Source organism: Robertmurraya sp. FSL R5-0851, from assembly GCF_038002965.1.
In the GTDB taxonomy this organism is placed as follows: Bacteria; Bacillota; Bacilli; order Bacillales; family Cytobacillaceae; genus Robertmurraya_A; species Robertmurraya_A beringensis.
In genome coordinates this window covers 4,549,841-4,607,511 of sequence record NZ_JBBOOE010000001.1, presented here as the reverse complement: position 1 = coordinate 4,607,511, position 57,671 = coordinate 4,549,841, and the positions used below count along the sequence as shown (strand labels likewise).

Sequence of the window (57,671 nt, the reverse complement as noted above, 5' to 3'; positions counted from 1 at the left end):
TGAAGAGGGCATCTCCTCTTGTAAACACATCAATATGACTTTGCCTCATCGGATAACTTTTTCGATAAATAGAAGATAAATGTTGTCTTCTGCCAAGTACAAAGTCGACATACAATAGCAATAGGATGAGTACGAAAGCAAGTAGAATGAAACCGATAACCTTCATCAAATTCTCTCCCTTCTAAAGGATACCCCATTGGTTCGGGAGTGATCGTACGTTGTAGTATCTCCTGTAAGTGTTCTTTCTATGAAGACAGAAAGTTGCGATAAAAAAACATTGACTGAATGCTCATTCATTATATAATAGGAGTAGATACAATTCAGAAAATTACACATTTTCACGCAAAACCTGTGCTGCTTGAAGGGGAGTTCAAGTAAGCCAGAAAGGGGTAGAGAAGATGAACGCCATGCTTTGGATCAACTTGATTGCTTTTCTAATTGTAACCGCTTACGCAGTTAGTCTGTTTGTTTATGTAGTCAAAACGAGAATCGAGTACATAAAGCTTGGGAAGAAGGTGGAGTTTGAATCCCGAGTGAAGGAAAGGCTCGATAAGATTTGGGTTAATGTATTCGGGCAAAAAAAGCTGTTAAAGGATAAGAAAAGCGGAATGATTCATGTGATGTTTTTTTACGGATTTATTCTTGTTCAATTTGGGGCGATCGATTTTATTATTAAAGGTCTTGTACCAGGTGCGCACTTGCCACTAGGACCTCTGTATCCAGGATTTACGTTTTTTCAGGAAATGGTCACCTTAATGATATTAGTGGCGGTTTTTTGGGCGTTTCATCGTCGATATGTAGAAAAATTGGTTCGTTTGAAACGGAATTTTAAATCGGGACTCGTGTTAATTTTTATCGGTGGATTAATGCTTTCTGTACTACTTGGAAATGGAATGAGTCTCATCTGGCATGCTCATGAAGCCTCATGGACAGAGCCAATTGCCTCATTAGTGAGCCTAGCTTTTTCTTGGATAGGAGAAACAGCTTCCATCGCGATTTTCTATGTGGCTTGGTGGATTCATCTTTTGTTCCTGCTAGCATTTCTTGTGTATGTTCCACAGTCCAAGCACGCGCACTTGATTGCAGGTCCAGCGAATGTGTATTTTAATCGCTTAGAAAAGCCAGGGAAATTAACCAAGATTGATTTTGAAGACGAAACACAAGAAACCTTCGGTGTGGGGAAAATTGAAGATTTCACTCAGCATCAGCTCATTGACTTATACGCGTGTGTAGAATGCGGACGCTGTACGAATATGTGTCCAGCAACAGGGACAGGAAAGATGCTGTCACCGATGGACTTGATTGTAAAAATGCGCGATCACTTAACCAATCATGGGGCAGCCATTACGCAAAAGCAACCATGGGTTCCGACCTTTGCTTTTTCCAATACAAAAGGAAATCAAATCGCATTAGCAGCTGCTGGAAAAGGGGTTCAGGAGTCTGCGGCAAGTCTAGCTTACAGTCCAAGCTTGATCGGAGATGTGATAACAGAGGAAGAAATTTGGGCTTGTACTACTTGCCGAAACTGTGAAGATCAATGTCCGGTCATGAATGAACATGTCGATAAAATTATTGACCTTCGTCGTTATCTGGTTTTAACAGAAGGAAAAATGGATGCCGATGCTCAAAGAGCGATGCAAAACATCGAACGTCAAGGAAATCCTTGGGGACTAAATCGCAAAGAGCGTGAAAACTGGCGCACGGAGAGAGAAGATGTTCTCATTCCAACGGTAAAAGAAATGAAAAAGTCTGGAGAAGAGTTTGAGTACTTGTTCTGGGTGGGGTCAATGGGCTCTTATGACAACCGCAGTCAAAAAATTGCTTTGTCCTTTGCGAAGCTTTTAAATGAAGCAGGTGTGAAGTTTGCGATATTAGGAAGCAAGGAAAAGAACTCCGGTGACACCGCAAGACGTCTAGGAAATGAGTTTGTATTCCAAGAGCTTGCGACAAAGAATATTGAGGAATTTGAGAAGAGCGAAGTAAAGAAGATCGTGACGATTGATCCTCATGCGTATAATACATTCAAAAATGAATACCCTGACTTCGGATTAAAAGCGGAAGTGTACCATCATACCGAGCTACTTGCTGAGCTTGTGAAGGATGGAAGACTAAAACCGAAGTTCGAAGTGAACGAAACGATCACCTTCCACGATTCTTGTTATTTAGGACGCTACAATGAGGTGTATGATGCACCACGCGATATATTAAAAGCCATTCCAGGCGTCACACTCGTAGAAATGGCTCGAAATAGAGACACGGGAATGTGCTGTGGAGCTGGTGGTGGCTTGATGTGGATGGAAGAAGAAACGGGCCATCGTATCAATGTAGCAAGAACTGAGCAAGCATTAGCCGTTAAACCGTCTGTTATTTCATCAGGCTGTCCGTATTGCCTCACCATGCTTTCAGATGGAACAAAGGCAAAGGAAGTCGAAGAAACGGTATCAACGTATGACGTGGCAGAGCTACTAGAAAAAGCCGTTATTGGAGAGGCACAAATCGTGTCGTAAAGAGGATAGAAATAATTTGCATGATTTTTATGTAAATTATTTCTATTCTAACTATTTTGATAGTAAAATAAAAGAAGACAATAAAGCGCTTACAAATTAAATTACCTTCAAAGGAGAAATTCAAATTCTCCTTTTTTCCACCTCACATACTGAGCGAGCGTTCAGTCACATCACAGAATGAATCACACAAAGAAAGAATCCAAACAAATGAATACGAAAAAGGGGAGAGTAACATGGGGAAAACAGTTATTTTAAGCGGAGTTCGTACACCTTTTGGAAAAATGGGCGGAAGCTTAAGCGCATTTACAGCATCTGATTTAGGGGGATTGGTGATCAAGGAAGCACTTGGTCGTGCAGGAGTAGAAGCAGAAAAAGTGGATGAAGTGATTTTTGGAACGGTTCTGCAAGGGGGGCAGGGTCAGATTCCATCACGACAAGCAGCTCAAAAGGCAGGACTTCCATGGAATGTGAAAACAGAAACGATCAATAAGGTTTGTGCTTCTGGGATGCGAAGTGTGACGTTAGGAGATCAAATCATCCGTTTAGGTGATGAAGAAGTCATCGTTGCCGGAGGAATGGAGTCGATGAGCAACGCTCCTTATTTTCTTCCAAAAGCTCGTTGGGGATTACGAATGGGCGATTCGTCCGTAAAGGATTTAATGGTGTATGACGGACTAACTTGTACGTTTACGGGTGTTCATATGGGAACATACGGAAATGGTGTGGCAAAGGAAATGGAGCTTTCGCGCGAGGAGCAGGATCAATGGGCGCTTCGAAGCCACCAGCGTACCGTTCAAGCAATCGAATCTGGTGTTTTAGCCGAAGAAATGGTAGCGGTTCGAGTTCCACAGCGAAAAGGCGAACCACTTGTGGTGTCAACTGATGAGTCACCGAGAAAAGATACTAGCATGGAAAAGCTGTCTAAGCTTGCACCAGTGTTTAACTCAGACGGAACAATCACAGCCGGAAATGCACCAGGAGTGAATGATGGAGCTGCAGCACTAGTGTTGATGAGTGAAGAACGAGCGGCTCGGGAAGGAAGAACACCAGAAGCTTATATTATCGGGCAGGCAGCTGTCGCGGTAGAAGCAAAGGATTTCCCGAAAACGCCTGGAATCGTGATTAACGAATTGGTAAAGAAAACGGGTAAATCAGTCGAGGAAATTGATTTGTTTGAAATCAACGAAGCCTTTGCAGCGGTTGCTTTAGCAAGTGCAGAAATTGCTGGACTTGATCATGAAAAGGTCAATGTAAATGGTGGAGCCGTAGCGATTGGTCATCCGATCGGTGCGAGTGGGGCAAGAATCATCATTACGTTAATGTACGAGTTAAAGAGACGTGGCGGTGGAATCGGTGTAGCAGCGATTTGCTCAGGTGGAGGGCAAGGAGATGCGATTATGATTGAGGTGCCAAAACAGTAGAATTTTTATGGGGGGATTTCCGATCGTCTTGTACGGAATGTCCCCTTTTTTAAGAACTCTAATGGTAGAAAAGGGGGATAAGATGGAAATCAAAAAGGTAATGGTTATTGGTGCTGGCCAGATGGGAGCTGGAATTGCTCAAGTGTGTGCCCAAGCGGGTTACGATTGTTTATTGCATGATCTAAACGAAGACTATTGTTTACGTGGACTTGGGGTGATCCGGAAAAACCTAGCGCGTCAAGTAGATAAAGGAAAAATGACACAAGACCAGATGGAAGTGATTTTAGCCTACATCCAGCCTTCCACTGATTTGCATAACGCAAGTGGTGTGGACCTAGTGATTGAAGCAGCAGTGGAAAACATGGAGGTCAAAACAAAGATTTTCCGTGAGCTCGATAAAATCGCTCCTGATCACGCAATCCTTGCGAGCAACACTTCCTCACTACCGATTACAGAAATTGCGGCAGCAACCTCAAGGCCGGAAAAAGTCATCGGAATGCACTTTATGAATCCTGTTCCAGTGATGAAGCTCGTAGAAATCATCCGTGGTCTGGCAACGGATGACGAGGTGTATGAACTGATCGAAGGGATGACAAAAACGATTGGAAAAGTGCCAGTTGAAGTGAATGATTACCCTGGGTTCGTATCCAACCGAATTCTCATGCCGATGATTAACGAAGCCATCTATACGCTTTATGAAGGAGTAGCCACGAAGGAAGCGATCGATGAGGTCATGAAGCTTGGGATGAACCATCCAATGGGACCACTCACCTTGGCCGACTTTATCGGGCTCGATACTTGTCTGTATATTATGGAAACTCTCTACGAAGGCTTTGGCGACAGCAAATATCGCCCATGCCCATTGCTCAGAAAATACGTAAAAGCTGGCTGGCTCGGAAGGAAATCAGGCCGCGGGTTTTATGAGTATAGTTAACTACCCCGATTCCAGGAGGAAATGATATGGATTTACGATGGACGGAAGAACAGCAGATGATGAGAAAGATGGTTCAGGATTTTGCCCGAACCGAGATCAGTCCATTTATTGAAAAAATGGAACAAGGGGAGTTTCCAAGAGGCATCCTTAAGCAAATGGGAGAACTCGGCCTCATGGGGATCCCTGTTCCTGAACAGTACGGTGGAGCGGAGATGGATTTCACCTCATATATCATCGCGATTCACGAGCTTTCAAAAGTCAGTGCCACGATCGGTGTGATTCTCTCGGTGCATACATCGGTTGGCACGAACCCAATTCTTTATTTTGGTAATGAAGCGCAAAAGAAAAGGTACGTCCCAAAGCTCGCAAGTGGGGAATACTTGGGCGCCTTCTGCTTAACCGAGCCAAGTGCGGGCTCTGACGCTGCGGGTTTAAAATCACGTGCCGTCAAAAAAGAGAATCATTATGTGATCAACGGTTCGAAAGTGTTTATTACAAATGGTGGAGAAGCAGATATTTATATTGTGTTTGCCTTAATCGAGGATAAGGGAATTTCGGCCATTATCGTTGAAAAAGATACACCAGGACTTGTGATTGGGAAAGACGAGCATAAGATGGGATTGCACGGGTCAAGAACGGTTCAGCTTACATTTGAGGATATGCAGGTGCCAGAAGAAAACTTACTAGGCGAAGAAGGCCAAGGCTTGAAAATCGCACTTGGCAATTTGGATGTTGGAAGAATCGGCATTGCAGCCCAAGCGCTTGGAATTGCCGAAGCAGCCTATGAGGCAGCTGTCGACTATGCGAAACAGCGTATCCAGTTTGGAAAGCCGATCTCCCATCAGCAAGGAATCGGCTTTAAATTAGCTGATATGGCAACGAATATTGAAGCTTCTAAACTATTAATCTATCGAGCAGCCGAGCTTCGTTCCTTAGGGCAACCATGTGGAAAAGAGGCTTCGATGGCCAAATTATTTGCCTCCAAAACAGCGATGGAGGTAACAACGGAGGCCATTCAAGTGTTTGGTGGATATGGCTATACAGAGGATTACCCAGTTGAGCGTTTTTTCCGAGATGCAAAAGTGACCGAAATCTACGAAGGAACGAGCGAAATTCAACGCATCGTTATTAGCAAGCATTTATAGACTTTGAAAAAGCGAGGGGAACAAGATGAATTTCAAATTGTCAGAAGAACATGAAATGATTCGTAAGATGGTTCGTGACTTTGCGAGAAATGAAGTGGCACCAACTGCCGCAGAAAGAGATGAAGAAGAACGATTTGATCGCGAGATTTTCGATAAAATGGCAGAGCTCGGTTTAACGGGGATTCCTTGGCCTGAAGAGTACGGTGGTATTGGCAGTGATTATTTAGCCTATTGTATCGCGGTGGAAGAGTTATCTCGCGTATGTGCCTCAACTGGTGTGACGCTGTCCGCTCATACCTCTTTAGCAGGCTGGCCTATATATAAGTTTGGTAGTGAAGAGCAAAAGCAAAAGTTTTTGCGTCCCATGGCATTAGGTGAAAAAATCGGCGGTTACGGGTTAACCGAACCTGGCAGCGGGTCTGATGCAGGTGGCATGAAAACAACGGCACGTCGAGATGGTGATGATTTTATTTTAAACGGCTCCAAAATCTTTATCACGAACGGCGGTATTGCTGATATTTATGTGGTTTTTGCGGTAACTGATGCCACACAAAAACATAAAGGAACCTCGGCCTTTATTGTTGAGAGTGATACACCAGGCTTTTCGGTCGGGAAAAAGGAGAAAAAGCTCGGCATTCGTTCGTCACCAACAACAGAGATCATTTTCGAAGACTGCCGTGTACCTGCAGCTAACATGCTCGGGGCAGAGGGAGAAGGGTTTAAAATTGCGATGATGACGCTTGATGGTGGGCGTAACGGAATTGCGGCTCAAGCTGTCGGAATTGCACAAGGTGCACTGGATGCAGCAACCGATTATGCCAAAGAACGTGTTCAGTTCGGAAAGCCAATTGCACAGCAGCAAGGCGTCGGCTTTAAGCTAGCGGATATGGCGACCAGCATTGAAGCTGCTAGATTATTAACCTATCAAGCGGCCTGGCTAGAGTCGGAAGGTCTTCCATACGGAAAAGAATCCGCAATGTCCAAGTTGTTTGCCGGTGACACGGCCATGAAAGTAACAACAGAAGCGGTCCAAATCTTTGGGGGCTATGGATACACAAAGGATTATCCGGTAGAACGATATATGCGTGACGCAAAAATCACACAAATTTATGAAGGAACACAGGAAATCCAAAGACTCGTAATTTCGCGGATGATTACGAAATAAGAAAGAGGAAATGGGGGTTGGTTTTTGATAAGTGGCTTTTTGTTAATTGAGTGCCCGAGGGGGAGGAAAAAAGGCTTCATGGGAATTGAAATCGAGGTTGAGTGCCTATGCGAGCGAAAAAATGAGCTGCACGGGCACTTAAGTTCCTGTTTGATGCCCGTGTGTTAAAAATTACAGGGGCTGCGGTAACCAAAGTGTCTGTTAGGTTCCAGTGATCCTAAAAAAAGAGCCGGGATGGTAACCAAAGTGTCTGTTAGGTTCCCATGAGCCTAAAAAAAGAGCAGCGCTGGTAACCAAAGTGCTGGTTAGGTTCCCATGGGCCTAAAAAAAGAGCAGAGCTGGTAACCAAAGTGCCTGTTAGGTTCCCGTGGGATTTAAAAAAGAGCAATGCTGGTAACCAAAGTGCCTGTTAGGTTCCCGTGGGCCTAAAAAAAGGGCCGCGCTGGTAACCAAAGTGCTGGTTAGGTTCCCGTGGACCTGAAAAAAAGCAGCAATGGGAACCCAAGTAGCAGTTAGCTTCCCGTTCTCCAAAAAATTAACATCTCGTGGTAACCAAACCAAATCCTTAGGTGAACAAAATTCCAACCACAAAAACCGAAGCTAACAAAACCCAGCCATACAAAACCAACTAATCTCTAAAGGGGTAGAAAAATCGATGAAAAAAAGAGAAGTTCATGCCTCTGTGAAGGATGAACAGCTCGTCGTGAAAAGGCGTGACCAGATGATTAAAGGGGCGGTTGCGCTTTTTAAAGAGAAGGGCTTTCATCGCACTACAACTAGAGAAATTGCGAAAGCATCCGGCTTTAGCATTGGCACCTTGTATGAGTATATACGGACGAAGGAGGATGTGTTGTACCTAGTCTGTGATCATATTTATGACGAAGTGCAGGAGCGGTTGCAAAAGGATTTAGATACGAAAAAGGGAACGTTACAAAGCTTGGAGCGAGGAATTGCCAACTATTTTCGCGTCATGGATGAGCTTCAATCAGAAGTGCTCGTTATGTACCAGGAGGCAAAATCGCTGAACAAGGATGCTCTTCCATATGTACTAAGAAAAGAAATGGAAATGGTAGCAATGTTTGAGGATGTGATTGCCCGCTGTGTGGAAAATGGGGAAATCAATCTGACTGAAAAACAGGTGAAAATGATTGCTCATAATATTTTTGTTCAAGGGCAAATGTGGGGATTCAGACGCTGGGCACTCCAAAAGCTCTACACGCTTGAGGAATACATCACCCTTCAAACAGAGCTATTGTTTTCAGGCATAACGAGGATGGGAGGAGAACAATGAATAAGAAACCAACATATACACATAAGCATCATATCCGATTTGTCACCGCGTCTAGCTTGTTTGACGGACATGATGCCTCCATAAATATTATGAGAAGGATATTACAGGCAAGTGGAGCTGAAGTGATCCACTTGGGCCATAACCGCTCGGTTGAAGAAGTGGTGAATGCGGCGATTCAAGAGGATGTTCAAGGAATTGCGATTTCCTCATACCAAGGAGGACATGTGGAGTACTTTAAGTACATGTATGATCTTCTAAAGGAAAAGGGTGCCACTCATATCCGTATTTATGGCGGTGGAGGTGGGGTAATTATTCCTCGTGAAATTAAGGAACTTCATCAGTATGGCATTGCACGCATCTTCTCACCTGAGGATGGGCGATTGCTTGGACTGCAGGGAATGATTGATCGTATGCTAGAGGAGTGCGATTATCCAACTATTACGTCAGAGGTGGATACGTATCTTTCAAAGTTAGATTCGGGTGACACGATTGCGACAGCCAAGCTGATCACGTTTGCCGAGCAGCAGGTGGGCGCTAATAAAGAAAGTGCCGCTGCGGTAGAAACCGTGATGCAGCAGGTCAAGGCACGGCAAAAATCGGTTCCTGTCCTCGGGATTACAGGGACAGGTGGTGCGGGAAAAAGCTCGTTAACCGATGAACTGATTCGTCGCTTTATTAATGAAGTACCGGAGCAAAAGGTCGCGGTACTCTCGGTTGACCCAACCAAGCAAAAAACGGGGGGAGCACTGCTCGGGGACCGAATCCGAATGAATGCCATTTTTTCCCCGAGAGTATATATGCGAAGCTTAGCGACCAGACAATCAAAGACCGAGCTATCGCTTGCTATTCAAGACGCGATTGCGGTGGTCAAGGCGGCTGGCTTTGATCTCATCATCGTAGAAACAAGTGGGATTGGCCAAGGGGATGCAGAGATCGCGGAGATTTGTGATGTCTCTATGTACGTTATGACGAGTGAGTTTGGAGCTCCATCACAGCTTGAAAAAATAGACATGATTGATTACGCGGATTTAATCGTGATCAATAAGTTTGAACGAAAAGGATCTGAAGATGCACTTCGACAAGTGCAAAAGCAGTATCAGCGAAGCCGCATGCTTTTTGAAAAAGAGCTGGATGAGATGCCGGTATACGGAACGATTGCAAGCCAGTTCAATGATTCGGGCACAAATGCTCTGTTTGCGGCATTGATTGAGACATTAAATGAAAAAACGGGCTCATCATTACTGACCACTTTTTCCAAAAATGCTCTTGTAGAAAAGCAGAGCGTCATTATTCCTACGGATCGCCGCTACTATTTACGTGAAATCTCAGATGCGGTTCGAGGTTACCATAAAAAATCGGAGGAACAGGCGAATCTTGCTCGAAAGCTTTTTCAAATAGAAGGGACGCTTGCTGCTATTGAAGAAATAAGTGCAGGTCAAGAAGTAATTAAGGCGTTAGAGGAACTCAAGGCTGGGGTGGAGGCAAAGCTTACTGCCGAAACCAAAAAGGTGTTATCTTCTTGGGAAGAAAAACAAAAGCTCTATAGCTCCGACCACTTTGTGACCAAAATCCGCGACAAGGAAATCGTAACGATTTTAAAAACCAAAAGCTTGTCCGGCTTATTGATTCCGAAGGTGGTACTACCGAAATACAAGGATTATGGAGAAATTATTCGCTGGGTGTACAAAGAGAATGTTCCAGGTGAATTTCCATACACTGCAGGAGTGTTTCCATTTAAGCGTGAGGGGGAAGACCCGAAGCGTCAGTTCGCAGGGGAAGGAACACCAGAACGGACAAATCGCCGCTTTCATTATCTCTCAAAGGATGACGATGCGAAGCGCTTGAGTACGGCGTTTGACTCAGTCACTTTGTATGGAGAAGATCCGGATTATCGCCCAGATATTTACGGAAAAGTTGGGGAAAGCGGTGTAAGCATCTGTACGTTAGACGATATGAAAAAGCTGTATGATGGCTTTGATTTATGCCATCCTTCCACATCTGTGTCGATGACGATTAACGGTCCGGCTCCGATTATTTTGGCGATGTTTATGAATACAGCCATTGAACAGCAAGTGGAAATAAAGGAGCAGGAACTAGGTCGACCACTTACACTTGAAGAATGGACTCATGTCAAAACCGCCACTCTTTCAACGGTGAGAGGCACGGTTCAAGCCGATATTTTAAAAGAAGATCAAGGGCAGAATACATGTATTTTCTCAACAGAGTTTGCGCTTCGAATGATGGGAGATATTCAGCAATATTTTATTGATCATAAAGTGCGTAACTATTATTCCGTTTCGATTTCTGGTTATCATATCGCTGAAGCTGGGGCCAATCCTATTTCTCAGCTGGCCTTTACACTTGCCAATGGATTGACGTATGTGGAGTACTACTTAAGCCGTGGTATGCATATTGATGATTTTGCTCCGAATTTGTCCTTCTTTTTCTCTAACGGACTTGATCCTGAATATACGGTAATTGGACGTGTGGCCCGTCGTATTTGGGCGACCGTGATGAGAGAGAAGTACGGGGCGAATGAGCGAAGTCAAAAGCTGAAGTATCATGTCCAAACTAGCGGGCGCTCCCTTCATGCACAGGAAATTGATTTTAACGATATCCGCACCACGCTTCAAGCCCTAATGGCTCTTCAGGATAACTGTAATTCGCTTCATACGAATGCATACGATGAAGCAATTACGACCCCGACAGAAGAGTCAGTGCGTCGTGCGATGGCGATTCAAATGATTATTACAAAAGAGCATGGCTTATCGAAAAATGAAAATCCTCTTCAAGGCTCATTTATTGTGGAGGAGCTTACGGACTTGGTGGAGGAAATGGTTCTTCAAGAATTCGAGCGATTGAATGACCGTGGGGGAGTACTCGGTGCGATGGAGACACAATACCAGCGCGGGAAAATCCAAGACGAATCGATGTATTATGAAATGAAAAAGCATACAGGGGAGCTACCGATCATCGGCGTCAACACGTACTTGAATCCGAATCCTCCGTCAGAAGAAGAAACAGACAATATGGAGCTGGCACGAGCAACAAAAGAAGAAAAAGAACTACAAATTCAAAATTTACGAGAATTCCAAGAGCGAAACAAAGACAAAATCGCTGCAGCGTTGCAAAAACTAAAACAAACAGCCGTCAACAACGGCAATATTTTCGAGGAACTAATGGAAACAGTAAAAGTAGCAAGCCTCGGTCAAATTACCCGTGCGTTGTATGAGGTGGGCGGGCAGTATAGACGGAATATGTAGGAAAAAGAGCAAAGTGAAAGCTAACGCTTTCTCTTTGCTCTTTACACTTTTTTTACATAACTCATACCTAAAATGTCCTAATTTTTACTATAATAGAAGAAGATTGAAAGTTCTTTTTCAAACAAAGGACCTAACCATTTTCACGGGAAGTGAGATAATTGAAACAACTTCTTCAATTTATTGCTGTTATTCTTACTGTTGTTTCTGCTATTTATCTATACTCATTGCAGCTTGGTGCCATCCCTTTCTTTCTATTGGCCTTTTTTTTCTTCTATTTAGCGGTCAGATTGTTTGTTAAGGAGAAAAAAAGGCAGAAAAGCGAGGGCAAGTACTAAAAAGTTTGGTATCGATTAGATAGAACTAGCATAAAGGTTCATATTTTGTTTATAATGAAGAATATGCAATAATTGTGTACATATTTTATTTGTCGTGTTTTACATAGCGAAAGGAAGTGCAAATATTGAGTTTGAAACAAGTTACTCAAGAAGAATTGCAAGAAATGTCCTTAATTGAGATTGCGTTTGAATTGCTTAAGGAAAAGAAACAGCCGGTCTCTTTTAAAGAATTAATGGATGAAATTACAGAACTACGTGGATTAACAGAAGATGAAGTGAGAGCGAGAATTGCTCAATTTTATACAGATTTAAATATAGATGGACGCTTTATGACAATCGGTGAAAATCGCTGGGGTCTTCGCGTTTGGTATCCAGTTGACCAAACCGAAGAAGAACATGTAACAGCCGTGAAGCCGAAGAAGAAAAAGGCGAAGAAAGTGGTCGATGAGGACGAGGATCTTGACATTGAAGAGTATGACGAGTTAGAGGAAGAAGAGCTCGATTACGATGATGTGGATGATGACTTCGATGACGAAGACGACGATGATGATCTTGTAGATGATGACATTGATGAAGATTTAGAAGACGATGATGAAGACATTCTCGAAGATGATGAGGAATTCGATCTGGATGAAGATGAAGACGATGAAGAAGATGATTTTGATGATGAGGACGACGAGAAGCTTTAAGTCGAATTTTGTAGGATCTCGACTTGACTTTTTACAGAGCTGTAGGTAGAATACTTTTTGGGCTCCTTAAAAAGGAACAATCGAAACGTAATTTCACGCTCCCCTTGCTATTTCTAGCAGGAGGGGCGTTTTTATTTTTTATAGGTGTGAAAATCGGTCTTCAAAAATCGTTTTATCCCCTTGCCAATGTAATGGATTGATATTTAAAAAATATGCACAAACTTATTTAGAGGGGGATTACAGATGACAAAGTATATTTTCGTAACAGGTGGAGTGGTTTCTTCTTTAGGAAAAGGAATCACAGCAGCGTCTTTAGGACGATTATTAAAAAATCGCGGCTTAAGCGTAACGATTCAAAAATTTGATCCATATATTAACGTGGATCCAGGGACAATGAGTCCGTACCAACACGGTGAAGTATTCGTAACAGGTGATGGTGCTGAAACGGATCTTGACTTAGGTCACTACGAGCGTTTCATCGACATTAACCTTACCAAGTACAACAACGTGACAACTGGGAAAATTTACTCAACGGTATTAAAGAAAGAGCGCCGTGGAGATTATTTAGGTGGAACGGTACAGGTTATTCCGCATATCACAAACGAAATTAAAGAGCGCGTATTCCGTGCTGGTCGTGAAACAGGTGCGGACGTGGTTATCACGGAGATTGGTGGAACAGTTGGGGATATCGAATCACTACCATTCCTAGAAGCAATCCGCCAAATTAAGAGTGATATCGGTCGTGATAACGTAATGTACATCCACTGTACACTAATTCCTTACATTAAAGCAGCTGGTGAAATGAAAACCAAGCCAACTCAGCACAGTGTAAAAGAGCTTCGTAGCTTAGGAATTCAGCCAAACATTATCGTTGTTCGTACAGAAATGCCAGTATCACAAGACATGAAGGACAAAATTGCTTTATTCTGTGATATCGATTCGAAGGCCGTTATTGAGTGCCAAGATGCAGACACATTGTATGCCGTACCAATCGCACTTCAAGAGCAAAAAATGGATCAAATCGTTTGTGATCACTTGAAGCTTCAAAGTCCAGAACCAGAAATGACTGAATGGTTAGCATTACTAGATAAAGTTCGCAATCTGTCAAAAACCACTCGTATAGCACTAGTTGGTAAATACGTGGAACTTCAAGATGCGTATATTTCTGTTGTGGAATCATTAAAGCATGCTGGATTTGCATTTGATTCAGATATTGATATTAAGTGGATTAACGCAGAAGAAGTAAATGAAGAAAATGCACGTGAACTTCTTTCTGATGTGGATGGAATTCTTGTTCCTGGTGGTTTCGGGGATCGTGGTATTGAAGGGAAAATCACGACGATTAAATATGCTCGTGAAAACAAAGTACCTTTCCTTGGAATTTGTTTGGGTATGCAGTTGGCTTCTGTTGAATTTGCGCGTAATGTGCTTGGTCACGCTGATGCGAACTCTGCGGAAATTAACCCTGAAACAAAATACCCAATCATTGACCTTCTACCAGAGCAAAAAGATATCGAAGATCTTGGTGGAACACTGCGCCTTGGTATCTTCCCATGTAAGCTGGAAGAAAACACAAAAGCATTTGCTGCTTACAATGATGAAGTGGTGTACGAGCGTCACCGTCACCGTTATGAGTTCAACAACCAGTTCCGTCAAGAAATGGAGCAAGCAGGCTTCATCTTCTCTGGTACTAGTCCAGATGGTCGCTTAGTGGAAATCATTGAGCTTGCAGACCACCCATGGTTCGTTGCTTCTCAATTCCACCCAGAGTTCATCTCAAGACCAACAAGACCTCAACCATTGTTCAGAGATTTTGTTGAAGCTTCATTGAAGTCTAAAAACTAATATGGAAAGCCTCCCGCGGATGTTAACATCATTGTGGGTATATAAAAAAGTAAAACTCGCCATAGTAAAATTGGCGAGTTTATTTATTATGAATACAAAAACAAAATTTATATAAAACCTCACTCCTTTATAAATAAGATGTTTTGTCCTTAAGCAGGTACCCAGCATGAGTAAAATAAGCGGAGAATTTCCGGTTAGATGCAAAAAGGAGCCTGGTTTTGGGGTAAATAAGGGGAGGTTTTCCGCTTACGCAAAGCAAAATCTCCTATTTTCCATTTTTTTGAGCCAATAGGCGGAATCTCTCCGTTTATTTAAGCCTTTTTTAATAAGAATTACTAATTAAGCGGAATTTCTCCGTCTATTTCTCAGCTCGGTTGCTTAACCTGATCTCCAAAAGATAAGTGCGGACCCTTACGTGGTTCGTCTTGTGCCTGTCGGGGCTGACCAAGTCGCTTCCGCTTTTCTATCAGTACTCTTCCATAATTTCATCAATCGTAAATTTTAATCCATAATAAACGTATAGGGCGGCCATGGATGCGGGGTAGCCATAGCGGTTTCCTTCCTCATCGGGAAGCAGTCCTTTTTTTAATTGAAGGTCGATATGAGCGTGAGCGATATCATTCAGTGGTTCTCCCTCACCTTCATCTAAAGTAGCAACCGATACAAACGGAATTCCCTTTTCTTCAAGAGCTTTCCCAATAGCGACTGCGCGGTCATCGTGAGTGGTTCTAGCCAAAATCAGTACACGGTCAGCAACTGTCACCTGATCCAGTTGTGCCAAACCCTCAAGAACACGAGCGCGTTGTAAAGGTTCCTTGCTATGAATGGCTTCCGCTTGAACGGCAGTCAACTCGTCTGCAGCATAAATAAATATATGACCATCTCCAATAAGTGCTTGGGCAAGAAGTCTTGCGCCATCCTCGATGGAAAGGTCTTCTTTATCTTGGATTTTTTTTAATAATCCAGTCAGTTGGGTTGTGAACATTTTTAACATAAATGGCCTCCAAATCGTAATCTTCATATATTATAAAAGAAACGGACAAGGAAGGTAAAATCACAAACTGTAAAAATTTATATGATTTTGATGTAAAATGTTAGCAGGAGAAATTAAGTAGTGTATCGAACTACATGAAGGTGGATAGTCCTAATCGTTTATTTACATACAAAAAATTAAAAATCCAGAAAAAGAGGGTGGCTTTTCATGAAAGGCAAAATATTAATAGTAGATGACCAATTTGGTATAAGAATTCTGTTAAATGAAGTGCTTCAAAAGGAAGGCTACGAAACATTTCAAGCGGCAAATGGAGTACAAGCTTTAGAGATCGTGACGAAAAACCCGCCAGACCTTGTTTTACTAGATATGAAAATTCCTGGCATGGACGGAATTGAAATTTTAAAAAGAATGAAAGTCATTGAAAAAGATATTCGTGTCATCATTATGACTGCTTACGGAGAGCTAGATATGATTCAGGAAGCGAAGGATCTTGGAGCTCTCACTCATTTTGCCAAGCCATTTGATATTGATGATATTCGTGCAGCCGTAAAGAAGTATTTACCAGTAAAAAATAGTTGATTTCCACAAATTTTGGCAAAATATACAAATGGTAGCGATTGCATTTCATCTATTTTATGACATCCTCTAAAAGTGACCAAGATTGATAGCATTTCTAATTTTTATTTGGTATGATTACAAATGAATTTAGCGGATGATCAATCAAAGTCAGGGTCTCAAATTACATAACGTTAATTGTTTAGGGAAAACTCTAATAGGGAACCTGTCTATAAAAGGTCATCATGAATAGGAGGAAGAAGAATGCCTTTAGTATCTATGACAGACATGCTCAATAAAGCAAAAGCTGAAGGGTATGCAGTAGGACAATTCAACTTGAACAACCTTGAGTTCACACAAGCAATTTTACAAGCGGCTGAAGCAGAAAAGTCTCCAGTAATCCTTGGGGTTTCTGAAGGTGCAGCTCGTTACATGGGTGGCTTCAAAACAGTTGTAAAAATGGTAGAAGGTCTTTTAGAAGATTACAAAATCACTGTGCCTGTGGCTATCCACTTAGACCACGGTTCAAGCTTTGATAAATGTAAAGAAGCAATCGATGCTGGTTTTACATCAGTAATGATCGATGCATCTCACCATCCTTTCGAAGAGAATATCGAAACTACAACAAAAGTAGTTGAGTATGCTCATTCAAAAGGTGTTTCTGTTGAAGCTGAGCTTGGAACAGTTGGCGGACAAGAGGATGATGTTGTTGCTGAAGGTGTTATCTATGCTGATGTTCAAGAGTGTAAAGAACTAGTATCTCGTACTGGTATCGATTGCTTGGCTCCAGCACTTGGTTCTGTTCACGGTCCTTACAAAGGTGAACCTAACCTAGGCTTCAAAGAAATGGAAGAAATCGGTGCAGCTACTGGTGTACCATTAGTTCTACACGGTGGAACTGGAATCCCAACAGCTGACATCCAAAAGTCAATCTCTTTTGGAACAGCAAAAATTAATGTAAATACTGAGAACCAAATTGCTTCTGCAAAAACGGTTCGTGAAGTGTTAGCAGCGAAACCAGATGAATACGATCCACGTAAATACTTAGGACCAGCTCGCGATGCGATTAAAGAAACAGTTATCGGCAAAATGCGCGAATTCGGTTCTTCAGGTAGAGCGTAATCGAATTTATTTGCTTCATAAGTTGAAACCGCCTTTTCTTGAAAAGGGCGGTTTCAATTGTATTGATGTCATTTTGAAAAAAAAGTCGAATAATGTAATAGGGAGAGTGGAACAGGTGAAATTTTTTATTGATACAGCAAATATGGAAGAAATTAGAGAAGCGTATTCTTTAGGAGTTGTTGCAGGGGTTACAACAAATCCATCATTAGTTGCAAAAGAAAAAAATGTTTCATTTGAAGATCGTCTTCGTGAGATTACAGCATTAGTTCCAGGTTCGGTTAGTGCAGAAGTGATCGCGCTTGATGCAGAAGGTATGATTCGTGAAGGTCGCGAACTAGCTGCCATTGCTCCAAATATTACAATTAAAGTACCAATGACACCAGAAGGTTTAAAAGCGGTATCTACTTTTTCTAAGGAAGGCATCAAGACAAACGTAACATTAATTTTTAGTGCAAACCAAGCATTGCTAGCAGCAAGAGCTGGGGCTACATATGTATCTCCTTTTGTTGGTCGATTAGATGATATCGGTTTCAACGGTCTTGATTTAATCTCAACCATTGCAGATATTTTCGCGGTTCATGGGTTAGAAACAGAGATTATTGCTGCTTCGATCCGTCATCCGCAACACGTGACAGATGCAGCTCTACGCGGGGCGCATATTGCTACGATACCATACAAAGTGATTATGCAATTATTCAATCATCCATTAACAGACAAAGGGATTGAAGCCTTTTTAGCTGATTGGAAAACTAGAGAGAATTAATAAGTGGGACATATTTCCTATTTATAACTTTTTTATAATTCCATACATGAAGTTTGAAATTTCGTGTAAACTATAAATTAAGGGTGGTATATGTCGTTTTTTGTATTTTTTTAGTGGAAGAATATACCTCGTATAGATTTATTGTAAAAGCATATATGGAAAAATAAAAAAGATGAGCCAAATCAGTACAAGATATAATACGTATTCTGTGTGAATTGATATGGCTTAGAAGGGAGTCAACGATGGATAAGCTGATGATTGCCGGTGGAGACCCTTTAAAGGGAACCGTTCGTATAAGTGGTGCCAAAAACAGTGCAGTCGCACTCATTCCAGCGACCATTTTAGCCGATTCACCAGTAACGATTGAAGGATTACCTGATATTTCCGATGTTCAGATTTTACAAGGGTTGCTCGAGGAGATCGGTGGGAAGGTCACTTTTACAAACAATGAAATGTGGGTGGATCCTTCTGAAATGATCTCTATGCCTTTGCCGAACGGAAAGGTCAAGAAGCTTCGTGCAAGCTATTATTTAATGGGTGCGATGCTAGGTCGTTTTAAAAAGGCTGTAATTGGCTTGCCTGGTGGCTGTCATTTAGGGCCAAGACCGATCGATCAACATATCAAAGGCTTTGAAGCACTAGGAGCGACCGTGACCAATGAACAGGGCGCGATCTATCTACGTGCGGACGAGCTTCGTGGAGCAAGAATTTACTTGGACGTGGTGAGCGTTGGTGCAACCATTAATATCATGCTTGCGGCTGTTCGTGCGAAAGGGCGTACGATCATTGAAAATGCGGCAAAAGAGCCGGAAATCATTGACGTGGCCACATTGCTCACAAATATGGGGGCAAAGATTAAAGGTGCCGGAACAGATGTTATTCGTATTGACGGAGTGGACGAGCTTCATGGCTGCCAGCATACGATTATTCCTGACCGAATTGAGGCAGGTACGTATTTAATTCTTGGTGCAGCGGTAGGAGACGGGCTGTTAATTGATAATATTATTCCTCAACACTTAGAGTCGTTAATTGCGAAGCTTCGTGAAATGGGTGTACCGATCGAAACAAGCGATGACCAAGTCTTTGTAGGAAAAGCCGAATCCTTTAAAGCAGTTGATATTAAAACCTTGGTTTATCCTGGCTTCCCAACCGACTTGCAGCAGCCATTAACCTCGTTGTTAACTAGCGCTGTTGGGACAAGCATGGTGACGGATACGATTTATGGAGCTCGCTTTAAGCATATCGATGAATTAAGAAGAATGAATGCCAACATCAAAGTCGAAGGTCGCTCAGCGATTATTCACGGACCTGTCAAACTTCAGGGAGCCAAAGTGAAGGCTAGTGATTTACGAGCGGGCGCAGCTTTAGTGATCGCCGGGTTGATGGCAGAAGGAGTTACAGAAGTAACAGGCCTTGAGCATATTGACCGTGGATACAGCCATCTTGTTGAAAAATTAAATGGACTTGGTGCAACCATTTGGCGTGAAGCGATGACAAAAGAAGAGCTAGAACAGCTGAAAAACGCATAACCTTTTAACAATAGATAAAGAAAAAATAGAAAGAAGGCAGACCTGCTTTCGTCTGCCTTTTTTAAAATTATCCTCCTTACTAATAACTTCCCTATAAAATAATGTTGATTAATAATTAATAAAAAGGGTAAAATAGAAATTGTTTTTTAAAAAGGCTTACATAGAAAAGCCTTGTCTTTATAGAATATGACTTTCTCTATCTCTTCTTATACTTCTAGAAAGCCTCAAACATTCAATCCTTTCCATCCATTTTATCGAACAAAATCATAAAGCTTGTGGTGGAACAACTTATTTTGTAAAAAGAGTGGTGTACTAATGGAGTTAACAATTTCAAGCCTGGAAAATATGAAGCTAAAAGAGCTTTATGAGCTAGCAAAGACCTTTAAAGTGTCTTATTATAGCAAGCTAACAAAAAAAGAACTTATTTTTGCCATTTTAAAAGCACGTGCGGAATCAGAAGGCTTTTTCTTTATGGAAGGTGTTCTTGAAATCATTCAGTCTGAGGGCTTCGGTTTCCTACGACCTATTAACTATTCCCCAAGTTCAGAGGATATTTATATTTCAGCCTCACAAATTAGACGTTTTGACCTGAGAAATGGTGATAAAGTATCTGGTAAGGTTCGTCCTCCAAAGGAAAACGAGCGTTATTTTGGACTATTGCAGGTTGGTGCCGTTAATGGCGATGACCCGGAATCAGCAAAGGAACGTGTTCACTTCCCTGCGTTAACACCTTTATATCCTGATCGTCAAATGAAGCTTGAGACATCACCAAAGCATGTGAGCACGAGAATTATGGACCTGATTTCTCCTGTTGGTTTTGGTCAGCGTGGATTGATCGTTGCTCCTCCAAAAGCAGGGAAAACGATGCTATTAAAGCAAATTGCTAATAGCATTACGACCAATCATCCAGAAGCAGAGCTGATTGTTCTGTTAATCGATGAGCGTCCGGAAGAGGTAACAGACATCGAGCGTTCAGTTGCTGGAGATGTGGTGAGCTCCACGTTTGACGAAGTGCCTGAAAATCATATTAAAGTGGCCGAGCTTGTGCTAGAGCGTGCGATGCGTCTTGTGGAGCATAAGCGCGATGTTATTATTCTTATGGATAGTATTACTCGTCTGGCTCGTGCGTACAATCTTGTCATTCCTCCAAGTGGACGTACGTTATCAGGGGGGATTGACCCTGCTGCTTTCCACCGTCCGAAGCGATTCTTCGGTGCGGCGCGTAACATTGAGGAAGGTGGAAGCTTAACCATCCTTGCAACAGCGCTTGTGGACACAGGATCTCGTATGGATGATGTGATCTATGAAGAATTTAAAGGAACCGGTAATATGGAGCTTCACCTGGATCGTGGTCTAGCTGAACGCCGTATTTTCCCTGCGATTGACATCCGTCGTTCAGGAACGCGTAAGGAAGAGCTACTTATTCCGAAGGATCATTTGGATAAGTTATGGGCGATCCGTAAATCAATGTCGGATACACCTGACTTTGTGGATAAATTTTTACGTAAGCTGAAGCAAACGAAGTCGAATGAAGAATTTTTTGCTAAGCTAGACGAAGAGATGAAAGCAAAAAGGAATTCATAGGGAATAAATCCCATGTTGCAAAACCATTCCCTGCTTGTTATAATAACATCAGTGTGTTTTTCCATTACACCAAGTGTGTATGAATAACTCTGTTTCGAACGACTCAGGGCAAAAGGAGATGAAAGGTAATGAGAGAAGGAATTCATCCTAACTATAAAAAAGTAACGGTATCTTGTGCATGTGGCAACACATTCGAAACTGGTTCAGTAAAGAAAGAACTTCGTATCGAAACTTGCTCAGAATGTCATCCATTCTACACAGGACGTCAAAAGTTTGCTGAAGCAGGCGGACGTGTTGACCGTTTCAACAAGAAATACGGAATCAAAGCTACAAACTAATAAGAAAAAGAAACAGGCAAGAAGATTTCAGACCTTGCCTGTTTTTTTATGAGGCTCTTTTCTAAACTTCATTGCTTTTGGAGATGGAAAATGCTTGATTGAGCTAAAATTCGTAGCAAAATGGACTCAAATTGTAAGAAAAGAGCTTGTATTCTTAATTTCAAGCGCAAAATAGTTTGTTTCCGCGTTAAAATCGGCTTTAGGATTTTAACGGCTATCTATGTGAAAACAGCCATTATGAAAATGAACGTACATAGTGAGACAGTGATAGGATAATTTATGTGAAAACTGTCTACTTTAAAATAGAGAGCGAAGCGGAAGGAGAGGCCGTTTATGTATGTAATGAAGCACCATGGTTGGGTAGAAGTGATTTGTGGTAGCATGTTCTCTGGGAAGTCAGAAGAACTGATTCGCCGCGTCAGAAGAGCCCAGTTTGCCAAACAAAACATTGCCGTTTTTAAACCGAAAATTGATAATAGATACAGCGATGAAGCTGTTGTCTCTCACAATGGCACATCGTTTATTGCGCGTCCAATTGCCCATTCAACAGAGATTTTTCAGCATATTGATCCTGAAATTGATTTGATTGCCATTGATGAAGTCCAATTTTTCGATGAGGAAGTAGTAAAAGTGATTCAGCACTTAGCGGATAGCGGTCATCGTGTGGTTGCTGCAGGTTTGGATCAAGACTTCCGTGGTGAGCCATTTACTGTCATGCCAGCATTAATGGCTATTGCCGAGCTAGTCACAAAGCTGCAAGCCGTATGTGCGGTTTGTGGATCACCTGCAAGTCGAACGCAAAGACTTATTAACGGAGAGCCAGCCTCCTACGATGATCCAATTATCTTGGTAGGTGCATCAGAAGCATACGAACCGCGCTGTCGCCACCACCATCAAGTTCCCAAATCACCAAATGTAATTGAACGAGCGGATTTTACACAGTCGAAATTATAAAATTTGTATCCACCCTATGTGTAGGGTGGATTTTTGGTTAAAAGAGCAACCGGAAATAATTAGCGAGAGTAATTTCAAAAGGCGATTGCAACACTATCCATAGGAGGTGTTGACAGTGAAAAGATGGCTTTTTATACTTTTGACGGTTTTGGTTTTAGCGGCTTGTAATAATAATCCGAAAGGCTTGTCTGATCAGCAGGAGGATCGTGCGGGAAGGTCGTTTGTTGCTAATAAAGATACTGGGCAGGATAATACCCAGTCAAGAGGGTGGCAACGAGGCGATCAAAATCCAAACTTTTTAAATACCGATGGTGGCCGAGTGGATTACGATGGTTATATTGATAAAGCGAGAGAAACGGTGAATGCAACCGATGAGTTCGAAGCAGGATCGATTTGGGTGAATGGAAATCGTCTGTGGGTGACCGCTTATAAAAAAGGGCAGATGTCACGTCAGGAACGAGTGGATGCCGAAGCGCGATTACACAAAAAACTCATCAAGGCTGTCCCACGTTATGAAATCGAGGTACAGGTCAAAGAAGACCGCTCATAACATGTCCCAAAGGGCATGTTATTTTTATAGACTCTCGGAATAACTAAGTCATTTTTATGGGATTTGTAAAAAAATAACTGGAAATTAGCTTCGATTCGATGAAAATTCCTTTTTTTCATTTCCTTTTTCAAAAAAATGCATACCAAATAAGCCTTGCTTATAAAATTTTTAAAAATGATTAAGCAGACTTTTTAAAAATGACATTTTCGAGATTCAGCTTTTCTTTTTTAACGTCGTACCAAGCATCAATATGTTGGCACATCATAATGGCATAAGTCCGAATGTACCACATTTTCGTGGAACGATGACGACCTAATTCTAAATGATAATCAACCTTTTCACGTTTGTTCGACCGTTCTACAGATGTACGACGCTTATAAGTTAGCTTCCACTTTTCAGACGTTCTCGGAGTCTTAGTAAACAACCGAAGGTTGTCCTTCCGGAATGTATGAAATGTTCGACCGTATTTAGCTTTAGAACAGGGATTCTCACAAGTAATTTTTGTGCCGCATGCGAGTGGACATCTCCATTTCTGCCGGTTTTTGGATTTATCAAAACCATTGGGCTTCATTTTTAACCCTGCAGAACAAATTGGTGTCCCTTCGGGAGATATTTGTATATCGCTTTCAGTGCTGAAATTTTTCTTGGTTCGAACATTCAGATCAATGAAAGGCTCGATATTATAATGATCTAGCAATTCATAAATAGGTTCCGCATCATGAGCAGCATCCAAGAGAATCTTACCAATTGTGCCCAAGGTAGTGCGTTGCGAAAATTCAATAGAACTGGCAACAAGACTGACAGAATCATGCCGGGAAGCTGGTTGAAGTCTTGGATACAAGGGTAGGTCGTATCGACTGTCGCTAGTGGATAACATGTAGAGATGGTATCCGTTGAAGTAGCGTTCCCGTGAACTGTCCCACCCTGAGTCGATGTCAGGTTGGGAATAATGACGAGGATGGTTACAATTCGTTAGTCCTTGGGCACTGCATTCACAAGTACGCTTGCTTCTTGGAAATCTAGCCGTTTCAATCGGGGTACCGTCTCCGACAACCCCTAGAGCGTCCAAGTCTCCGAGTAAGCCTAGGTTCGCTGATACATGGAGAAATTGAGATTGAAATAATTCAAATAATCGATCGCTTGGCAGCACTTTTTTCTTAGCATCATAACGAAAAAAACGATCGATTAACTTTCTAACTATACCTGGACTTGATGGGGACGCTTTTTCGCCTTTCTTGGGTTTCTTCTTTTTCTTTTTTTGGCGTTTCGGTTTGATATTGGGTTTTATATTAGCGTTATCCCTTCCCCATAAACGGTGGAAAAAATCGTAGAAAGTCCCTATACCAGGAACTTTCCCCGGTTCAAAGCCACTCATGATGGCATAGAAAGGCACTCGATACAATTCATCAACCCATTCAGTAATACTGAGAGTTGGTTTAGCCAAAAGAAGCAAAAGGTAAGAGCGCATCATAGAAGACGGATCACGAGGCTCCGGACCTTTATTCGAATAAGAGCTCCGAAGCCACGAGGTAATCTGAGAAAGGTCAGTGATCCATAACTTGTAAATAATGGGCCAATCATTATTTACAATAGTAAGGACGTTACCAGAGTAATGCTTTCTTAATTGTTCTAAAACGAAGTTTTGGTAATCTTCATGACTAACGACAGTTGGCTTCACCTCAACACCCCAATTCACGGTTTATAAGGAAATAAATCCCTTCGCCGGCGATTATTGTGGTGTTTTCAAAAAGTCAAGTATTTTCGACAAAAAAATCAACAAAATTTCACTGAGGAATTTCCAATTCTTCTTATAAAACGTGAAACATCCCCCTACTAAAAGTAGGAGGAATCAAATAAAAATGGTACAAGAAAATCCTTGTACCATCTAACTCGGCGAATGCCGAGAGTCTATTTTTCTATGGGGAGGATGGTTTTGACGAGGTGTTTCACCTATACTATAATAGAAATGTTAAGCACTTATAGATTTGAGTTTTTGATTCGGAATAACTAGCGTGTAACCACGCGTGACTAATATAAGAGGTGAAGGACTTTGTTTGATCGTCTTCAATCAGTAGAGGATCGCTATGAAAGGCTGAACGAGCTTTTAAGTGACCCAGAGATCGTAAATGATTCTAAAAAATTACGCGAGTACTCGAAGGAGCAGTCAGATTTATCTGCAACTGTCGAAGCGTATCGTGAGTATAAAGATGTAAAAGAGCAGCTTCAAGACGCAAAAGCGATGCTTGAAGAAAAGCTTGATGCAGATATGCGTGAAATGGTAAAGGAAGAATTAAGTGAATTAGAAGACCGCATGGAAGAGCTTCAAGCTCGTCTACGTATCTTGTTGATTCCGAAGGACCCGAACGATGACAAAAACGTTATCATGGAAATTCGTGGAGCGGCTGGTGGAGATGAAGCTGCCTTATTCGCAGGTGACCTGTACCGTATGTATTCTAGATATGCGGAATCGCAAGGCTGGAAAACAGAAGTGATGGATGCTAACACGACGGGCGTTGGTGGCTATAAAGAAATCATTTTTATGATTAACGGAACTAGTGCCTACTCGAAGTTGAAGTTCGAAAATGGTGCTCACCGCGTACAGCGTGTTCCGGAAACAGAATCTGGCGGACGTATTCATACATCAACAGCAACGGTTGCTGTTTTACCAGAAGCAGAGGAACTAGAAGTAGAGATTCACGACAAAGATATTCGTACAGATACCTTCGCATCAAGTGGTGCGGGTGGACAGTCCGTTAATACAACGATGTCAGCCGTTCGTTTAACGCATATTCCAACAGGAGTTGTCGTTTCGTGTCAAGACGAGAAGTCACAAATTAAGAACAAGGAAAAGGCGATGAAGGTACTTCGTGCCCGCGTGTACGATAAATTCCAACGTGAAGCACAAGCAGAGTACGACCAAGTTCGTAAATCGGCGGTAGGAACGGGTGACCGTTCTGAGCGTATCCGTACGTATAATTTCCCGCAAAACCGTGTGACTGACCACCGCATCGGGTTAACGATTCAAAAGCTTGATCAAATTTTACAAGGAAAGCTTGATGAAGTACTTGAAGCGTTAATTGTGGAAGAACAATCAAGAAAGCTTGAAGAAGCATCTAATGAGTAAAAAAGTGTTCGAAGCCCTCGCTTGGGCTTCTTCTTTTTTAAAGGAGCAAAGCCGCGACGAAAATGCCGGGGAATTATTGCTTCGTCATTATATGAATATGTCACGGTCAAGCCTTTTGGCGAGTTTACATGATGTGGTCGAAGAAGCAATATGGGAGCAGTTTGTGGAGTCAGTAAAAAAGCATGGCGAGGGAATTCCTGTTCAATACATGATCGGTTATGAAGAGTTTTACGGCCGTCGTTTTTCCGTTAACCAAGAGGTGTTGATTCCAAGACCGGAAACCGAAGAGTTAGTGTATGGTGCATTAGATCGTATAAAAAGGTTGTTCGGTGAGGAGCAGGTTCAGTTGGTTGATATCGGAACTGGAAGTGGAGCAATCGCGATTACGATGAAGCTTGAGCGTCCCGCTTTACAGGTGACAGCAACCGATATTGCTGAGCCTTCTCTCGAAGTTGCTCGAAAAAATGCAGAAGAGCTTGGAGCTAAAGTTGAATTTTCACAAGGAGACCTGCTCTTGCCATTTATCGAGTCAGGAGAAAAATTTGATGTGATTCTCTCTAACCCTCCATATATTCCACTTGGAGATGAGAAGGAAATGTCAGTCGTTGTGACAAAGCACGAACCACACCGAGCCTTATTTGCGGGAAAAGACGGCTTAGACTTGTATCGCCGCTTCATGAATGAACTTCCTCAAGTGATAAAAAACAAAGCACTAGTGGGATTTGAAATCGGAGCCGGACAATCCGAAGCAGTCTGTGGAATGCTCCAACAAACATTCCCAACTGCATTGGTAGAGGTCGTATACGATATCAATGGTAAGGACCGAATGGTATTTGCAGAAATTGGATTTTAATTTTGGAAATGACTCAACAGGTGTTGCTGGTTGAGTCATTTTTTACGATAAAAAGAACTCTATTAAATTGATTGGAGCGGAGGCTGGCGACTCCTGCGGGAAAAGCGGGATAGTCGAGACCCTGGACTGAGCGAAGCGAGGGAAGCGGCTCGGCCCCGCCCGCGGAAAGCGTCCAGCCGCAGCGCAAATCTAACCAGACTGCTTTTCTATTATTTTTTTCAATTTACTAGTTTAAGATGAACATCTCTTGTCCACACTGTTGATAGTGAAGGGATGGTGCTAGTAAATGAAAACAAAAACACTTGCGAAATTATATATAATCATATTATCCATAGGAACCATATTAAGTCTATACATACCAAAAAATGAAGTCACCGCCAACGAAGCGATCGTCATTCCGAATGAAGCCATTCGCTTACGAATTCTAGCAAACAGTGACTTAGAAGTAGATCAAGAGCTTAAGCGAGAAGTTCGAGATGAAGTAAACGCAGCAATCACCGAATGGGTAGCAGAATTAACTTCCGTAGAAGCAGCCCGCGACTTAATTCAATCACGCTTACCAGAAATTAAGGCGATTGCAGAAGAAGTACTAGAAAAGAATGGATCCGACCAAAGCGTAAAAACCGATTTCGGAAAAGTAGAGTTTCCAACGAAGTTATATGGTGAGTTCTTGTATCCAGCAGGTGAGTATGAAGCAGTATTGATCACACTTGGTGAAGGGGAAGGAGCCAACTGGTGGTGCGTGTTATTCCCCCCTCTATGTTTCCTTGATTTTTCGAACTCAGTAGCAGTTAAAGAAGGTGTCGATGAGGCAGATGAGCAAGAGGTAAAAGTGGAGGAACAAAAAGTTGGAGCTAAAGAAGCAAAAGAGCCAGTGTTCGTAGAGGAAAAGAAGGATGAAAAAGAAGTGGAAGTGAAGTTTTTCCTTGTAGAGCTTTGGGCTAAGATCTTTTCATGAGAAGTGAGATGCAACTGCAGTGGTTGCATCTTTTTTATGATGTAAAAATTCTCGGATTCCATCCGACGTTGCAATCAATATCTACGTGCAAAAAATTATCCCCAAATCTAGTTCTACTTTTTCTACCTTTTCATATTCATAGAGTAACAAGAAAAAAAATAGAGGTGATTTGGTGGAAACGATGGTTCGTTGTGCACAAGTAGAGGATGTAAAGAAACTAGTAAACTTTTTAGAGAAGGCTAACTTGGGAACAGATGGAGTAGAAGAGGCTGTGGATTATTTTCTTCTATTAGAAGACGAAGCTGGAAATATAGAAGCGACTCTTGGAATCGAACCGCATGGACCGGTCGGATTGTTACGCTCTTTAGCGATCACATCACAGGCGAGTGAAAAGGAATTGCTGTTAATTTTTGAACAAATGCTCTTATTGGCAAAGGATAAACAGATGCAATCATTGTATTTAGCCACAAATAAAAAGGGATCTGTCCAATTTTTCGAGATGATGGGTTTTCAACAGGTGGAAAAGAAAGCACTGCATCAGAAAATATTTGAGTCCGCTCATGTGCAACATATCTTAACTGTGGATAACTCGTTGTTTATGGAGTTAAAACTGGATTAATCCACAAAGTTACCCACAAAATAGCAAATGTTGTACACAATTTGTGGATAAAACTTGAGTTATACACCATCTTCTTTTATACTTTCTTACGTATTACAAGAAAAATAGGGAGAAATACTCAAGGTGGAAAACATACAAACAAAGCTATGGTCAGTGGATAAAAATGTGGATAATCCAAAAAACTATCCACAAATCACACAGGCGGCATCACTTTTAAGAGAAAATGAAGTGGTTGCATTTCCTACGGAGACGGTATACGGACTCGGAGGAAATGCCCATTCGGATAAAGCGATTCACAAAATATATGAAGCAAAGGGTCGCCCGAGCGATAATCCACTAATTATTCACATTGCTGACAGGGACCAACTGAATGAATTTGTTACACATATTCCAGACAAGGCTACCAAACTAATGAACCAGTTTTGGCCGGGCCCGCTTACAATCATCTTTGAAAAAAAGAGCTCTGAATTGTCACAGTTAGCAACAGCGGGTTTATCCACAGTGGCAGTAAGGATGCCCAATCATCCCGTTGCTCTAGCAGTGATTAAAGAAGCGGGAGTTCCTATTGCAGCGCCAAGCGCGAACAGTTCAGGAAAACCGAGTCCCACGAAAGCGTCACATGTGCTAGAGGATTTAAATGGAAGAATCGCTGGCATTGTGGACGGAGGAGCGACAGGAGTTGGAGTAGAATCAACCGTTATTGATTGTACAGAAGAGATTCCGATTATCCTACGCCCGGGTGGAGTGACAAGGGACGAGCTTGAGGAAGTAGTAGGTACGGTTCAAGTGGACCCAGCTCTTAAGGATCAGAACGAAGCACCAAAATCACCGGGCATGAAGTATCGTCATTATGCCCCAAAATCTCCTCTTTTTTTAGTAAAAGGGGACCGTGACAAACTTCAGCAACTGATTAATAAGGAAAAACTTGAAGGTCGAAAGGTTGGCGTGTTAACGACGACAGAAAATGAGGGCTTTTATCAAGCAGATGCAGTGATTTTCTGTGGAACAAGAGAAAATCTTGCGACTGTGGCAAGCTCTTTATATGATGTGTTACGATCGTTCGATCAAAGAGAAGTAGATATCATCTTTAGTGAAATGTTTCCTTCTACCGGTGTAGGAGAGGCGATTATGAACCGGTTGATGAAGGCGGCAGGAAACCAGATTATTGAATAAAGCAATTTTCTCATTCTAAACCCTTTTGGACGTGCATATGCTGAATTAGCAAGTCCAAGGGGGCGAAAGTATGTCATCAATGATTGGAGAATTGATCACACTAATAATAATGGCATTTGCACTAGGAATGGATGCATTTTCTGTGGGCTTGGGAATGGGAATGTTCAGGCTCGGGCTTCGGCAAATCTTAAAAATTGGAATCACCATCGGGTTATTCCATATTTGGATGCCGTTATTAGGAATGATCGCAGGAAGATTTTTGTCCGAGCAGTTCGGTGCATTTGCTGCTTATTGCGGCGGAGGCCTTTTAATTGTGTTAGGTTTGCAAATGCTTTGGTCATGCTTTAGGGAAGACGACAGTTCATTTATCACTCCGGTAGGTTTTGGTTTACTTGTATTTGCACTAAGTGTGAGTCTTGATAGCTTTTCGGTCGGATTAACGCTAGGTATTTATGGTGCAAAAACAGTTCTAGTCCTAACTTGCTTCGGAATAGGTGCCACTATTTTAACTTGGTTAGGTCTTCTTGTGGGACGTAAAGTCCAAGGTTGGATTGGAACGTACAGTGAAGCGTTGGGAGGCACGATTTTGCTTGCCTTTGGGATTAAATTATTGTTACCATTCTAATAAATTAGAACACATAGTGGAAAAGGTGTTTTCTTCATGAAAATACCTTTTTTCGTTAGAAATCAGACTTTAGTAATATGGAACTATGTCATATAATGAAGATGGTAGTGTCAAAAGATTTATGAAAACTACCTAAAGGGTTAGTTTCTCTCCTATTTACTGGATGGAGATGCGCCGCAATCGCTCTTGACAAACACGCCAATGGTTTGAGGATTGTTTAACAAGGGCGAAGGGAACAAAAGAAGGCATACCAAATAAGCCCTTGGTTGTTTCCATTTTAAACCATTGGCAAGTTCGGTTTGTCAAGAGTTCGCTCCGCCGATTGCTGAATTAGCTTAAGGGCTCAGCTAAACAAAAAGTTAGGCTTGTCTTTGCTCTACTATCCATTGTTGTGCTAATCCAATGAGCTTTGTCCAACGTGCTGGCATTGTTGGAAGCCCCTTGAGTTCTGGATTCACTACGGGCACTTTTCCTTCTAAGGCGGCATGCGGACGCAAAAAGTTAAAGTAGGCCGTAAATAAGGTGACGTATGAAATGGAACCATGTTCAGAGCCGAATCCATGAGTGGAGCGATAATTGCCCTTAAAGGTGCGGTTAAGTCTCTCAATTATTTGTTTCAGTGGTCTATATTCGGTCGAAACAGGGTCCTCATTGGTTAATCCAATGACCTGCTTCACATCGAATGAAATCCCATGTTGAGCGAAGAAATGTTGGGCTAAAAGATAGATTGGATTCCCGTCTACCACAAAGGTCAGATTTTCTGGAATCTCTTTCATCTTGATTAAGACCTCATCAATTGCTCGAATGGCTGTTGCTGTGTCTCGATTAGGCGACACCGGATACGAAAGAATAATCTTTTTCACGGCGTCAAAAAAGAAAAATAAATAATGCCATCGACCGTTTACTCTGATATACGTTTCATCACCGCAGAATTGGTCTGAAAGTTCATAGGGATAGTGATCCACATAAGGTTTAAGTAATAAAGCTACGCTATTTTCGTAGTTCAATACAGTCTGATGTGAAATCATCACTCCGTGTACGTCCTGCATAATCGCAGCTGTTTTACGGGCCGAAAGGCCATAGTTTACATGATAGGTTAGGATCAATCCTAATGTATGTGGGGATGCATAAATCTTTGATAAGTCCACGGCCGGCAGTTCTGGTGATTCCTTGGATAACGGCTGGAAATCGATATAAAACTGACGGAAAATGTATCTCAATTTAAATGCTTGAGGGTCCTTTTTGAACCTTTTCTTTTCTTTTGAAGTCATCCCATTGAGCTTCTTTTGATAATAAAAACAGTCATTGTTCTTGCACTTAAACACGTGAAAATCTTTTCTTTCTTTTATTTTCTCGAGAGTCTTGGAACAATGAGGACACTTCAGGATGGCCTCCTTAGAGTAACGGTTCTTTTCACTGAAAAGTTCTGTACACACCTTGCATTGATACTGACCTTTATCTCCATTGTTGGCATAAAGATAATCCGATGGAGCACCACACTTTGGACAGTTCATGGCTTTAGGTACGGAAACTTTTGCATTCTTACGCCTTTGAACAGGTTTGAGAGCTTTCCCGTTCTTCTCTTGATATTCACTAAGAAGAACTCGATAATCAAGCTGTTCTAGAACTTCAATGACTGGAAGGTCATCCACTTGAAGTTTTCGATAAGGTTTATTTACGGGCTGTTCAGTAGGTTTATCGAACATGCTTTTACCAATCAATAAAGTAAGCAATGTTCGAATGAGTTGTTCTTGATAGTTTATAAAAGTTAATAAATAGGTTATAATTTGAGGGTACAACTTGTCACTTCCTTTCTGGGAATTGAGTGTGTGGTAACCTCAATTATCTCCAGAATTCAGGGGGTGGCAATTTTTTTGCTTAAAAAGCCCTCTATCATAGGATTTTATAACCTATTTCTTATAAAAGTTTTGACAATACGATGAAGATGGAGGAGAGAATCATATGATAAATGTATTGTTTGTATGTACAGGGAACACGTGCAGAAGTCCAATGGCGGAGGCTATTTTAAAAAGTAAAAACATACCCGGAGTGGAAGTTCGTTCTTCAGGTGTTTTTGCTATGAATGGAAGTGATGCATCTCCACATGCAAAAAAAGTACTAGATGCCAAGAAGATGGAACATAGCCATCAATCCTCTTTATTAACGGAACAGCAGGTCGAGTGGGCCACGTATATTTTAACGATGACAGCGGGTCATAAAGCGAATATTGTTGCCACGTTCCCGTCAGCGCAAGTGAAAACCTTTACACTAAAGGAATTTGCTGGTGGATTTGGGGACGTGAGTGATCCTTATGGTGGATCTCTGTCTGTCTATCAACAAACCTTCGAAGAACTGAAAGATCTGATTGAAAAAAGCATACACAAATTATCGTAATACAACCAGGGGGAAGGCTTTATGGGGGAGAAAAAGGCATACAAGTTTGGACTTAGGAAAAAACTTGTATTATTTACTACGATTTTAGCAGTCATTACGTATACAACGAGTGCGATTTTTATTGATATGTTATTTCCGATGATTCAGGACTTTATAGGGATGAAAAAAGCGGGCTTTTCTTTTATTACTTATTTAATGGGGATCCTCTGGTCCGGGATTCTAGCATTTTTAGCAGCGGGGTTTATCATTAAACCTCTTCAAAAGCTAGAGCGGGTCACATTAAAAGCAGCGCACGGAGACATTGGTGAGGATGTGGAGATTTCCAAATCGGATGATGAAATTCGATCGTTAGGGGTCGCGTTTAATCATATGCTGTTTAATTTACGTGATATGGTTCAAACCATCGATGAGAACTTTAAGCAAACGAATGAGAAGGTCATTGCGATATCAAGGGAAAGTGCTATTGCATCAGAAAAAGCAGACATGATTGATCGAACGGTTAATGAAATCTCGCTTGGAGCAGAAAACTCAGCGGCAGCAACGCAAAATACAGCCAGTTCGATGGATGAAGTCACTCATATTGCCGAAGAAGTACAATTAACGGCACAGCAATCGCAAAAAATCTCCAATGAAATGGTTGAAGAGCTAGACGAGTCTAAGAAAGTGATTTTCTCGCTAGTATCAGGCATTCAAACGCTTGCTGAAGATAACAAGCAGTCACTTGTCTCAGTGAAAAAACTAGAGGAAAATGCGGCGCAAGTAGAACAAATTATTCAGTTGGTTGGAGATATCGCAGCCCAGACGAACCTTTTAGCTCTTAATGCATCGATTGAAGCGGCGCGAGCGGGTGAGCACGGAAAAGGCTTTGCGGTAGTAGCAGACGAAGTTCGTAAGCTTGCGGATGAGAGTGCAAAAGCGGTTCAAGGAATTTCTGAACTGATTCAAAATATACAGAGCGAAGTTCGTAATGTGGTGTCTCAAATAACAAACCAAGTACAAACAGCACTTGGACAAGCTGAAAAAGGCCATGCAACGAACCAAGCAATTGAAGAAATGACACGAACCGTCGTTCAAATGGCGTCAGCGGTAGAAAAGATCTCAACTCTTGTTGACCGACAAATGGAAGGAATTCAGCATACTGCCACGCAATCACAGGAAGTGGCTGCGATTGCCGAAGAAACTTCAGCAGGTGCAACAGAGGTAGCAACCGCTGTAGGACAGCAAACAGAGGTCATCGAAAAAGTTGAGCGCTTGGCGCACGAATTGAATGATCAGGCAGTTAAACTTAAAGGTACGATTACTAGATTTAAGATGTAGGAGATAGGACTCTGCAAACGGATGCAGGGTCTTATTTTTTGACTGACTAGCTTTATCTTTATATAAGGTTATGTCAAAATAAAGATAGTTTTTACAAATGGGAGGCGTAACGATGAAGGTAGCAATTGCATCTGATCACGGTGGCGTAAATATTCGAGAAGAAATTAAAAGTCTTATGGACGAAATGGGCATTCAGTACGATGATTTTGGCTGTGAATGTGATACATCAGTCGATTATCCAGATTTTGCTTTACCGGTTGCGCAAAAGGTGGCAAACGGGGAATACGATCGCGGAATCTTGATTTGTGGTACAGGAATCGGAATGAGCATTGCGGCAAACAAAGTAAACGGCATTCGCTGTGCCCTTGTTCATGACGTATTTAGTGCGAAGGCAACTCGTCAGCATAACGACAGCAATATGCTAGCGATGGGGGAAAGAGTCATCGGACCTGGGCTTGCACGTGAAATTGCACTTGCCTGGCTTGAAACGGAATTTGAAGGCGGAAGACATGCCAACAGAATCGGTAAAATAAGCGATTATGAAAAAAGCAAGTAAGTTGATGGAGGGGTAACAAATGACAAGTGATTTGTCCATTTGGAAAAACCAGCTGGAAACGATTTTAGCAGATTTTTCGGACCAAGTAGTGTTAACGGACAAGCATGTTTTTGTGATTGGCTGTAGCACGAGCGAGGTGATTGGGAAGAAAATTGGTACAGCGGGAACGAATGAAGTGGCTGAGCTAATTTTTTCAAGTCTGCGTGAATTCAGTCAACAAACAGGTGTAGCTCTTGCTTTTCAGTGCTGTGAGCATTTAAATCGTGCCCTTGTTGTTGAACGAACAACTGCTGATCAAAAGGGTTGGGAGGAAGTAACCGTTGTTCCGGTTAGACAGGCTGGGGGAGCGATGGCTACATATGCCTATAATCATTTTTCTGAACCGGTAGTTGTTGAGTTTATACAAGCGGATGCGGGGATCGATATTGGAGATACTTTTATAGGGATGCATGTAAAACATGTAGCGGTTCCGGTTCGAGCGTCGATTTCTGAGCTTGGCAGTGCACATGTAACACTGGCTCGCACACGTCCGAAGTTAATTGGAGGGGCTCGAGCAATATACGAACATTCGAAGGGTAATGAGTCTTGTTCATAAAGCTTTTGCAGATTTTGCAGAGGCTTTTTTCTTTCGATTAGCGAAAAATGTTGGAAAAAGACGAAAATAACGCTTTCAAAAATATTTTTTTCGTGCCTGTCATACTGAGAGTGTGTTAAGATGAAGTAGGAATTTTCAAAACTGCTATATAAATTAGTTTTTAACATATAAGGGGGATTACGGATGAAGCATTTAGCACAGCAAGATACGCAAGTTTTACAAGCTATTCAAGACGAATTAGGGCGTCAAAGAACAAAGATTGAACTAATTGCATCAGAAAACTTTGTAAGTGAAGCGGTAATGGAAGCGCAAGGATCTGTTTTAACAAACAAGTATGCAGAAGGCTACCCTGGCAAGCGTTATTATGGTGGCTGTGAGCATGTTGATGTGGTAGAAGACATCGCTCGTGACCGCGCAAAAGCAATCTTCGGTGCTGAGCATGTTAACGTACAACCTCACTCAGGTGCTCAAGCCAATATGGCAGTTTACTTTACGGCTCTTGAGCAAGGTGACACAGTTCTTGGGATGAACCTTTCTCACGGTGGTCACTTAACACACGGAAGCCCGGTTAACTTCAGTGGTGTTCAGTACAACTTCGTGGAATACGGAGTGGACGAGCAAACACAAACGATTAACTATGACATCGTTCGCGAAAAAGCATTAGAGCATAAGCCGAAAATGATCGTTGCTGGTGCTAGTGCATACCCTCGTGCAATCGATTTTAAAAAGTTCAGAGAAATCGCTGATGAAGTGGGCGCTTACTTAATGGTCGATATGGCTCATATCGCTGGTTTAGTAGCAGCTGGATTACACCAAAACCCAGTTCCTTACGCTGATTTCGTAACAACAACTACACATAAAACATTACGTGGTCCTCGTGGTGGTATGATCCTTACGAGCGAAGAATGGGGTAAGAAAATCGACAAGTCGATCTTCCCTGGAATTCAAGGTGGTCCATTAATGCACGTTATCGCTGCAAAGGCTGTTGCTTTCGGTGAAGCCCTTCAAGACAGCTTCAAAGAATATGCAGCAAACATTATTTCTAACGCGAAGACTTTAGCTGAAAGTTTACAAAAAGAAGGAATCAATCTAGTATCTGGTGGAACAGACAACCACCTTCTATTAATCGATGTTCGTTCTTTAGGCTTAACGGGTAAAGTAGCTGAACACGTACTTGATGAAGTAGGAATCACAGTGAACAAAAACACGATTCCGTTTGAAACAGCAAGCCCATTCGTAACAAGCGGTATCCGTATCGGTACAGCAGCTGTTACTTCTCGCGGGTTCGGTGCGGCTGAAATGGAAGAAATCGCAAGCATCATTAGCTTTACATTGAAAAACCATGAAGATGAAGCGAAGTTAGCAGAAGCAAGAGAGCGTGTATCTGCACTTACTAGCCGTTTCACTTTATATCCTGAAAGACAAATCTAATTTTGTTAGCCAGCCTGATGTTTTTTCGGGCTGGCTTTTTACTTTGTCTTAGAATTGTAATATCCAATTTCTGTTCGAGGTTGCCCACGGGAAGTTTTTTCTGTAAAATTAGACGAAGTGTTTATGAATCGAGTTAGAAAAGGAGAGATGCTAGATGGCAAAGGTATATGTGTTTGATCATCCCCTCATTCAGCATAAGCTTACATACATCCGCGAAAAAAATACAGGAACTAAGGACTTCCGTGAGCTAGTAGACGAAGTGGCAACATTAATGGCGTTCGAAATTACTCGTGACATGCCGTTAGAGGAAATCGAAATCGATACACCAGTAAGCACAATGAAATCAAATGTGTTATCTGGGAAGAAAATAGGAATTGTGCCTATTTTACGTGCGGGAATTGGAATGGTAGATGGAATCTTAAAGCTTATCCCTGCAGCAAAGGTTGGTCATATCGGTCTGTATCGTGACCCAGAAACATTGATGCCAGTTGAATACTACGTTAAGTTACCAAGCGACGTAGAAGAGCGCGACTTCATCGTAGTTGACCCAATGCTTGCAACAGGTGGTTCAGCGATTGAAGCGATCCACTCATTGAAAAAGCGTGGCGCGAAGAATATTAAATTCATGTGCCTAATCGCAGCACCAGAAGGCGTGGACGCTCTTAAAGAAGCGCACTCGGATGTAGATATCTATATCGCAGCACTAGACGAAAAATTAAACGACCACGGATACATCGTCCCTGGACTAGGTGACGCTGGAGACCGTTTGTTTGGAACGAAGTAAGAGATGAAGCTAACCGTTTGGGCGGTTAGCTTTTTATATGCAAAACTTAAACCTCCCACACCACATACGCATAACTCACCACCGAGTGGCAAAACATAGTAAAAAACTTCGGAGGTGCTAGACAAGCGTGAAACGTAGAATCATTTTTTTAACAGCCTTGTTATTCTCATTTGTTTGCACTCCCGCTTTATCAGCTAAAACACTCATTCATCCACCCATCCCAGAAGAACCCCTCACAACGGAAAAAGTCGCGATCGTGACACTACCAACACTTGCGACAGAAGAGCAAATCAAACAACTCATCGAACCATACCCTGACCTTGAGCTCCGTCATATTTTCACCGAGGCTCTGAATGGCTTTTCGGTTAAAGGGACGAAGGGATCTCTTGATAAGCTCGCACAAACGTCCAAAGTCGAGTCAGTTTCTCCAGTGACAACCTACAGCGTGCAGTCAGAATCGAATATAGAAATCATTGGTACAGAGGAAGTGCGAGGATACTTTGATCCGAAAGACGAACGGCTTACCGGAAAGGGGATTACCGTCGGGGTTATTGATACAGGGATTGATTACCATCATCCTGACTTAAGACGAAGCTATAAAAGGGGCTATGATCTCGTCGATATTGATGATGATCCGATGGAAACGAAGGGTATGTACGGCCAAAGTACCTTACATGGGACGCATGTGGCCGGCATTATTGCGGCAAATGGAAAGATCCAAGGAGTCGCACCTGACGCAAAGATTATTGCCTATCGTGCGCTTGGACCGGGTGGATCAGGAACAACGGAACAAGTGCTTGCTGCAATAGACAAGGCAATCAAAGATAAAGTAGATATTTTGAATCTTTCACTAGGGAACAATGTGAATGGTCCGGATTTACCCATATCGCTCGCGTTAAATAAAGCGGTGGAGAACGGGATCACAGCGGTTACTTCTTCTGGAAACTCGGGACCGAATATGTGGACGGTTGGTTCTCCTGGTACGGCATCAAAAGCCATATCAGTTGGTGCATCCACACCCGTTTTGAAGGTTCCTTATCTCAAGATCGATGGAAGGAAAGAAACCTTAAGGCTCGAACCGATGCAGGGCTCTATGGATTGGAAGCTTGATCGGTCGTATGAACTGGCATACGGAAAGCTTGGGAAAAAAGAAGATCTCGCCAATGTTGCTGGAAAAATAGCTCTTATTCAAAGAGGGGAACTAACCTTTTCGGAAAAAGCATGGTATGCACAGGAAGCTGGTGCCGTCGCTGTGATTATTTTTAATAATATGAATGGTGAGTTTGCTGGAAATCTCGATCGTCCGATTGATATTCCGGTTGCCACCATGTCTAGAGAACTTGGTTTAGGCATCGTTAAATCAATGGCTAGCCAAAAAATCCTTGCAACAACAAATATAATAGAAGAAAAGGATTTGCTTGCTAGTTTTAGTTCGAGAGGACCTGTTACCTCCACGTGGGAAATTAAGCCGGATGTGGTCGCTCCGGGAGTAGCGATAACGAGCACGATACCAGGGGGGTACTTAGCTCTTCAAGGAACAAGTATGGCCGCTCCGCATGTGGCTGGAGCGGCAGCTCTAATCAAGCAAGCTCATCCAGATTGGGGACCGGAAGAGATCAAGGCGGCGCTTATGAATACGGCTATTCCGATCGTTGATGGAAAAAAAGTCCCTTATAAAACATATGAGCAAGGTGCTGGAAGAATAAGAATTCCTGAAGCGATCCAAACAAGTACGCTCGTAAAGCCTGCTTCCCTGCAATTTGGGAAATTTAAGTTAGTAGAAAGGCAGCATGAGCATACCCAGCAGCTGACATTTAAAAATGTAAGCGACCGTCGTATGACCTATCGTTTTGAAGTTCCTCATCAAAGGGACGGAATACAGTTTGAGCTGCCTCTTGCTTTTTCTGTAGATGCGGGAAAAGAAAAAACGGTGGAAGTAACGATGAGTGTGGATCCAAGTGAACTAAATAAAAAAATACATGAAGGCCATTTGACCATCATGGCAGGATCCCAAAAAGTAAGTGTACCCTATCTGTATGTTTTAGAGGAACCGGATTACCCACGTATTATGGGGTTTGAATTTGGTCCTGGAGATAAACATGGGGTGTATCATTACGAAGTGTATTTACCGGGTGGAGCAGATGAATTTGGAATTGCTCTTTTTGATCCAGACACATATCGGTTCGTTAAATTTTTAGATTGGAAACGGAATGTCGCAAGAGGAATGCTAAAGATGGACATTCCAGTTGAGTGGTTACCAGAAAATGGATTATACTTAGCGAAGGTTTTTGCGAAAAAAGCTGGTAAAGAAGATATGGTTGAAACAGGGATTGCTGTCTCGAAAGTGAAAGAACGGTAAGGAAAAGAGGGAGAGAGAACAACGCTCCCTCCATTTGCAATAGGAAAATAAAAAACTTTTTGAACATAATGTGAACAAGAATTTCCATTGTTTGAATTGTGAACTTTTTCACTCCAAACTAATTGACATTGACAAGTGCCTATTGTATGCTTACAAAGGGTATTAATGATAGGGTTTTCAACATGGGTACTGTATAAATATAGTTTTCCTAACCCCGAAAAATCCATTGCGAAAAACAATCTTCTATCTACCAGTCTCTTTAAAAGGACGTGCCTGAAATGAATCAAAAAAACCGTCGTCCATATCAAGCAATGGCGTTAATGTCGGGGATTCTTTCGCAGTTGGTAGGCTCCGTATTAATAGGCATTTTTGCCGGAAGATGGCTTGATCGTACACTCGACACCGAGCCGCTTTTTTTAATCATCGGACTACTCCTCGGATTAGCAGCTGGCGTATATGCCATGATCAGACTAATTCAACATTTCTTTTCAGGAGATAATAAGTGATGCCCGAAATACAATCGATCTACATCCGGCAACGAAAGTACATATTCTTCTTACTAGCTTTATACGTGCTAGGGTGGGGATTTACCTCATATCAAACTATTTTTTTAGGGCTTATTTTAGGTACGAGCTTAAGCCTTTTTAATTTGTGGTTATTGGCCAGAAGGACTATTAAATTCGGCGATGCAATAGCAAAAGGCGAAAAGGTCCGTTCCCTCGGCATGTTTTCAAGAATGGCTACGGCTGTTTTAGCGGTGATGATCGCTCTTGAATATCCTGACAAGCTCCATTTTTATAGCGTAATTATTGGATTAATGACCTCATATGTGGTTATTATGATAGATTTTTTTCTTCAAGCATTTCATTCACATAAATAGCGGGGAAGAGAGGTGAATACTGTGCATCATGAAGCTCCTTTACATGACTTTATGGGCCTAACCTTTAACTTATCAAATGTATTGATGATAACAATTGCTAGTGCGATTGTCTTTATCATCGCAGTGCTTTCCACTCGCTCATTGGCTATGAAACCAACGGGGATGCAAAACTTCTTCGAATGGGTAATGGATTTCGTCAAAGGAATCATTAATAGTACGATGGATTGGAAAGACGGTGGAAGATTCCACATTCTAGGTATTACATTGATTATGTATATATTCGTATGTAATATGCTTGGACTTCCATTTGGAATTACGTATGACCATACACTTTGGTGGAAATCACCAACAGCTGATCCAGTGATCACACTGACTTTAGCAACGATGGTCGTTGGGCTTTCTCACTATTATGGTGTAAAGCTGAAGGGAGTAAAAGAATACGGTCGCGATTTTGTTCGACCAATGTGGTTCTTGTTCCCGCTGAAACTTATTGAAGAATTTGCAAACACCTTAACACTCGGGCTTCGTCTTTACGGTAACATTTATGCAGGGGAAATCCTTCTAACGTTACTAGCAGGAAGTCTAGCAACTGGAGTCGGCGGCCATCTCGCTGCGATCATTCCAATGCTTGCTTGGCAAGGGTTCTCAATCTTTGTCGGCGCGATTCAGGCGTTTATCTTCACCATGTTAACAATGGTTTACTTGGCACACAAAGTGAGTCATGACCATTAATATATACCCGTTCATTTAATGAACAAAAAATAACAAAATCATGTTTATACATTTTAAGGAGGAACTTTATAATGGGTCTTTTAGCAGCAGCAATCGCAATCGGTTTAGCCGCACTAGGTGCAGGTATTGGTAACGGTCTTATCGTATCTAAAACAGTTGAGGGTATCGCTCGTCAACCAGAAGCTCGTGGTATGCTTCAAACAACTATGTTCATCGGGGTAGCGTTAGTAGAAGCGGTTCCGATCATCGGCGTAGTTATCGCGTTCATGGTTATCGGCGGCTAATATACGGTTTTTTAACAAAACAATGGCGAAGAACATATTACGTGCAGCTTCGCCATTCCTTTATGTTCATCTATTAACAATTGAAACGTTATAAATTGTAAGTGTACGACTCTTGAAGGGAGTGAGCAAGGGTGTTAACAAGCAGTCTAGTATTAGGTGCAGCTGGTGGTGGGTTTAATAGTGGAGATATCCTATTCCAATTAGTAACTTTCATCATCTTGTTAGCATTACTTAAGAAGTTTGCATGGGGTCCGTTAATGGGCATCATGAAACAACGTGAAGAGCATATTGCTGGAGAAATTAATGCTGCTGAACAAAGCCGCGGTGAAGCAAAGCAATTACTAGAAGAGCAACGTACGCTTTTAAAAGAAGCTCGTACAGAAGCTCAAGGATTAATTGAAAATGCGAAAAAGCAAGGCGATGTCCAGCGTGAAGAAATTATTGCGTTAGCGCGTGCGGAAGCAGACCGTCTGAAAGAATCTGCTAAGCTTGAAATCGAACAGCAAAAAGAGCAAGCAGTTGCTGCTATTCGTGAACAAGTAGCTTCATTATCTGTACTTATTGCTTCTAAAGTGATTGAAAAAGAACTATCAGCAGCAGATCAAGAGAAGCTAATCAATGAATATATCCAAGAGGCAGGAGAAGGGCGATGAGCAACTCGACTGTAGCGAAGCGCTATGCGTTAGCTCTTTTTCGACTAGCAAAAGAGCATCAACTTCTTGACCAAATGGAAAATGAAATGCGTGTAGTTAAAAATGTAGTAAAAAATAACGGCGACCTAGGTGTGGTTTTAAAGTCTCCTAAGCTTACGAATGAGAAGAAAAAAGAGATTATTAAACAGGCATTCTCTGGTGCTAGCATGTACGTTCTAAATACGTTAATGATCCTAATTGATCGTCATCGTGAAGACTACATTGAAGCAGTAGCTGATTATTTTATTGAATTTGCAAATGATGAAAGAGGAATTGCTGAGGCGAAAGTATATTCTACTCGTCCACTAACAGAAGCTGAGCAACAAGCATTATCTGCTACGTTCGCTGCAAAAGTTGGCAAGCAATCTCTCCGTATTGAAAATATTGTTGATACCAATCTGCTCGGCGGCATCAAGCTTCGAATCGGAAACCGAATTTTCGACGGTAGCTTGCGCGGAAAGCTAGAGCGCTTGGAACGTCAATTATTAGGCTAAGATTCGTAGATAGGGGTGAAACTCATGAGCATCAATGCTGAAGAAATTAGTGCGCTGATAAAACAGCAAATCGAAAACTATCAGTCGGAAATTCAAGTGAGTGATGTAGGTACGGTTATCCAAATTGGTGACGGTATCGCTCGTGCTCATGGTCTTGACAATGTTATGTCAGGGGAGCTTGTTGAATTTTCGAATGGCGTTATGGGTATGGCGCAAAACCTAGAAGAAAATAACGTTGGTATTATCATCCTTGGACCTTTCACTGATATTCGTGAAGGTGACGAGGTTCGTCGTACTGGACGCATCATGGAGGTTCCAGTTGGTGAAGAGCTAATTGGCCGCGTGGTAAACCCTCTTGGACAACCGGTTGACGGAATGGGTCCAATTCAAACAACAAAATCTCGTCCAATTGAAGCTGGAGCACCTGGTGTTATGGATCGTAAATCTGTACACGAGCCACTTCAAACGGGTATTAAAGCGATTGACGCACTTGTGCCAATTGGTCGTGGTCAACGTGAGTTAATCATCGGAGACCGTCAAACAGGTAAAACATCTGTTGCAATCGATACCATCCTTAACCAAAAGGATCAAAACATGGTATGTATCTATGTAGCCATCGGACAAAAGGAATCAACGGTTCGTAACGCAGTTGAAACCCTTCGTAAAATGGGTGCATTAGAGTACACAATCGTTGTAACAGCGTCTGCATCTCAACCAGCTCCATTATTATACTTAGCTCCTTATGCTGGTGTAACAATGGGTGAAGAGTTCATGTACAATGGCAAGCACGTACTAGTAGTATACGATGATCTTTCTAAGCAAGCTGCGGCTTACCGTGAATTATCACTATTACTACGTCGTCCTCCAGGTCGTGAAGCATATCCAGGGGATGTATTCTACTTACACAGCCGTCTATTAGAGCGTGCTGCAAAGCTTAGCGATGCAAAGGGTGCTGGTTCAATCACAGCTCTTCCATTCATCGAAACTCAAGCAGGTGACGTATCTGCTTATATTCCAACAAACGTAATTTCGATTACGGACGGACAAATCTTCTTACAATCTGACCTATTCTTCTCTGGTGTACGTCCAGCGATCAACGCAGGTCTTTCTGTATCACGTGTAGGGGGCTCTGCCCAAATTAAAGCGATGAAAAAGGTTGCAGGTACACTGCGTCTTGACCTTGCTTCATACCGTGAGCTAGAAGCATTTGCTCAGTTCGGATCTGACTTAGATAAAGCAACACAAGCAAAGCTTAACCGTGGAGCTCGTACAGTTGAAGTTCTAAAGCAAGATCTAAACAAGCCGTTAAAAGTAGAGAAGCAAGTTATGATTCTTTACGCATTAACTAGAGGCCATTTAGATGATATTCCAGTAACGGATATCCAGCGTTTCGAAGGTGAGTTCTTAAGTTGGTTAGACCACAACCGCAAGGAAGTGCTTGACCAAATCGTAACAACAAAAGACCTTCCAGCTGACGATGTATTAGTATCAGCAATCAACGACTTCAAAAAGACGTTTGCTGTTAGTGAGTAATTGATAAATGGGAAGAGGAAGACCGGTTCTTCCTCTTTCCCAAGTGTTTCACTTTGAAAACAAGGTGGTGAGAATCTGTGGCATCATTACGCGATATAAAATCTCGTATTACTTCGACGAAGAAGACGAGCCAAATTACAAAAGCCATGCAAATGGTATCTGCTGCAAAGATGAATCGTGCAGAAATGAACGCGAAGTCTTTCGTTCCTTACATGACGAAGATTCAAGAGGTTACTGCTTCGATCGCACAAGGAAGTAAGGACGTGCAAAACCCATTGCTTACAAGCCGTCCGGTAAAAAAGACTGGGTATGTAGTCATTTCTTCTGACCGTGGTCTAGCGGGTGCATACAACAGTAACGTGCTAAGGCAGCTATTTAATACAATTAAAAGCCGTCACCAATCAAACGATGAGTTTGCGATTATCGCAATCGGACGTGTTGCCCGTGACTTTTTTAAGAAACGCAATATGCCGGTTATTCTGGACATCATTGGAGTTCCAGATCAACCAAGCTTCGCTGAAATAAAAGACATCGCATCAAAAACCGTTGGTATGTTTGCTGATGAGACGTTTGATGAGTTATTCCTATATTACACCCACTACGTAAGTGCGATTCAACTGGATGTAACGGAGAAGAAGCTTCTTCCTCTAACTGATATTCAATCAGAAGGGAAACTTACATCTTACGAGTTTGAACCATCTGCGGAGGAAATTCTTGATGTCCTATTGCCACAGTACGCGGAAAGCCTAATTTATGGCGCCCTTCTTGACAGTAAAGCAAGTGAGCATGCTGCAAGGATGACGGCTATGAAAAATGCAACAGACAACGCAAACGAGCTAATCAGCAACCTAAGCCTTGTCTACAACCGTGCACGACAAGCGGCAATTACACAAGAGATTACTGAGATTGTTGGTGGAGCAGCGGCGTTAGAATAGCGCTCCATAAAACATTTAATAAAAATTCAATGAAGTTAGAGCTGTCTAGCTTCAGCGCCTAGCCCCTCGAGGTCACAAGTCAATCCTCTCCGGAGGTCAGGACCTCCTGCAAGGCTCGCCTTGTGCTTGTCGGGGCTGATCGAGGCGCTTACGCATTTCTATTAGGAGGGAACACAATGACTAAAGGACGCGTTCTTCAAGTTATGGGTCCGGTTGTTGACGTAAAGTTCGAAAGCGGTCATCTACCACAGATCTATAATGCACTTAAAATTGTAAACAACGCGCAGAGCGAATCTGAAGTTGATATCAACTTAACCCTTGAAGTTGCCCTTCACTTAGGTGACGATACAGTTCGTACCATCGCAATGGCTTCTACTGACGGATTAACTCGTGGAATCGAAGTAGAAGACACTGGTGCTGCTATCTCTGTACCAGTTGGTGATGTAACACTTGGACGTGTATTTAACGTACTTGGTGAGGCAATCGACTTAAACGAGGATATTCCTGCAAGTGCTCGTCGTGACTCTATTCATAGAGAAGCACCAAAATTCGAGCAACTTTCTACACAAGTAGAAATTCTTGAAACTGGTATCAAAGTAGTAGACTTACTTGCTCCATATATTAAAGGTGGAAAAATCGGTCTATTCGGTGGTGCCGGTGTAGGTAAAACAGTTCTTATCCAGGAGCTAATCAACAACATCGCTCAAGAGCACGGTGGTATCTCCGTATTCGCAGGTGTTGGTGAGCGTACACGTGAAGGTAATGACCTTTACCACGAAATGACTGACTCTGGAGTTATTAAGAAAACAGCGATGGTATTCGGACAAATGAACGAGCCGCCTGGGGCACGTATGCGTGTTGCTCTAACGGGTCTGACAATGGCTGAATTCTTCCGTGATGATCAAGGACAAGACGTTCTTTTCTTCATGGATAACATCTTCCGTTTCACACAAGCAGGTTCTGAGGTTTCTGCCCTTTTAGGCCGTATGCCTTCAGCGGTAGGTTACCAACCAACTCTTGCTACGGAAATGGGTCGACTGCAAGAACGTATCACATCTACTAACGTAGGTTCTGTTACATCTATCCAAGCAATTTATGTACCTGCCGATGACTATACGGATCCGGCTCCAGCTACAACATTCGCTCACTTAGATGCAACAACTAACCTTGAGCGTAAGCTTTCTGAGATGGGTATCTACCCAGCGGTGGATCCACTTGCTTCAACTTCTCGTGCATTGTCACCAGAAATCGTTGGAGAAGAGCACTACTCAGTAGCTCGTCAAGTTCAGTCAACATTACAACGTTATAAAGAACTACAAGATATCATCGCAATCTTAGGTATGGATGAGCTATCTGACGAAGATAAGCTTATCGTAGGTCGTGCGCGTCGTATCCAGTTCTTCTTATCACAAAACTTCCACGTGGCAGAACAGTTCACGGGACAACCAGGTTCATATGTTCCTGTTAAAGAAACGGTGAAAGGCTTCAAGGAAATCCTAGAAGGTAAGTATGACCATCTTCCAGAAGATGCATTCCGTCTTGTAGGTAGAATTGAAGAAGTAATCGAATCTGCAAAGAAAATGGGCGTAGAGGTCTAAATTAGGACCAGGAGGGTAAAAAATGAAGACGATTAAAGTCAGTGTTGTTACTCCCGATGGCCCGGTGTATGAATCAGATGTGGAAATGGTAAGCACCAAAGCTCAAAGTGGTGAGTTAGGTATTTTACCAGGACATATTCCAATGGTCGCACCGTTACAAATTGGATCTGTTCGTTTGAAAAACGGCGGCAAAACAGAATACGTAGCAGTAAGTGGCGGTCTTTTAGAAGTTCGTCCTGACCAAGTATCCATCTTGGCTCAATCTGCAGAAGTATCTGATAGCATCGACGTCGAACGCGCACTACGTGCAAAAGAGCGTGCTGAAGAACGCCTGCGCGAGCAGCAACGTTCACACGTAGACTTCAAGCGTGCCGAAATGGCATTGCAACGTGCCATCAACCGTATCTCTGTTTCAGAGAAGCGATAAAACAATCAATCAACCAACCCCCTTTGGCGACTCTTAGTCAGATCGTCGGAGGGGTTTTTTTATGTTTATATTTTGGTGGAACGGGGAAAAAGAGGGTGTTAGGTTCCCGTGAGAGAGAGGAGAGCTGTGTGGCGGTAACCAAAGTGGTAGTTAGGTTCCTGTGAGCGAGGAAAAAACTGTGTGATGGTAATCAAAGTGGTAGTTAGGTTCCCGTGAGTGAGGAAAAAGCAGTGTTGCGGTAACCAAAGTGGAGGTTAGGTTCCCGTGAGCGAGGAAAAAACTGTGTGACGGTAACCAGAGTGGGTGTTAGGTTCCCGTGAGCGAGGGAAAAGCAGTGTGACGGTAATCAAAGTTAGGCTTTAGTGCCCGTAGAGCTGGAAAAAAAGCTCGCATGGTAACTGAATCAAACAAAGACAACCAAGCACACCTCCTTGATCTACTAATCCACCAAAAATAATAATATTTTCATATTTCATTGACTATTCTCACAGACAAACACCGCTTTTTACCATTTAATAGAATAAAGATTATTATTTCACATACTATATCCTCGAGGGACAAGAAACATTTTTTCAGAAATTCCAATAAAAGTCTTTGGCTTGTCGACACAAATTTGTAACAGTGTTATAATGAATTCGGTTACATATTTAAATGTTTAGAAAATTATAAGACATTGGAGGGGATGGACATGGAGCTTTTAAATGTATATCAGAATAACTATCTGATTGTCTTTGTTTTTCTATGTCTAGGTGTTTTATTACCTGTGGTTGCGCTGTTTCTGGGGAAACTATTGCGTCCGTATAAGCCTTATGATGCGAAGTACACCACATACGAAAGCGGAATTGAACCATTTCACGATTCAAGAGTGCAGTTCAATGTCCGCTATTATATTTTTGCTCTAATGTTTGTAATCTTTGATGTAGAAACCGTGTTTCTTTACCCATGGGCAGTAGCTTATGAGAAACTCGGTATCTTTGCATTGATTGAAATGCTTATTTTCGTATTAATGCTGCTTGTAGGACTTGTCTACGCTTGGAAGAAGAAGGTGTTAAAATGGACTTAAAATTGGAAAACATCTCACCAGAAGAATTAGAAGAGTTAAAGAGAAATGTATTTTTAACCACGCTAGAACAAATTAAAGCATGGGCACGAAGCAATTCATTGTGGCCAATGACATTCGGGCTTGCTTGTTGTGCGATCGAAATGATGGGCGTAGGTTCTTCACACTATGACCTTGACCGATTCGGATCGTTTTTTCGTACGTCTCCACGTCAGTCAGATGTCATGATTGTGTCGGGTACGGTTACGAAGAAAATGGCGCCAATTGTCCGTCGACTATATGATCAAATGCCTGAGCCTAAGTGGGTAATTGCGATGGGCTCATGTGCTACAGCGGGTGGACCATATGTAAAGTCATATGCAGTCGTGAAGGGTGTGGATCAAATCGTACCTGTCGATGTGTATATTCCAGGCTGCCCTCCTAACCCAGCAGCACTTATTTACGGAATTAATAAATTGAAGGAAAAAATTCGCTATGAGGCTAAGACTGGGAAGAGGGTGATCTAATCCATGAGTGGGGAAAAGAACTTGGAACAGTTAAAGAAGGAAGCTGCGGAAAAAGCCAAAGCAAAGGCTGCCGCCGCTGCAAAGGCCAAAGCAGCCGCATTAGCGAAAATGAAGGAAAAAGAGCAAGCCGAAGAATCACCTTCTAGCTCTGATGACACAGATTTAGCTAAACAAAAAGCAGTCGCCGCTGCGAAAGTAAAAGCCGCAGCAGCAGCCAAAGCAAAGGCCGCTGCACTAGCAAAACAGCAGGGCGCTGCAGAAGAAGCACCAGCGGGAGACGACGAAAAGGCAAAAGCGATCGCCGCCGCAAAGGCAAAAGCTGCCGCGGCAGCCAAAGCGAAAGCTGCCGCACAAGGCGGAACCGCTGGAGATGATGAAAAAGCGAAGGCGATTGCTGCCGCAAAAGCCAAAGCTGCAGCTGCAGCCGCTGCAAGAGCCAAAGCAAAGCCTGCGGAAGAAGAGGCTCCAGAAGGACTGGTCCCTTCACCAAACCAACCGTATTTGGATAAATACGTGAAGGTCATTGAAGAGCATCTGGGCAAGGATGTATTGGAAGACTTCTATATTAATAATCTGTCAAAGGACGTGCCAACTTTGGTGGCAAAGCCGGAAAACTATTATAGAATTGCCGAGTTCCTTCGCTACAATGAGCAGCTTGGCTTTAATTATTTATCAGAGTTTCATGGGGGAGATTTTGAGACGCACATGGAAGTGTATGCTCATCTTTACTCATATAATAACAGGCAATCCGTTGCGTTAAAGGTGAAGATTGATCGCGAGAAACCTGAGGTAGAGTCGGTTTCGAAGCTTTGGGCAGGCGCCAACTGGCCGGAGTGTGAAGCATATGACTTACTGGGAATTCAGTTTAAAAATCATCCGAAGTTATACCGAATTATGCTTGGTGATGATTGGATTGGTCACCCTCTACGCAAAGACTATGAACCATACGATGTGGAGGTGTAACGAGTGCTTCGAACGGAAGAAATGCTTTTAAACGTAGGTCCTCAGCATCCAAGTACGCATGGTGTGTTCCGACTGGTGTTGAAAATTGATGGAGAAATCATCAAGGAAGCAAACCCGGTTATTGGGTATTTACACCGCGGAACGGAAAAATTAGCTGAGAATTTACAATACACTCAAATCATTCCTTACACAGACAGACTCGATTATTTAGCAGCAATGACAAACAACTATGTGCTCTGTCATGCAGTTGAAACGATGATGGATTTAAAGATTCCAGATCGAGCGGAATACCTCCGCGTCATCGCGATGGAACTGGGTCGTGTTGCTAGTCATCTCGTTTGGTGGGGTACATACTTATTAGATATCGGGGCGGTCAGTCCGTTTCTATACGCTTTCCGTGAGCGTGAAATGATTATTAATATGTTAAACGAGTTGTCCGGTGCGCGTCTTACGTTTAACTACATGCGGGTAGGAGGCGTGAAGTGGGATGCACCTGAGGGCTGGATTGAAAAAGTGGGCGAGTTTATCCCATACATGCGTGAACAGCTGAAAGGCTATCATGACCTCGTGACGGGGAATGAAATTTTCATGAACCGAGTGAAGGGTGTGGGTCGCTACACGAAAGAGGATGCAATTAACTACTCATTAAGTGGAGCAAACCTAAGATGTACGGGAGTCAAATGGGATCTTCGTAAAGATGAGCCGTATTCAATTTATGACCGATTTGACTTTGATGTTCCTGTTCAAGAGGGTGGAGACGCTTGGGCAAGATACCATGTTCGTCTAGCGGAGCTTGAGGAATCTTTGAAAATCTTAGAACAAGCAGTCGAGCAATTCCCGAAAGAAGGGGAAATCCTCGCTAAAGTTCCGAAGATTATTAAAGCACCAAAGGGCGAGGCGTACGTTCGTATCGAGTCACCTCGTGGAGAAATTGGATGTTACATCGCGAGTGATGGAAAAAAAGAGCCGTACCGCTTGAAGTTTAGAAGACCTTCTTTTTACAATTTGCAAATCCTTCCGAAGCTATTGGAGGGAGAAAATATAGCAAACTTAATCGCGATTTTAGGTGCAATTGATATTGTCCTAGGGGAGGTTGATGGCTAATGGTAGAGGAACTGCTGCAATCACAACCAGGACTCTTAAACTTTGGGATTTTCTTTTTACTAGCAACGGTTCTATTGTTAGTGGTTTTAGGATTTGTTACGTATGCGATTTTAGCAGAAAGAAAAGTCATGGGTTTCATGCAGCTTCGTCACGGACCGAATCAGGTTGGAGGCCGCTGGGGGCTTTTACAAACGGTAGCTGACGTATTAAAGCTCCTATTAAAAGAAGATACGATACCGAAGCTAGCAGACCGCCCGCTCTTTATCTTTGCACCTGTCATCGCGTTTGCACCGGCATTTATGGTGCTAGCAACGATTCCGTTAACCGATCACCTTCAGTTTGCTGATATTGGTGTTGGATTATTGTACTATATCGCCATTTCAGGATTAACAACTGTGGGAGTGGTAACAGGTGGATGGGCATCAAATAATAAGTACGCACTACTTGGTGGGATGCGTGCAGCAGCCCAAATGATTTCCTACGAAATCCCACTTGTGATGTCGGTAATTGGAGTCATCCTTTTTGCAGGCAGCCTGAATTTGAACGATATCGTCGCCGCTCAAGATGAGCAAGGCTGGTTCATTATTTGGCAACCGATTGCGTTTCTTGTGTTTATCATCGCATCCGTTGCAGAGTTAAACCGTACACCGTTTGACTTGCCAGAAGCGGAATCCGAACTAGTAGCCGGATTCCACGTGGAGTACTCAGGCTTCCGATGGGCATTCTTCATGCTCGCTGAATATGTGTACCTATTCGCAATGGCATCACTAACAACCGTACTTTTTCTAGGAGGATGGCTACCACCATTCGACTTCTTAGGATTCATCCCAGGAGCCGTATGGTTCGCCCTAAAATTCAGCGTCGTCATCTTCTTCCTAGTCTGGATCCGAGTCACCTTCCCACGCCTAAGAGCAGACCAACTAATGGAATTCGGATGGAAGATACTATTACCAGTAGCCTTGGCGAACATTTTCTTAACAGCATTGGTTAAAGAATTACTAAAGCTTTTTTAAGACAGAAACTCTGTTGTGATACACCGTGTTGATTGGAGCGGAGGGCGCTTGACTCCTTGGGGATCAGCGTCACAGGCGAGACCCCGCAGGAGCGAAAGCGACGAGGAGGCTCGGCGGACGTCCCCAGGAAAGCAAGCGCCCGGAGCGGAAATCAACACCCCAGTTTAACAATAAGCCTACTTACTAGAGAGGGTGAGTCAACGTGCTTGGATTAGCAAAAGGGTTAGCCTATACACTCAAGAACCTAGCAAGAGAAAAAGTAACCTACGATTATCCAAATGAGCCGCTGCCACTTCCGGACCGGTTCCGTGGGATACAGAAGTTTTACCCCGAAAAATGTATCGTCTGTAATCAGTGTGCAGCCATTTGTCCAACCGATTGCATTCAATTGACCGGGAAAAAACACCCTGACCCTACGAAAAAAGGAAAAATCATTGATACGTATGATATCAACTTTGAAATCTGTATCCTATGTGATCTTTGTACGGAGGTATGTCCGACAGAGGCCATCATTATGACAAATAATTTTGAGCTTGCGGAATATAGCCGGGATGAGCTTTTTAAAAACTTAGAATGGTTAGATGAGAACGATGAAAATATTCGGAAGGTGAATAAAGCATGACAGTTACGGGTGAATTAATCGCATTTATGTCACTAGCGCTCGTTGCGGTCATTGGCGGCGTTCTGTTGTTGAATTTGACGAAGGTTGTTCATATGATCGTAGCTCTTGTGTTCACCTTTGTGAGCATTGCGGGAATTTACGTGATGCTCTCTGCTGAATTTGTCGCAACGGTTCAAATACTAATCTACTCAGGCGCCATTACCATCATTATGCTATTTGGGATTATGCTTACCCGTCATAATGATACGAGCGAACCAGAGGAAGGTTGGATTCGAAAGACTCTCCTATTCATCGGTGTCCTCGGATTTGCGGTTGTGATGTATATCGGGGTGTATGACCTAGATTTGGCTTCTGGACCAAACACGCTTCATGAAAATAATACCGAGCAAATTGGGGTGGCGCTTTACTCAAAGTATGTGATTCCATTTGAAATCACATCTGTCATCTTATTAGTTGCTTTGATCGGATCGATTGTGTTAGCGAAAAAAGATGATGAAAAGGAGGCGGATAAGGAATGAGCTCAGTTCCCGTTTCAGCCTACCTCACGCTTGCGTTAATTCTATTTTGTATCGGATTGTACGGTGCATTAACGAAGCGAAATACAGTGATTGTATTAATTTCCATTGAATTGATGCTAAACGCAGTCAATATAAATCTGGTTGCCTTTAGTAAGTACGGAGCGAACCCAGGGATTACGGGTCAAGTGTTTGCATTATTTTCGATCGCTGTGGCAGCAGCGGAGGCAGCCGTTGGGTTGGCGATTTTAATTGCCCTTTACCGTAATCGAAAAACCGTTAATATGGATGAAATGAACACCTTAAAGCATTAGAAAAATATGACTCGCTTATTTACAGCGGGCCTCAATCAAACGCGCAACATAAAAAAAACCGGTGCGCGTTCTAAAAGGGGATTGTGATATTGATGGAAAATGCATGGATCATACCGCTTTTCCCGCTACTATCATTTTTGTTCCTTCTTCTGTTCGGAAAAAAGCTAAAGGAAAACAGCGCCTTTGTCGGTATTCTGCTAGTGGGTGTGTCGTTTGTTTATTCGCTTATTGTCTTATTTGCGCGTTTTACACAACCGACCTATAAAGCAGAAGGCACATGGCTTTCGATCGGAGATGTTCAACTAACAGCGGGTTTTGAAGTAAACCAGTTAAATGCGCTAATGCTCGTCATCGTATCTCTTGTTAGTTTGCTTGTACATACGTATTCAAAGGGGTATATGCATGACGATGAACGCTTTCATGTCTTTTACGCGTATTTAGGATTATTTACGTTTGCAATGCTTGGTTTAGTATTATCGCCCAACCTTTTACAAACGTATATTTTCTGGGAATTAGTCGGCGTTGGCTCTTTCCTATTAATCGGTTTCTACTTTTTTAAGGAAGACGCCAAAAAGGCTGCAAAAAAAGCCTTTATCATGACCCGTATCGGGGATGTGGGCCTTTTTATCGGGATGATTCTATTATTCTGGCAGGTAGGAAGCTTTGAATACGATGAGATTTTTGCTGCGGTAGAGGCGGGTTCGATTTCTACAAGCATGATCACATTAACGGCGATCCTAATTTTCATTGGTGCCGTTGGGAAATCAGGTCAATTTCCGCTTCACACCTGGTTACCGGATGCGATGGAAGGTCCGACGCCTGTGTCGGCATTAATCCACGCGGCAACGATGGTTGCGGCAGGGGTATATTTAGTAGCAGCTTTGTTCCCGCTTTTCACCGCGAGTGAAACCGCATTAATGACAGTAGCAGTAGTGGGGGCGATTACCGCGATCTTTGCGGCTAGCATCGGCTTAGTTCAAACCGATATCAAACGGATCCTTGCTTACTCTACGGTATCTCAGTTAGGTTATATGATGTTAGCACTTGGATCAGCTGGTTATGTGGCTGGGGTATTCCACCTGATGACACACGCGTTTTTCAAAGCGTTATTATTCTTAGCAGCAGGTAGTGTTATCCATGCCGTTCATACGCAGAACATTGAAGAAATGGGTGGCTTATGGAAAAAGCTTCGCGTCACGGGTCCATTATTTTTAGTGGGGACATTGGCGATAAGTGGAGTTCCATTATTCTCCGGGTTCTTTAGTAAAGATGAAATCTTAATTTCTGCTTGGGTTCATGGAAACACGGCATTATTTTGGTTAGCAGTGATCGCCGCCTTCTTTACGGCTTTTTATATGTTCCGCTTATTCTTCCTCGTCTTTACTGGTGAGGCTAGAAAAGAAATCAAGCAGGTACACGAGTCTCCTGCAGTAATGACACTTCCAATGGTTGTGCTTGGAGTACTAGCAGTGGTTGCTGGTTATGTGAACACACCTTGGTTTGGAACATTTTTAGGAGATTGGTTAGTGGAGGGGAATGAAGCACTTGGCCATGGTCACGTCGAAGGTCCAGCGTGGATTATGATTGTGGCAACACTTGTGTCACTTGCGGGAATTTTCATTGCTTACCTCATGTATGGGAAAAAGTCTCTGTCACGCGATTGGTTATCCAGCCGTGCACCAGTGACGTACAGTGTTTTATACAACAAATACTTTATAGATGAATTTTACGAGTTAACGATTGTGAAGTTAACCAAGTTCTTTAGCTTGTTCCTCAAGTATATTGAAGTGTTTATTGTGGAAGGAATCGTTAACCTCGTTACCCAGATTGTTCAAACGTTTGGAAAAACAGGTTCACGCGTACATAACGGTCAGGTGCAAATGTACGGAACCGTTGCCTTTGTTGGCTTAGCCGTCTTATTTGTAATTTTTGCTGTAACAGGGGGGTACTTCGGATGAATTTGATGTTAGCACTCATCGTGTTTTCCCCGTTACTTGGGATTCTCGTTTTATCATTTATTCCAAAAATGCAGGAGAGCTCCATTAAGCTGATTGGGATTCTTGCGACTTTACCAGCAATGGTTCTTTCACTGGCTGTTTTCTCTCAATATAAAAATGGAACAGAACTGTTTGAGTACAATCTGAAATGGAACTGGATTCACTTTGGCATGAGTGAAGGAGTATTTGAAATTCCGTTTGAGTTGGGGATGGATGGCTTCTCACTTATTATGGTTGTTTTAACAAGTATTCTGTCCTTGTTAGCGGCTATTGCTTCGCTTCATATTAAAAAAGAGTGGAAGGGCTACTTCATGTTATTCCTTCTCCTTGAAGTAGGAATGCTCGGAGTATTCGTGGCCGAAAACCTAATCCTGTTCTTCTTATTTTTTGAAATCACGCTCATTCCGATGTTCTTTTTAATCGGGAAATGGGGCTATCATGAAAAAGAAAAAGCAGCGTATAGCTTCCTGATTTACAATGGACTTGGTTCAGCGGTTCTACTGATTGTCATTATGGTGTTGTTCGCTCGCACAGGAACATCCAATATTGATGTGTTACAGCAATTGCTAACAGCAGATGCAGGCCATGCAAGAATCACGGACTCCGTTAAAATGGGGCTTTTACTTGCCTTGTTAGTGGCGTTTGGTGTAAAGCTACCTATTTTTCCGTTACATACATGGATGCTTCGCGTTCACGTTCAGGCTCCACCATCAATCGTAATGCTTCACTCAGGAATTCTTTTGAAAATTGGGGCATACGGGTTAATTCGCTTCGGAATGGGAATTTTCCCAGAACAATTCACCTCCATCGCTTGGTTGCTTGCTACGCTCGGTGTGGTGAACTTATTGTATGGTGCGTTCCTTGCACTGGTTCAAAAGGATTTCAAGATGGTGCTCGCATACTCTTCGATTTCTCATATGGGAATTGTGTTAATTGGAGTTGGGGCACTTAATGAAGCGGGTATTCAAGGGGCGATCTTCCAAGTCGTTTCTCACGGGTTGATCTCTGCCTTATTGTTCTTCTTAGTAGGAATTTTTTATGAGCGTTTCCATACGTCTCATATCACGAAGCTTGGTGGAATGGCAAAGGGAATGCCAATCACAGCTGGTTTCTTATTAGCGGGAGCAATGGCTTCTCTTGGTTTACCGGGAATGAGCGGATTCGTAAGTGAGTTCATGGCGTTTTTAGGATTATTCGAGGCCATGCCTGTACTTGCTGCGGTCGGCTGCTTAGGCATTATTTTAACCGCTGTATACTTACTGCGAGCGGTTTTAGGGATAACGTTTGGAAAAGCGCATCGGGAATTCACTAGCGTATCAGATATTCGTTCTTTTGAATGGGCGCCGGTACTCGTACTTGTCGCGTTAATTGTGGTAATTGGTGTTTACCCAAGTGTACTAAGTGAACCACTACAAGCCACACTTGAGACTATCATGCTTGGGTTAGGAGGGTGATGAAGGATGGATCTTGAACAAATGTTATCGTATCAATGGGCAATTATGACACCGGAGTTCATCATCCTTGGTATTGCAACCATCCTTTCCATCATGGACTTGTTCATGCCGAAAGACCAAGATCGAAAAATTCTTGGCTGGATTGCCTTCACTGCCATTATTGCAGCGTTTGTCTCACTATTAGGATTGGTGGATTTAGAATTAACGAGTATTTTATATGATACGTTTCGCTTAGATTCGTACGCAAAAGCATTCAAGTTGTTACTGCTCCTTGGTGCAGCGCTTGTAATGCTACTTGCAATCAGTTACGAACCCAAAGAAGAGATGAAGGAATACAAGGGAGAGTTCTACTATTTGTTTTTAACCGCTTTGCTCGGAGCAATGGTTATGACGTCGAGCGGAGACTTAATCACATTATTTGTCGGACTTGAACTTTTATCACTTTCTTCTTATATATTAGCGGGCATTCGTAAAAAACATCTTCCATCCAATGAGTCAGCCATGAAATATGTCATCAATGGCGGGATTTCAACAGCTGTCACACTGTTTGGATTAAGCTATGTGTTTGGTTTAACCGGATCAACCAACTTAACGGAGATTACAGGTGTGTTATCAGCGAATTTTGATACACAGCAAATTTACTTGCTTGGGTTATCCTTTTTGCTAGTATTTGTTGGTTTATCGTTTAAATTGGCATCGGTACCGTTTCATATGTGGGCGCCGGATGTGTATCAAGGAGCACCAACTCCAGTTACTGCGTTTTTAAGCGTGGTGTC

At 42.5% G+C, this 57,671-nt stretch carries 55 protein-coding genes and 1 pseudogene (2 of these 56 running past the window's edge); 52 read left to right on the top strand and 4 right to left on the bottom strand.

The features are described 5' to 3' along the window. Nucleotides 1-166, bottom strand: partial view of a cardiolipin synthase gene (gene cls / locus MKX65_RS23450; protein ID WP_160545884.1) — the 5' end (the start) only. Its footprint begins 1,037 nt before the window's first position; only the first 166 of its 1,203 coding nucleotides appear in the window; it begins with the start codon at nucleotides 164-166; its stop codon lies beyond the left edge, outside the window. Between the two features lie 232 nt (nucleotides 167-398). Here cls and MKX65_RS23445 point away from each other — a divergent pair, with 232 nt between their 5' ends. The 10 genes from MKX65_RS23445 to MKX65_RS23400 all read left to right on the top strand — a co-directional run bounded on the left by MKX65_RS23445 (nucleotide 399) and on the right by MKX65_RS23400 (nucleotide 14,595). Further along, nucleotides 399-2,507, top strand: coding sequence for a heterodisulfide reductase-related iron-sulfur binding cluster (locus tag MKX65_RS23445; protein WP_340905971.1), 2,109 nt, complete (start codon nucleotides 399-401; stop codon nucleotides 2,505-2,507). 233 nt (nucleotides 2,508-2,740) lie between these two features. Continuing rightward, the gene (locus tag MKX65_RS23440) at nucleotides 2,741-3,928 is read left to right on the top strand and encodes an acetyl-CoA C-acetyltransferase (RefSeq protein WP_160545882.1); all 1,188 of its coding nucleotides are present in this window, start codon (nucleotides 2,741-2,743) and stop codon (nucleotides 3,926-3,928) included. Between the two features lie 82 nt (nucleotides 3,929-4,010). Beyond that, on the top strand, nucleotides 4,011-4,862 hold the full coding sequence (locus tag MKX65_RS23435) for a 3-hydroxybutyryl-CoA dehydrogenase (RefSeq protein ID WP_340905969.1): 852 nt from the start codon (nucleotides 4,011-4,013) through the stop codon (nucleotides 4,860-4,862). Between the two features lie 26 nt (nucleotides 4,863-4,888). Further along, a complete protein-coding gene (locus MKX65_RS23430) occupies nucleotides 4,889-6,007 on the top strand; it encodes an acyl-CoA dehydrogenase (protein ID WP_340905967.1) in 1,119 nt (372 codons plus the stop codon). A gap of 25 nt (nucleotides 6,008-6,032) precedes the next feature. Beyond that, nucleotides 6,033-7,172: an acyl-CoA dehydrogenase gene (locus MKX65_RS23425; protein ID WP_340905964.1), complete on the top strand. Its 1,140-nt coding sequence runs from the start codon at nucleotides 6,033-6,035 to the stop codon at nucleotides 7,170-7,172. A gap of 655 nt (nucleotides 7,173-7,827) precedes the next feature. Continuing rightward, nucleotides 7,828-8,463: a TetR/AcrR family transcriptional regulator gene (locus tag MKX65_RS23420; RefSeq protein WP_119710278.1), complete on the top strand. Its 636-nt coding sequence runs from the start codon at nucleotides 7,828-7,830 to the stop codon at nucleotides 8,461-8,463. Further along, nucleotides 8,460-11,726: a fused isobutyryl-CoA mutase/GTPase IcmF gene (icmF, locus tag MKX65_RS23415; RefSeq protein ID WP_160545878.1), complete on the top strand. Its 3,267-nt coding sequence runs from the start codon at nucleotides 8,460-8,462 to the stop codon at nucleotides 11,724-11,726. Before MKX65_RS23420 ends, icmF begins: the two co-directional genes overlap by 4 nt. A 158-nt stretch (nucleotides 11,727-11,884) precedes the next feature. Next, nucleotides 11,885-12,061, top strand: a complete 177-nt coding sequence (locus tag MKX65_RS23410; protein ID WP_251520529.1) for a hypothetical protein — start codon at nucleotides 11,885-11,887, stop codon at nucleotides 12,059-12,061. 125 nt (nucleotides 12,062-12,186) lie between these two features. Then, nucleotides 12,187-12,750 carry a DNA-directed RNA polymerase subunit delta gene (gene rpoE / locus MKX65_RS23405; protein WP_340905960.1) on the top strand — a complete coding sequence of 188 codons (564 nt, stop codon included), beginning with the start codon at nucleotides 12,187-12,189 and terminating at the stop codon, nucleotides 12,748-12,750. 243 nt (nucleotides 12,751-12,993) lie between these two features. Beyond that, the gene (locus tag MKX65_RS23400; RefSeq protein WP_340905959.1) at nucleotides 12,994-14,595 is read left to right on the top strand and encodes a CTP synthase; all 1,602 of its coding nucleotides are present in this window, start codon (nucleotides 12,994-12,996) and stop codon (nucleotides 14,593-14,595) included. Between the two features lie 466 nt (nucleotides 14,596-15,061). On the opposite strand, the gene MKX65_RS23395 is transcribed toward MKX65_RS23400, so the two are convergent. Further along, nucleotides 15,062-15,589: a DUF2529 domain-containing protein gene (locus MKX65_RS23395; protein WP_340905958.1), complete on the bottom strand. Its 528-nt coding sequence runs from the start codon at nucleotides 15,587-15,589 to the stop codon at nucleotides 15,062-15,064. Nucleotides 15,590-15,796: 207 nt separating this feature from the next. On the opposite strand from MKX65_RS23395, the gene MKX65_RS23390 reads away from it, so the two are divergent. The 8 genes from MKX65_RS23390 to MKX65_RS23355 all read left to right on the top strand — a co-directional run bounded on the left by MKX65_RS23390 (nucleotide 15,797) and on the right by MKX65_RS23355 (nucleotide 22,984). Next, complete coding sequence (locus MKX65_RS23390) at nucleotides 15,797-16,168, top strand: response regulator (RefSeq protein WP_119710273.1); 372 nt, start codon at nucleotides 15,797-15,799, stop codon at nucleotides 16,166-16,168. A 240-nt stretch (nucleotides 16,169-16,408) separates the two neighbouring features. After that, the gene (locus MKX65_RS23385) at nucleotides 16,409-17,266 is read left to right on the top strand and encodes a class II fructose-bisphosphate aldolase (RefSeq protein WP_160545874.1); all 858 of its coding nucleotides are present in this window, start codon (nucleotides 16,409-16,411) and stop codon (nucleotides 17,264-17,266) included. 115 nt (nucleotides 17,267-17,381) lie between these two features. Further along, nucleotides 17,382-18,029: a fructose-6-phosphate aldolase gene (fsa, locus tag MKX65_RS23380; protein ID WP_340905956.1), complete on the top strand. Its 648-nt coding sequence runs from the start codon at nucleotides 17,382-17,384 to the stop codon at nucleotides 18,027-18,029. 242 nt (nucleotides 18,030-18,271) lie between these two features. After that, on the top strand, nucleotides 18,272-19,558 hold the full coding sequence (locus MKX65_RS23375; protein WP_160545873.1) for a UDP-N-acetylglucosamine 1-carboxyvinyltransferase: 1,287 nt from the start codon (nucleotides 18,272-18,274) through the stop codon (nucleotides 19,556-19,558). Between the two features lie 315 nt (nucleotides 19,559-19,873). Beyond that, the gene (rho, locus tag MKX65_RS23370) at nucleotides 19,874-21,142 is read left to right on the top strand and encodes a transcription termination factor Rho (protein WP_160545872.1); all 1,269 of its coding nucleotides are present in this window, start codon (nucleotides 19,874-19,876) and stop codon (nucleotides 21,140-21,142) included. 128 nt (nucleotides 21,143-21,270) lie between these two features. Continuing rightward, complete coding sequence (gene rpmE, locus MKX65_RS23365; protein ID WP_119710269.1) at nucleotides 21,271-21,480, top strand: 50S ribosomal protein L31; 210 nt, start codon at nucleotides 21,271-21,273, stop codon at nucleotides 21,478-21,480. Between the two features lie 333 nt (nucleotides 21,481-21,813). Next, nucleotides 21,814-22,434, top strand: a complete 621-nt coding sequence (locus MKX65_RS23360; RefSeq protein WP_160545871.1) for a thymidine kinase — start codon at nucleotides 21,814-21,816, stop codon at nucleotides 22,432-22,434. 115 nt (nucleotides 22,435-22,549) lie between these two features. Beyond that, complete coding sequence (locus MKX65_RS23355) at nucleotides 22,550-22,984, top strand: fimbrillin family protein (RefSeq protein ID WP_160545870.1); 435 nt, start codon at nucleotides 22,550-22,552, stop codon at nucleotides 22,982-22,984. Nucleotides 22,985-23,162: 178 nt separating this feature from the next. Here MKX65_RS23355 and MKX65_RS23350 read toward each other — a convergent pair whose 3' ends face one another. Then, a complete protein-coding gene (locus MKX65_RS23350) occupies nucleotides 23,163-24,662 on the bottom strand; it encodes a transposase (RefSeq protein WP_340902990.1) in 1,500 nt (499 codons plus the stop codon). 372 nt (nucleotides 24,663-25,034) lie between these two features. On the opposite strand from MKX65_RS23350, the gene prfA reads away from it, so the two are divergent. The 6 genes from prfA to MKX65_RS23320 all read left to right on the top strand — a co-directional run bounded on the left by prfA (nucleotide 25,035) and on the right by MKX65_RS23320 (nucleotide 30,336). Further along, complete coding sequence (gene prfA / locus MKX65_RS23345) at nucleotides 25,035-26,108, top strand: peptide chain release factor 1 (protein ID WP_340905952.1); 1,074 nt, start codon at nucleotides 25,035-25,037, stop codon at nucleotides 26,106-26,108. Beyond that, nucleotides 26,101-26,961, top strand: coding sequence for a peptide chain release factor N(5)-glutamine methyltransferase (prmC, locus tag MKX65_RS23340; RefSeq protein WP_340905951.1), 861 nt, complete (start codon nucleotides 26,101-26,103; stop codon nucleotides 26,959-26,961). Before prfA ends, prmC begins: the two co-directional genes overlap by 8 nt. A 286-nt stretch (nucleotides 26,962-27,247) precedes the next feature. Next, nucleotides 27,248-27,919, top strand: coding sequence for a stage II sporulation protein R (gene spoIIR, locus MKX65_RS23335; protein WP_340905948.1), 672 nt, complete (start codon nucleotides 27,248-27,250; stop codon nucleotides 27,917-27,919). 181 nt (nucleotides 27,920-28,100) lie between these two features. Then, entirely contained in the window at nucleotides 28,101-28,538 is a 438-nt protein-coding gene (locus tag MKX65_RS23330) for a GNAT family N-acetyltransferase (protein WP_340906374.1), read from the top strand. 132 nt (nucleotides 28,539-28,670) lie between these two features. Then, complete coding sequence (locus MKX65_RS23325) at nucleotides 28,671-29,711, top strand: L-threonylcarbamoyladenylate synthase (protein ID WP_340906373.1); 1,041 nt, start codon at nucleotides 28,671-28,673, stop codon at nucleotides 29,709-29,711. Between the two features lie 70 nt (nucleotides 29,712-29,781). Then, nucleotides 29,782-30,336, top strand: a complete 555-nt coding sequence (locus MKX65_RS23320) for a manganese efflux pump (RefSeq protein ID WP_160545866.1) — start codon at nucleotides 29,782-29,784, stop codon at nucleotides 30,334-30,336. Between the two features lie 359 nt (nucleotides 30,337-30,695). On the opposite strand, the gene MKX65_RS23315 is transcribed toward MKX65_RS23320, so the two are convergent. Then, nucleotides 30,696-32,135 carry a DDE-type integrase/transposase/recombinase gene (locus tag MKX65_RS23315; RefSeq protein ID WP_340903151.1) on the bottom strand — a complete coding sequence of 480 codons (1,440 nt, stop codon included), beginning with the start codon at nucleotides 32,133-32,135 and terminating at the stop codon, nucleotides 30,696-30,698. A gap of 163 nt (nucleotides 32,136-32,298) precedes the next feature. Here MKX65_RS23315 and MKX65_RS23310 point away from each other — a divergent pair, with 163 nt between their 5' ends. From MKX65_RS23310 to nuoN, 28 genes and pseudogenes are all read left to right on the top strand, one after another. Further along, nucleotides 32,299-32,730, top strand: a complete 432-nt coding sequence (locus tag MKX65_RS23310; RefSeq protein ID WP_340905947.1) for a low molecular weight protein arginine phosphatase — start codon at nucleotides 32,299-32,301, stop codon at nucleotides 32,728-32,730. Between the two features lie 21 nt (nucleotides 32,731-32,751). Continuing rightward, the gene (locus MKX65_RS23305; protein ID WP_340905945.1) at nucleotides 32,752-34,047 is read left to right on the top strand and encodes a methyl-accepting chemotaxis protein; all 1,296 of its coding nucleotides are present in this window, start codon (nucleotides 32,752-32,754) and stop codon (nucleotides 34,045-34,047) included. A gap of 112 nt (nucleotides 34,048-34,159) precedes the next feature. Continuing rightward, nucleotides 34,160-34,603: a ribose 5-phosphate isomerase B gene (gene rpiB / locus MKX65_RS23300; protein WP_340905943.1), complete on the top strand. Its 444-nt coding sequence runs from the start codon at nucleotides 34,160-34,162 to the stop codon at nucleotides 34,601-34,603. A 19-nt stretch (nucleotides 34,604-34,622) separates the two neighbouring features. Further along, entirely contained in the window at nucleotides 34,623-35,198 is a 576-nt protein-coding gene (locus MKX65_RS23295; protein WP_340905942.1) for a TIGR01440 family protein, read from the top strand. A gap of 183 nt (nucleotides 35,199-35,381) precedes the next feature. Further along, nucleotides 35,382-36,629: a serine hydroxymethyltransferase gene (gene glyA / locus MKX65_RS23290; RefSeq protein ID WP_160545861.1), complete on the top strand. Its 1,248-nt coding sequence runs from the start codon at nucleotides 35,382-35,384 to the stop codon at nucleotides 36,627-36,629. A gap of 154 nt (nucleotides 36,630-36,783) precedes the next feature. Next, nucleotides 36,784-37,413 carry a uracil phosphoribosyltransferase gene (gene upp / locus MKX65_RS23285; protein ID WP_160545860.1) on the top strand — a complete coding sequence of 210 codons (630 nt, stop codon included), beginning with the start codon at nucleotides 36,784-36,786 and terminating at the stop codon, nucleotides 37,411-37,413. A gap of 127 nt (nucleotides 37,414-37,540) precedes the next feature. Further along, a complete protein-coding gene (locus tag MKX65_RS23280) occupies nucleotides 37,541-39,772 on the top strand; it encodes a S8 family serine peptidase (protein ID WP_340905939.1) in 2,232 nt (743 codons plus the stop codon). Nucleotides 39,773-40,050: 278 nt separating this feature from the next. Beyond that, the gene (locus tag MKX65_RS23275) at nucleotides 40,051-40,278 is read left to right on the top strand and encodes an AtpZ/AtpI family protein (RefSeq protein WP_340905937.1); all 228 of its coding nucleotides are present in this window, start codon (nucleotides 40,051-40,053) and stop codon (nucleotides 40,276-40,278) included. Next, nucleotides 40,278-40,652 carry an ATP synthase subunit I gene (locus MKX65_RS23270; protein ID WP_340905935.1) on the top strand — a complete coding sequence of 125 codons (375 nt, stop codon included), beginning with the start codon at nucleotides 40,278-40,280 and terminating at the stop codon, nucleotides 40,650-40,652. Before MKX65_RS23275 ends, MKX65_RS23270 begins: the two co-directional genes overlap by 1 nt. A 21-nt stretch (nucleotides 40,653-40,673) precedes the next feature. Continuing rightward, on the top strand, nucleotides 40,674-41,384 hold the full coding sequence (gene atpB / locus MKX65_RS23265) for a F0F1 ATP synthase subunit A (protein ID WP_340906372.1): 711 nt from the start codon (nucleotides 40,674-40,676) through the stop codon (nucleotides 41,382-41,384). 71 nt (nucleotides 41,385-41,455) lie between these two features. Continuing rightward, nucleotides 41,456-41,668, top strand: coding sequence for a F0F1 ATP synthase subunit C (gene atpE, locus MKX65_RS23260; protein ID WP_066059974.1), 213 nt, complete (start codon nucleotides 41,456-41,458; stop codon nucleotides 41,666-41,668). A gap of 131 nt (nucleotides 41,669-41,799) precedes the next feature. Beyond that, nucleotides 41,800-42,321, top strand: coding sequence for a F0F1 ATP synthase subunit B (locus MKX65_RS23255; RefSeq protein ID WP_340905931.1), 522 nt, complete (start codon nucleotides 41,800-41,802; stop codon nucleotides 42,319-42,321). Beyond that, entirely contained in the window at nucleotides 42,318-42,854 is a 537-nt protein-coding gene (locus MKX65_RS23250) for a F0F1 ATP synthase subunit delta (RefSeq protein ID WP_340905930.1), read from the top strand. Before MKX65_RS23255 ends, MKX65_RS23250 begins: the two co-directional genes overlap by 4 nt. 24 nt (nucleotides 42,855-42,878) lie before the next feature. Continuing rightward, entirely contained in the window at nucleotides 42,879-44,387 is a 1,509-nt protein-coding gene (gene atpA, locus MKX65_RS23245; protein ID WP_340905928.1) for a F0F1 ATP synthase subunit alpha, read from the top strand. 77 nt (nucleotides 44,388-44,464) lie between these two features. Beyond that, the gene (locus MKX65_RS23240) at nucleotides 44,465-45,322 is read left to right on the top strand and encodes a F0F1 ATP synthase subunit gamma (protein ID WP_340905927.1); all 858 of its coding nucleotides are present in this window, start codon (nucleotides 44,465-44,467) and stop codon (nucleotides 45,320-45,322) included. Between the two features lie 176 nt (nucleotides 45,323-45,498). Then, nucleotides 45,499-46,920 (top strand): F0F1 ATP synthase subunit beta, encoded by a 1,422-nt coding sequence (gene atpD, locus MKX65_RS23235; protein ID WP_066059969.1) that lies wholly within the window; start codon nucleotides 45,499-45,501, stop codon nucleotides 46,918-46,920. 22 nt (nucleotides 46,921-46,942) lie between these two features. After that, on the top strand, nucleotides 46,943-47,347 hold the full coding sequence (locus tag MKX65_RS23230) for a F0F1 ATP synthase subunit epsilon (protein ID WP_160545856.1): 405 nt from the start codon (nucleotides 46,943-46,945) through the stop codon (nucleotides 47,345-47,347). Nucleotides 47,348-48,035: 688 nt separating this feature from the next. Beyond that, a complete protein-coding gene (locus tag MKX65_RS23225) occupies nucleotides 48,036-48,410 on the top strand; it encodes an NADH-quinone oxidoreductase subunit A (RefSeq protein WP_066059966.1) in 375 nt (124 codons plus the stop codon). Then, complete coding sequence (locus MKX65_RS23220) at nucleotides 48,401-48,913, top strand: NuoB/complex I 20 kDa subunit family protein (RefSeq protein ID WP_340905924.1); 513 nt, start codon at nucleotides 48,401-48,403, stop codon at nucleotides 48,911-48,913. The genes MKX65_RS23225 and MKX65_RS23220 overlap by 10 nt, the downstream gene beginning before the upstream one ends. A gap of 54 nt (nucleotides 48,914-48,967) precedes the next feature. After that, nucleotides 48,968-49,876: pseudogene (locus MKX65_RS23215) on the top strand (NADH-quinone oxidoreductase subunit C); the annotation flags it as partial. A gap of 3 nt (nucleotides 49,877-49,879) precedes the next feature. Next, a complete protein-coding gene (locus tag MKX65_RS23210) occupies nucleotides 49,880-50,980 on the top strand; it encodes an NADH-quinone oxidoreductase subunit D (protein ID WP_340905922.1) in 1,101 nt (366 codons plus the stop codon). Then, nucleotides 50,980-51,993 carry an NADH-quinone oxidoreductase subunit NuoH gene (nuoH, locus tag MKX65_RS23205; protein WP_340905920.1) on the top strand — a complete coding sequence of 338 codons (1,014 nt, stop codon included), beginning with the start codon at nucleotides 50,980-50,982 and terminating at the stop codon, nucleotides 51,991-51,993. The genes MKX65_RS23210 and nuoH overlap by 1 nt, the downstream gene beginning before the upstream one ends. A gap of 202 nt (nucleotides 51,994-52,195) precedes the next feature. Continuing rightward, nucleotides 52,196-52,615, top strand: a complete 420-nt coding sequence (nuoI, locus tag MKX65_RS23200; protein ID WP_119710242.1) for an NADH-quinone oxidoreductase subunit NuoI — start codon at nucleotides 52,196-52,198, stop codon at nucleotides 52,613-52,615. Continuing rightward, the gene (locus tag MKX65_RS23195) at nucleotides 52,612-53,133 is read left to right on the top strand and encodes an NADH-quinone oxidoreductase subunit J (protein ID WP_340905916.1); all 522 of its coding nucleotides are present in this window, start codon (nucleotides 52,612-52,614) and stop codon (nucleotides 53,131-53,133) included. Before nuoI ends, MKX65_RS23195 begins: the two co-directional genes overlap by 4 nt. After that, nucleotides 53,130-53,444: an NADH-quinone oxidoreductase subunit NuoK gene (nuoK, locus tag MKX65_RS23190; RefSeq protein WP_160545851.1), complete on the top strand. Its 315-nt coding sequence runs from the start codon at nucleotides 53,130-53,132 to the stop codon at nucleotides 53,442-53,444. The genes MKX65_RS23195 and nuoK overlap by 4 nt, the downstream gene beginning before the upstream one ends. 89 nt (nucleotides 53,445-53,533) lie before the next feature. Next, a complete protein-coding gene (gene nuoL, locus MKX65_RS23185; RefSeq protein ID WP_340905911.1) occupies nucleotides 53,534-55,402 on the top strand; it encodes an NADH-quinone oxidoreductase subunit L in 1,869 nt (622 codons plus the stop codon). After that, nucleotides 55,399-56,895, top strand: coding sequence for a complex I subunit 4 family protein (locus MKX65_RS23180; RefSeq protein ID WP_340905909.1), 1,497 nt, complete (start codon nucleotides 55,399-55,401; stop codon nucleotides 56,893-56,895). Before nuoL ends, MKX65_RS23180 begins: the two co-directional genes overlap by 4 nt. A 6-nt stretch (nucleotides 56,896-56,901) precedes the next feature. Further along, a protein-coding gene (gene nuoN / locus MKX65_RS23175; RefSeq protein WP_340905906.1) for an NADH-quinone oxidoreductase subunit NuoN crosses the window boundary here: on the top strand, nucleotides 56,902-57,671 show its 5' portion. The gene runs 748 nt beyond the window's last position; the window shows 770 of its 1,518 coding nt (coding positions 1-770); its start codon is at nucleotides 56,902-56,904; its stop codon lies beyond the right edge, outside the window.

Bases quoted from the DNA above. Each gene is read 5' to 3' on its own strand.
- MKX65_RS23360 (WP_160545871.1), top strand. From the start codon at position 21,814: ATGTATGTAATGAAGCACCATGGTTGGGTAGAAGTGATTTGTGGTAGC.
- rpiB (WP_340905943.1), top strand. From the start codon at position 34,160: ATGAAGGTAGCAATTGCATCTGATCACGGTGGCGTAAATATTCGAGAA.
- spoIIR (WP_340905948.1), top strand. From the start codon at position 27,248: ATGAAAACAAAAACACTTGCGAAATTATATATAATCATATTATCCATA.
- MKX65_RS23220 (WP_340905924.1), top strand. From the start codon at position 48,401: ATGGACTTAAAATTGGAAAACATCTCACCAGAAGAATTAGAAGAGTTA.
- MKX65_RS23275 (WP_340905937.1), top strand. From the start codon at position 40,051: ATGAATCAAAAAAACCGTCGTCCATATCAAGCAATGGCGTTAATGTCG.
- nuoH (WP_340905920.1), top strand. From the start codon at position 50,980: ATGGTAGAGGAACTGCTGCAATCACAACCAGGACTCTTAAACTTTGGG.
- MKX65_RS23445 (WP_340905971.1), top strand. From the start codon at position 399: ATGAACGCCATGCTTTGGATCAACTTGATTGCTTTTCTAATTGTAACC.
- MKX65_RS23395 (WP_340905958.1), bottom strand. From the start codon at position 15,589: ATGTTAAAAATGTTCACAACCCAACTGACTGGATTATTAAAAAAAATC.
- MKX65_RS23270 (WP_340905935.1), top strand. From the start codon at position 40,278: ATGCCCGAAATACAATCGATCTACATCCGGCAACGAAAGTACATATTC.
- atpD (WP_066059969.1), top strand. From the start codon at position 45,499: ATGACTAAAGGACGCGTTCTTCAAGTTATGGGTCCGGTTGTTGACGTA.
- MKX65_RS23310 (WP_340905947.1), top strand. From the start codon at position 32,299: ATGATAAATGTATTGTTTGTATGTACAGGGAACACGTGCAGAAGTCCA.
- rpmE (WP_119710269.1), top strand. From the start codon at position 21,271: ATGAGAGAAGGAATTCATCCTAACTATAAAAAAGTAACGGTATCTTGT.
- MKX65_RS23390 (WP_119710273.1), top strand. From the start codon at position 15,797: ATGAAAGGCAAAATATTAATAGTAGATGACCAATTTGGTATAAGAATT.
- MKX65_RS23250 (WP_340905930.1), top strand. From the start codon at position 42,318: ATGAGCAACTCGACTGTAGCGAAGCGCTATGCGTTAGCTCTTTTTCGA.
- MKX65_RS23400 (WP_340905959.1), top strand. From the start codon at position 12,994: ATGACAAAGTATATTTTCGTAACAGGTGGAGTGGTTTCTTCTTTAGGA.
- MKX65_RS23305 (WP_340905945.1), top strand. From the start codon at position 32,752: ATGGGGGAGAAAAAGGCATACAAGTTTGGACTTAGGAAAAAACTTGTA.
- MKX65_RS23420 (WP_119710278.1), top strand. From the start codon at position 7,828: ATGAAAAAAAGAGAAGTTCATGCCTCTGTGAAGGATGAACAGCTCGTC.
- glyA (WP_160545861.1), top strand. From the start codon at position 35,382: ATGAAGCATTTAGCACAGCAAGATACGCAAGTTTTACAAGCTATTCAA.
- atpA (WP_340905928.1), top strand. From the start codon at position 42,879: ATGAGCATCAATGCTGAAGAAATTAGTGCGCTGATAAAACAGCAAATC.
- MKX65_RS23230 (WP_160545856.1), top strand. From the start codon at position 46,943: ATGAAGACGATTAAAGTCAGTGTTGTTACTCCCGATGGCCCGGTGTAT.
- MKX65_RS23430 (WP_340905967.1), top strand. From the start codon at position 4,889: ATGGATTTACGATGGACGGAAGAACAGCAGATGATGAGAAAGATGGTT.
- MKX65_RS23435 (WP_340905969.1), top strand. From the start codon at position 4,011: ATGGAAATCAAAAAGGTAATGGTTATTGGTGCTGGCCAGATGGGAGCT.
- rho (WP_160545872.1), top strand. From the start codon at position 19,874: ATGGAGTTAACAATTTCAAGCCTGGAAAATATGAAGCTAAAAGAGCTT.
- atpE (WP_066059974.1), top strand. From the start codon at position 41,456: ATGGGTCTTTTAGCAGCAGCAATCGCAATCGGTTTAGCCGCACTAGGT.
- MKX65_RS23295 (WP_340905942.1), top strand. From the start codon at position 34,623: ATGACAAGTGATTTGTCCATTTGGAAAAACCAGCTGGAAACGATTTTA.
- MKX65_RS23425 (WP_340905964.1), top strand. From the start codon at position 6,033: ATGAATTTCAAATTGTCAGAAGAACATGAAATGATTCGTAAGATGGTT.
- MKX65_RS23195 (WP_340905916.1), top strand. From the start codon at position 52,612: ATGACAGTTACGGGTGAATTAATCGCATTTATGTCACTAGCGCTCGTT.
- MKX65_RS23385 (WP_160545874.1), top strand. From the start codon at position 16,409: ATGCCTTTAGTATCTATGACAGACATGCTCAATAAAGCAAAAGCTGAA.
- MKX65_RS23440 (WP_160545882.1), top strand. From the start codon at position 2,741: ATGGGGAAAACAGTTATTTTAAGCGGAGTTCGTACACCTTTTGGAAAA.
- MKX65_RS23320 (WP_160545866.1), top strand. From the start codon at position 29,782: ATGTCATCAATGATTGGAGAATTGATCACACTAATAATAATGGCATTT.
- MKX65_RS23225 (WP_066059966.1), top strand. From the start codon at position 48,036: ATGGAGCTTTTAAATGTATATCAGAATAACTATCTGATTGTCTTTGTT.
- MKX65_RS23180 (WP_340905909.1), top strand. From the start codon at position 55,399: ATGAATTTGATGTTAGCACTCATCGTGTTTTCCCCGTTACTTGGGATT.
- MKX65_RS23330 (WP_340906374.1), top strand. From the start codon at position 28,101: ATGGTTCGTTGTGCACAAGTAGAGGATGTAAAGAAACTAGTAAACTTT.
- MKX65_RS23375 (WP_160545873.1), top strand. From the start codon at position 18,272: ATGGATAAGCTGATGATTGCCGGTGGAGACCCTTTAAAGGGAACCGTT.
- upp (WP_160545860.1), top strand. From the start codon at position 36,784: ATGGCAAAGGTATATGTGTTTGATCATCCCCTCATTCAGCATAAGCTT.
- icmF (WP_160545878.1), top strand. From the start codon at position 8,460: ATGAATAAGAAACCAACATATACACATAAGCATCATATCCGATTTGTC.
- nuoK (WP_160545851.1), top strand. From the start codon at position 53,130: ATGAGCTCAGTTCCCGTTTCAGCCTACCTCACGCTTGCGTTAATTCTA.
- prmC (WP_340905951.1), top strand. From the start codon at position 26,101: ATGAGTAAAAAAGTGTTCGAAGCCCTCGCTTGGGCTTCTTCTTTTTTA.